General features: G+C 41.5%; 59 protein-coding genes (2 of these 59 running past the window's edge). 36 read left to right on the top strand and 23 right to left on the bottom strand.

Features of this window, described 5'->3' with window-relative positions:
* The 3 genes from lpxB to P8629_RS07415 form a co-directional block, all read left to right on the top strand.
* Window positions 1–518, top strand: partial view of a lipid-A-disaccharide synthase gene (gene lpxB, locus P8629_RS07425; protein ID WP_278165493.1) — the 3' portion only. It extends 664 nt beyond the left edge of the window; the window shows 518 of its 1,182 coding nt (coding positions 665–1,182); its start codon lies off the left edge, out of view; it ends in the stop codon at window positions 516–518.
* The gene (rnhB, locus tag P8629_RS07420; RefSeq protein ID WP_278165492.1) at window positions 511–1,122 is read left to right on the top strand and encodes a ribonuclease HII; all 612 of its coding nucleotides are present in this window, start codon (window positions 511–513) and stop codon (window positions 1,120–1,122) included. Before lpxB ends, rnhB begins: the two co-directional genes overlap by 8 nt.
* A 160-nt stretch (window positions 1,123–1,282) precedes the next feature.
* Entirely contained in the window at window positions 1,283–2,260 is a 978-nt protein-coding gene (locus tag P8629_RS07415) for a chemotaxis protein CheV (RefSeq protein ID WP_278165491.1), read from the top strand.
* A gap of 74 nt (window positions 2,261–2,334) precedes the next feature.
* On the opposite strand, the gene ykgO is transcribed toward P8629_RS07415, so the two are convergent.
* On the bottom strand, window positions 2,335–2,460 hold the full coding sequence (gene ykgO / locus P8629_RS07410; protein ID WP_011370693.1) for a type B 50S ribosomal protein L36: 126 nt from the start codon (window positions 2,458–2,460) through the stop codon (window positions 2,335–2,337).
* Between the two features lie 228 nt (window positions 2,461–2,688).
* On the opposite strand from ykgO, the gene P8629_RS07405 reads away from it, so the two are divergent.
* From P8629_RS07405 to P8629_RS07395, 3 genes are all read left to right on the top strand, one after another.
* A complete protein-coding gene (locus P8629_RS07405; RefSeq protein WP_278165490.1) occupies window positions 2,689–4,599 on the top strand; it encodes an ATP-dependent DNA helicase in 1,911 nt (636 codons plus the stop codon).
* Window positions 4,596–5,267, top strand: coding sequence for a tRNA (adenosine(37)-N6)-threonylcarbamoyltransferase complex dimerization subunit type 1 TsaB (tsaB, locus tag P8629_RS07400; RefSeq protein ID WP_278165489.1), 672 nt, complete (start codon window positions 4,596–4,598; stop codon window positions 5,265–5,267). The genes P8629_RS07405 and tsaB overlap by 4 nt, the downstream gene beginning before the upstream one ends.
* A gap of 188 nt (window positions 5,268–5,455) precedes the next feature.
* On the top strand, window positions 5,456–6,316 hold the full coding sequence (locus P8629_RS07395) for a hypothetical protein (protein WP_278165488.1): 861 nt from the start codon (window positions 5,456–5,458) through the stop codon (window positions 6,314–6,316).
* A gap of 16 nt (window positions 6,317–6,332) precedes the next feature.
* On the opposite strand, the gene P8629_RS07390 is transcribed toward P8629_RS07395, so the two are convergent.
* A complete protein-coding gene (locus P8629_RS07390; RefSeq protein ID WP_278165487.1) occupies window positions 6,333–6,623 on the bottom strand; it encodes a c-type cytochrome in 291 nt (96 codons plus the stop codon).
* Window positions 6,624–6,930: 307 nt separating this feature from the next.
* Here P8629_RS07390 and ycaO point away from each other — a divergent pair, with 307 nt between their 5' ends.
* The 7 genes from ycaO to P8629_RS07355 all read left to right on the top strand — a co-directional run bounded on the left by ycaO (window position 6,931) and on the right by P8629_RS07355 (window position 15,476).
* Window positions 6,931–8,685: a 30S ribosomal protein S12 methylthiotransferase accessory factor YcaO gene (gene ycaO / locus P8629_RS07385; RefSeq protein ID WP_278165486.1), complete on the top strand. Its 1,755-nt coding sequence runs from the start codon at window positions 6,931–6,933 to the stop codon at window positions 8,683–8,685.
* A gap of 154 nt (window positions 8,686–8,839) precedes the next feature.
* Window positions 8,840–9,796 carry an acetyl-CoA carboxylase carboxyltransferase subunit alpha gene (locus P8629_RS07380; protein WP_278165485.1) on the top strand — a complete coding sequence of 319 codons (957 nt, stop codon included), beginning with the start codon at window positions 8,840–8,842 and terminating at the stop codon, window positions 9,794–9,796.
* A 20-nt stretch (window positions 9,797–9,816) separates the two neighbouring features.
* Entirely contained in the window at window positions 9,817–11,079 is a 1,263-nt protein-coding gene (gene tilS, locus P8629_RS07375) for a tRNA lysidine(34) synthetase TilS (RefSeq protein WP_278165484.1), read from the top strand.
* A 138-nt stretch (window positions 11,080–11,217) separates the two neighbouring features.
* Window positions 11,218–12,849 (top strand): CTP synthase, encoded by a 1,632-nt coding sequence (locus P8629_RS07370; protein WP_278165483.1) that lies wholly within the window; start codon window positions 11,218–11,220, stop codon window positions 12,847–12,849.
* Between the two features lie 15 nt (window positions 12,850–12,864).
* Window positions 12,865–13,698, top strand: coding sequence for a 3-deoxy-8-phosphooctulonate synthase (gene kdsA / locus P8629_RS07365; RefSeq protein WP_278165482.1), 834 nt, complete (start codon window positions 12,865–12,867; stop codon window positions 13,696–13,698).
* Window positions 13,699–13,860: 162 nt separating this feature from the next.
* On the top strand, window positions 13,861–15,141 hold the full coding sequence (gene eno, locus P8629_RS07360) for a phosphopyruvate hydratase (protein ID WP_278165481.1): 1,281 nt from the start codon (window positions 13,861–13,863) through the stop codon (window positions 15,139–15,141).
* A gap of 14 nt (window positions 15,142–15,155) precedes the next feature.
* Window positions 15,156–15,476, top strand: a complete 321-nt coding sequence (locus tag P8629_RS07355; RefSeq protein WP_278165480.1) for an FtsB family cell division protein — start codon at window positions 15,156–15,158, stop codon at window positions 15,474–15,476.
* Between the two features lie 30 nt (window positions 15,477–15,506).
* Here P8629_RS07355 and P8629_RS07350 read toward each other — a convergent pair whose 3' ends face one another.
* Window positions 15,507–16,061, bottom strand: a complete 555-nt coding sequence (locus P8629_RS07350; protein ID WP_278165479.1) for a Smr/MutS family protein — start codon at window positions 16,059–16,061, stop codon at window positions 15,507–15,509.
* 57 nt (window positions 16,062–16,118) lie between these two features.
* On the opposite strand from P8629_RS07350, the gene surE reads away from it, so the two are divergent.
* From surE to P8629_RS07330, 4 genes are read left to right on the top strand one after another with little or no spacing between them, the layout of a single operon-like run.
* The gene (gene surE, locus P8629_RS07345; RefSeq protein WP_278165478.1) at window positions 16,119–16,874 is read left to right on the top strand and encodes a 5'/3'-nucleotidase SurE; all 756 of its coding nucleotides are present in this window, start codon (window positions 16,119–16,121) and stop codon (window positions 16,872–16,874) included.
* Complete coding sequence (locus P8629_RS07340; protein WP_278165477.1) at window positions 16,871–17,569, top strand: protein-L-isoaspartate(D-aspartate) O-methyltransferase; 699 nt, start codon at window positions 16,871–16,873, stop codon at window positions 17,567–17,569. The genes surE and P8629_RS07340 overlap by 4 nt, the downstream gene beginning before the upstream one ends.
* A 23-nt stretch (window positions 17,570–17,592) precedes the next feature.
* Window positions 17,593–18,171 carry a YqaA family protein gene (locus P8629_RS07335; protein WP_278165476.1) on the top strand — a complete coding sequence of 193 codons (579 nt, stop codon included), beginning with the start codon at window positions 17,593–17,595 and terminating at the stop codon, window positions 18,169–18,171.
* A 19-nt stretch (window positions 18,172–18,190) separates the two neighbouring features.
* Window positions 18,191–18,910: a M23 family metallopeptidase gene (locus P8629_RS07330; protein ID WP_278165475.1), complete on the top strand. Its 720-nt coding sequence runs from the start codon at window positions 18,191–18,193 to the stop codon at window positions 18,908–18,910.
* Window positions 18,911–18,943: 33 nt separating this feature from the next.
* Here P8629_RS07330 and P8629_RS07325 read toward each other — a convergent pair whose 3' ends face one another.
* On the bottom strand, window positions 18,944–19,324 hold the full coding sequence (locus P8629_RS07325; RefSeq protein WP_278165474.1) for an Mth938-like domain-containing protein: 381 nt from the start codon (window positions 19,322–19,324) through the stop codon (window positions 18,944–18,946).
* 318 nt (window positions 19,325–19,642) lie between these two features.
* Between P8629_RS07325 and alaC the strand changes: the two genes are divergently transcribed.
* From alaC to thrC, 4 genes are all read left to right on the top strand, one after another.
* On the top strand, window positions 19,643–20,833 hold the full coding sequence (gene alaC, locus P8629_RS07320; protein ID WP_278165473.1) for an alanine transaminase: 1,191 nt from the start codon (window positions 19,643–19,645) through the stop codon (window positions 20,831–20,833).
* A 14-nt stretch (window positions 20,834–20,847) separates the two neighbouring features.
* Complete coding sequence (locus P8629_RS07315; protein ID WP_278165472.1) at window positions 20,848–22,164, top strand: homoserine dehydrogenase; 1,317 nt, start codon at window positions 20,848–20,850, stop codon at window positions 22,162–22,164.
* Window positions 22,165–22,236: 72 nt separating this feature from the next.
* Window positions 22,237–23,289: a hypothetical protein gene (locus P8629_RS07310; protein WP_278165471.1), complete on the top strand. Its 1,053-nt coding sequence runs from the start codon at window positions 22,237–22,239 to the stop codon at window positions 23,287–23,289.
* An 89-nt stretch (window positions 23,290–23,378) separates the two neighbouring features.
* Entirely contained in the window at window positions 23,379–24,854 is a 1,476-nt protein-coding gene (thrC, locus tag P8629_RS07305) for a threonine synthase (RefSeq protein WP_278165470.1), read from the top strand.
* 69 nt (window positions 24,855–24,923) lie between these two features.
* Here thrC and P8629_RS07300 read toward each other — a convergent pair whose 3' ends face one another.
* Window positions 24,924–26,717, bottom strand: coding sequence for a single-stranded-DNA-specific exonuclease RecJ (locus P8629_RS07300; protein ID WP_278165469.1), 1,794 nt, complete (start codon window positions 26,715–26,717; stop codon window positions 24,924–24,926).
* A gap of 14 nt (window positions 26,718–26,731) precedes the next feature.
* Here P8629_RS07300 and P8629_RS07295 point away from each other — a divergent pair, with 14 nt between their 5' ends.
* Window positions 26,732–27,331 (top strand): YqiA/YcfP family alpha/beta fold hydrolase, encoded by a 600-nt coding sequence (locus P8629_RS07295; protein ID WP_278165468.1) that lies wholly within the window; start codon window positions 26,732–26,734, stop codon window positions 27,329–27,331.
* A gap of 32 nt (window positions 27,332–27,363) precedes the next feature.
* Here P8629_RS07295 and P8629_RS07290 read toward each other — a convergent pair whose 3' ends face one another.
* The 4 genes from P8629_RS07290 to dksA all read right to left on the bottom strand — a co-directional run bounded on the left by P8629_RS07290 (window position 27,364) and on the right by dksA (window position 30,334).
* Window positions 27,364–27,585 carry a hypothetical protein gene (locus tag P8629_RS07290; protein ID WP_278165467.1) on the bottom strand — a complete coding sequence of 74 codons (222 nt, stop codon included), beginning with the start codon at window positions 27,583–27,585 and terminating at the stop codon, window positions 27,364–27,366.
* A 46-nt stretch (window positions 27,586–27,631) separates the two neighbouring features.
* Complete coding sequence (locus P8629_RS07285; RefSeq protein ID WP_278165466.1) at window positions 27,632–28,210, bottom strand: hypothetical protein; 579 nt, start codon at window positions 28,208–28,210, stop codon at window positions 27,632–27,634.
* 29 nt (window positions 28,211–28,239) lie between these two features.
* Window positions 28,240–29,808, bottom strand: a complete 1,569-nt coding sequence (locus P8629_RS07280; RefSeq protein WP_278165465.1) for a bifunctional aminoglycoside phosphotransferase/ATP-binding protein — start codon at window positions 29,806–29,808, stop codon at window positions 28,240–28,242.
* A 97-nt stretch (window positions 29,809–29,905) separates the two neighbouring features.
* Window positions 29,906–30,334 carry an RNA polymerase-binding protein DksA gene (dksA, locus tag P8629_RS07275; RefSeq protein ID WP_278165464.1) on the bottom strand — a complete coding sequence of 143 codons (429 nt, stop codon included), beginning with the start codon at window positions 30,332–30,334 and terminating at the stop codon, window positions 29,906–29,908.
* A gap of 184 nt (window positions 30,335–30,518) precedes the next feature.
* On the opposite strand from dksA, the gene P8629_RS07270 reads away from it, so the two are divergent.
* Window positions 30,519–31,280, top strand: coding sequence for an HAD family hydrolase (locus P8629_RS07270; RefSeq protein WP_278165463.1), 762 nt, complete (start codon window positions 30,519–30,521; stop codon window positions 31,278–31,280).
* 95 nt (window positions 31,281–31,375) lie between these two features.
* On the opposite strand, the gene P8629_RS07265 is transcribed toward P8629_RS07270, so the two are convergent.
* The gene (locus P8629_RS07265; protein WP_278165462.1) at window positions 31,376–32,683 is read right to left on the bottom strand and encodes an FGGY-family carbohydrate kinase; all 1,308 of its coding nucleotides are present in this window, start codon (window positions 32,681–32,683) and stop codon (window positions 31,376–31,378) included.
* A gap of 148 nt (window positions 32,684–32,831) precedes the next feature.
* Here P8629_RS07265 and P8629_RS07260 point away from each other — a divergent pair, with 148 nt between their 5' ends.
* From P8629_RS07260 to yjgA, 3 genes are all read left to right on the top strand, one after another.
* Complete coding sequence (locus P8629_RS07260) at window positions 32,832–33,740, top strand: cell division protein ZipA C-terminal FtsZ-binding domain-containing protein (protein ID WP_278165461.1); 909 nt, start codon at window positions 32,832–32,834, stop codon at window positions 33,738–33,740.
* A 5-nt stretch (window positions 33,741–33,745) separates the two neighbouring features.
* On the top strand, window positions 33,746–35,764 hold the full coding sequence (gene ligA, locus P8629_RS07255) for an NAD-dependent DNA ligase LigA (RefSeq protein WP_278165460.1): 2,019 nt from the start codon (window positions 33,746–33,748) through the stop codon (window positions 35,762–35,764).
* Between the two features lie 73 nt (window positions 35,765–35,837).
* The gene (yjgA, locus tag P8629_RS07250; protein WP_278165459.1) at window positions 35,838–36,383 is read left to right on the top strand and encodes a ribosome biogenesis factor YjgA; all 546 of its coding nucleotides are present in this window, start codon (window positions 35,838–35,840) and stop codon (window positions 36,381–36,383) included.
* Between the two features lie 33 nt (window positions 36,384–36,416).
* On the opposite strand, the gene P8629_RS07245 is transcribed toward yjgA, so the two are convergent.
* From P8629_RS07245 to P8629_RS07220, 6 genes are all read right to left on the bottom strand, one after another.
* Window positions 36,417–36,710, bottom strand: coding sequence for a DUF3817 domain-containing protein (locus tag P8629_RS07245; protein ID WP_278165458.1), 294 nt, complete (start codon window positions 36,708–36,710; stop codon window positions 36,417–36,419).
* Window positions 36,711–36,737: 27 nt separating this feature from the next.
* The gene (locus P8629_RS07240; RefSeq protein ID WP_278165457.1) at window positions 36,738–37,643 is read right to left on the bottom strand and encodes a DMT family transporter; all 906 of its coding nucleotides are present in this window, start codon (window positions 37,641–37,643) and stop codon (window positions 36,738–36,740) included.
* Window positions 37,644–37,712: 69 nt separating this feature from the next.
* Window positions 37,713–38,222: an asparaginase domain-containing protein gene (locus tag P8629_RS07235; protein WP_278165456.1), complete on the bottom strand. Its 510-nt coding sequence runs from the start codon at window positions 38,220–38,222 to the stop codon at window positions 37,713–37,715.
* A gap of 40 nt (window positions 38,223–38,262) precedes the next feature.
* Entirely contained in the window at window positions 38,263–38,724 is a 462-nt protein-coding gene (lexA, locus tag P8629_RS07230) for a transcriptional repressor LexA (protein WP_278165455.1), read from the bottom strand.
* Window positions 38,725–38,779: 55 nt separating this feature from the next.
* Complete coding sequence (locus P8629_RS07225; RefSeq protein ID WP_278165454.1) at window positions 38,780–39,079, bottom strand: YciI family protein; 300 nt, start codon at window positions 39,077–39,079, stop codon at window positions 38,780–38,782.
* Window positions 39,080–39,109: 30 nt separating this feature from the next.
* Window positions 39,110–39,754 carry a septation protein A gene (locus P8629_RS07220; protein WP_278165453.1) on the bottom strand — a complete coding sequence of 215 codons (645 nt, stop codon included), beginning with the start codon at window positions 39,752–39,754 and terminating at the stop codon, window positions 39,110–39,112.
* A 186-nt stretch (window positions 39,755–39,940) separates the two neighbouring features.
* Between P8629_RS07220 and P8629_RS07215 the strand changes: the two genes are divergently transcribed.
* The 7 genes from P8629_RS07215 to P8629_RS07185 all read left to right on the top strand — a co-directional run bounded on the left by P8629_RS07215 (window position 39,941) and on the right by P8629_RS07185 (window position 45,359).
* A complete protein-coding gene (locus P8629_RS07215; RefSeq protein ID WP_278165452.1) occupies window positions 39,941–40,786 on the top strand; it encodes a PHP domain-containing protein in 846 nt (281 codons plus the stop codon).
* 130 nt (window positions 40,787–40,916) lie between these two features.
* Window positions 40,917–41,540 (top strand): L-threonylcarbamoyladenylate synthase, encoded by a 624-nt coding sequence (locus tag P8629_RS07210; RefSeq protein ID WP_278165451.1) that lies wholly within the window; start codon window positions 40,917–40,919, stop codon window positions 41,538–41,540.
* Window positions 41,541–41,605: 65 nt separating this feature from the next.
* Complete coding sequence (locus P8629_RS07205; RefSeq protein WP_278165450.1) at window positions 41,606–42,271, top strand: site-2 protease family protein; 666 nt, start codon at window positions 41,606–41,608, stop codon at window positions 42,269–42,271.
* Window positions 42,271–43,224: a 23S rRNA pseudouridine(2605) synthase RluB gene (rluB, locus tag P8629_RS07200; protein ID WP_278165449.1), complete on the top strand. Its 954-nt coding sequence runs from the start codon at window positions 42,271–42,273 to the stop codon at window positions 43,222–43,224. The genes P8629_RS07205 and rluB overlap by 1 nt, the downstream gene beginning before the upstream one ends.
* Before the next feature lie 77 nt (window positions 43,225–43,301).
* Window positions 43,302–44,006 (top strand): DUF445 domain-containing protein, encoded by a 705-nt coding sequence (locus P8629_RS07195; RefSeq protein WP_336618921.1) that lies wholly within the window; start codon window positions 43,302–43,304, stop codon window positions 44,004–44,006.
* A gap of 120 nt (window positions 44,007–44,126) precedes the next feature.
* Window positions 44,127–44,597, top strand: a complete 471-nt coding sequence (locus P8629_RS07190) for a Dps family protein (protein WP_278165448.1) — start codon at window positions 44,127–44,129, stop codon at window positions 44,595–44,597.
* A gap of 99 nt (window positions 44,598–44,696) precedes the next feature.
* Window positions 44,697–45,359, top strand: coding sequence for a cupin domain-containing protein (locus tag P8629_RS07185; protein ID WP_278165447.1), 663 nt, complete (start codon window positions 44,697–44,699; stop codon window positions 45,357–45,359).
* Between the two features lie 145 nt (window positions 45,360–45,504).
* On the opposite strand, the gene P8629_RS07180 is transcribed toward P8629_RS07185, so the two are convergent.
* The 5 genes from P8629_RS07180 to P8629_RS07160 all read right to left on the bottom strand — a co-directional run bounded on the left by P8629_RS07180 (window position 45,505) and on the right by P8629_RS07160 (window position 52,494).
* Window positions 45,505–46,380: a formylmethanofuran dehydrogenase subunit E family protein gene (locus P8629_RS07180; protein ID WP_278165446.1), complete on the bottom strand. Its 876-nt coding sequence runs from the start codon at window positions 46,378–46,380 to the stop codon at window positions 45,505–45,507.
* A 43-nt stretch (window positions 46,381–46,423) separates the two neighbouring features.
* The gene (locus tag P8629_RS07175) at window positions 46,424–47,284 is read right to left on the bottom strand and encodes a DMT family transporter (RefSeq protein WP_278165554.1); all 861 of its coding nucleotides are present in this window, start codon (window positions 47,282–47,284) and stop codon (window positions 46,424–46,426) included.
* Between the two features lie 765 nt (window positions 47,285–48,049).
* A complete protein-coding gene (locus tag P8629_RS07170) occupies window positions 48,050–49,069 on the bottom strand; it encodes a sodium:calcium antiporter (RefSeq protein WP_278165445.1) in 1,020 nt (339 codons plus the stop codon).
* A gap of 66 nt (window positions 49,070–49,135) precedes the next feature.
* The gene (locus P8629_RS07165) at window positions 49,136–51,589 is read right to left on the bottom strand and encodes an EAL domain-containing protein (RefSeq protein ID WP_278165444.1); all 2,454 of its coding nucleotides are present in this window, start codon (window positions 51,587–51,589) and stop codon (window positions 49,136–49,138) included.
* Complete coding sequence (locus P8629_RS07160) at window positions 51,586–52,494, bottom strand: phosphate/phosphite/phosphonate ABC transporter substrate-binding protein (protein WP_278165443.1); 909 nt, start codon at window positions 52,492–52,494, stop codon at window positions 51,586–51,588. Before P8629_RS07160 ends, P8629_RS07165 begins: the two co-directional genes overlap by 4 nt.
* 326 nt (window positions 52,495–52,820) lie before the next feature.
* On the opposite strand from P8629_RS07160, the gene P8629_RS07155 reads away from it, so the two are divergent.
* The 3 genes from P8629_RS07155 to P8629_RS07145 all read left to right on the top strand — a co-directional run bounded on the left by P8629_RS07155 (window position 52,821) and on the right by P8629_RS07145 (window position 54,885).
* Complete coding sequence (locus P8629_RS07155; RefSeq protein ID WP_278165442.1) at window positions 52,821–53,117, top strand: DUF1840 domain-containing protein; 297 nt, start codon at window positions 52,821–52,823, stop codon at window positions 53,115–53,117.
* Window positions 53,118–53,484: 367 nt separating this feature from the next.
* Window positions 53,485–53,943 carry a hypothetical protein gene (locus P8629_RS07150; RefSeq protein WP_278165441.1) on the top strand — a complete coding sequence of 153 codons (459 nt, stop codon included), beginning with the start codon at window positions 53,485–53,487 and terminating at the stop codon, window positions 53,941–53,943.
* A gap of 18 nt (window positions 53,944–53,961) precedes the next feature.
* The gene (locus P8629_RS07145) at window positions 53,962–54,885 is read left to right on the top strand and encodes a bile acid:sodium symporter family protein (RefSeq protein WP_278165440.1); all 924 of its coding nucleotides are present in this window, start codon (window positions 53,962–53,964) and stop codon (window positions 54,883–54,885) included.
* A 67-nt stretch (window positions 54,886–54,952) separates the two neighbouring features.
* Here the strand turns inward: P8629_RS07145 and P8629_RS07140 are convergent, their stop codons facing one another.
* Both P8629_RS07140 and P8629_RS07135 read right to left on the bottom strand, forming a co-directional pair.
* Window positions 54,953–55,198, bottom strand: coding sequence for a SlyX family protein (locus P8629_RS07140; protein WP_278165439.1), 246 nt, complete (start codon window positions 55,196–55,198; stop codon window positions 54,953–54,955).
* A protein-coding gene (locus P8629_RS07135; RefSeq protein ID WP_278165438.1) for a M61 family metallopeptidase crosses the window boundary here: on the bottom strand, window positions 55,183–56,947 show its 3' portion. Its footprint extends 41 nt past the window's final position; 1,765 of the gene's 1,806 nt are visible here — the last part of the coding sequence; its start codon lies beyond the right edge, outside the window; its stop codon occupies window positions 55,183–55,185. Before P8629_RS07135 ends, P8629_RS07140 begins: the two co-directional genes overlap by 16 nt.

Here is a 56,947-nt window from a genome sequence, read left to right as displayed (position 1 = left end):
TGGCGGTAAAGCTGCACCAAATTTACCCAAAAATGAAGTTTGTTGTGCCCTGTGTTAATCAGGCAGCGAGAGACAGAGTCGAGTTAGCTATTTCTGACTATGGAAAAGGGATCGATTTTATCCTTCTAGATCAGAATGCACAATTAGCGATGGCAGCATCAGATCAATTACTGGTAACGTCTGGAACAGCAACGCTAGAAGCCGCTTTGATGCAGCGTCCACTGATTTTAGCTATTAAATTACACCCTATTTCATATTGGATTATGAAGCGTTTGGCGACGACAAAATGGGTCGGTCTTCCTAATGTGTTGGCTAAAAAATGTATCGTGCCTGAACTGATCCAAGAAAATGCAACACCAGACAAAATTGTTTTAGCACTGAGTAAACTCATTACCGACAAAAAGATGCGTGAAATGCAATTGTTCGAGTTTAAAAAGCAATATGACGCCCTTAATCAAAATGCTTCAGAGTTAGCTGCTGATGCCGTTGTTAAATGGGCAAAGTTAGAAAATGGATAACATTCAGAAGAACTTAGATTTTACGTGTCACGATATTTTAGATGAATTTATTGTTGGCGTTGATGAGGTCGGTAGAGGGCCACTGGTGGGGGATGTTGTTGCTGCAGCTGTTATTTTGCCGAAACAGTGCCAGTTATTGTTAAAAGATTCCAAGAAATTATCTGAAAGTAAAAGAGAGCGCTTGGCTGTTCAAATAAAACAAGAAGCGGTTGATTTTTGTGTTGCAATGGCTTCCCCTGAAGAGATTGATTCTTTGAATATTCTTCATGCAACCATGCTTGCGATGAAGCGTGCGGTTGAAGGGCTCAATCATCCGATTAAAAAAGTACTGGTTGACGGAAACCGTTGCCCGAATGTTTCTTATGACTGTGAAGCCATTGTTAAAGGTGATGGTAAGGTTCCTGTTATAAGTGCCGCGTCTATCTTGGCAAAAGTGCATCGCGACCAACAAATGCAAGAATTGCATGATGCATATCCTGATTATGGTTTTGATGCCCATAAAGGCTATCCTACTAAAGCTCATCTAGAAAACTTATCACGATATGGATTGATTCCGGGGTATCGCCAGTCGTTCAAACCCGTTAAAAATATTTTGAATTGTTAGACAGTTAATAAATTTTGATCTGAATAGGGAGGCTGTCTTCTGTAATCAAGATATATAGAATTTTAATTTGAGTAAAAACAGGATTTAGATTAAAGTTTTTTCAGTAAGACAGTAAATACCTTCAATTTGGTAAGGTGGCTAATAAACACTAGGAAATGCTATGAGTACGACTTTAGAACAAGTTGAAAAAACGGCCCAGTTAAGTAAAAACAATCAGATGAGTCTTATGATTTTTCAGGTTCAATTTCCTAGAGAAGGTGGGGCAACACCTCCTTATTATGGTATGAATGTTTTTAAGGTGAGGGAGGTTTTGGAAGCACGTGTCTATGAACTTTCTGACATGCCTGATGCGAATCCATTAATAGAAGGAATGATCGAGCTTCGAGGTGTTTATTTACCAGTCATTGACCTTCCTAAGTGGATGGGGTTTGAAATGACGGAAGAAGAGCGAGAGAAGTCGATAATTATCGTATCGGATTTCAGTCGTAATTTTATCGGCATGCGTGTTGCTCATATTCACGGAGTTGAAGAAAAGGACTGGACGGACATTAAGCCTGCGACTAACTACAATGTTGATGTGAATACCAACCAAGTGATTAACCACACGTATTTGGAAAACAGTGATCAGCTTTGTTTTATTCTTGATATTGAAAAGTTGTTGATTGAGGCGATGCCATCTATGGCAGAAAAGATTTTTTCATCAGCAAAAGAAGTCAATTCGAGTAAGCATGAGTTTACGGAAATTGTTAAAAGTAGACAAATTCTTTTTGCTGAAGACAGCAAGTCTATCCAGCAATATATGAGTATGGTGTTTGATCAGTTGGGATTAAGATATCAGGGCTTTGAAAATGGTCGTTTATTGATGGACTATGTTGACTCTCTTGAGAATATGGATGATGTCTCTATGATTTTTACAGACTTGGAAATGCCTGTTGCTTCTGGACATACGGTCATTAAAGAGCTGAAATCTAGTCCTAAAACAAGAAATACACCGATCGTGGTTCATACTTCTATGACAAGTGAAAACAATAGTCGTGAAGTTTTGGATATGGGGGCAGATCACTTTGTCGGGAAAGTGGATACTAATTTGATTGTTGAGACGATTAAGAAAATTGAAGACAAGTATTATAAGAATTAAAAAATAGACAAATAAATTTTAGACATAAAAAAAGGCACTGATCAGGTGCCTTTTTAGTTTAAAGTCATCTTGAATTAACGTTGACGAGCTTTAAATCTTGGGTTTGTTTTGTTGATTACATAAACTTTCCCACGACGTCTAACAACTTGACAGTCCTTATGACGTGTTTTTGCTGATTTTAATGATGATAAAATTTTCATATTAGATATCCAATATTATTTTTTTTGGTTGATATTCATCAACGAGTTCAAATTTGAAAGCGTGAATTTTACTGATTATTTGATGGTTTGTCTAGTTTTTTTGTTAGAATGCCAATTCTTTTATAAAAGACGCCTGTGCCGGTCATTATATTCGATTTTCAGGGTACTGAATTTTTTTCTATTCAGATTAAAATGTGGCTTCGTTTTGGTTAGGAAAACAGTAATTTCATGTCGTTAAAAATACAAATTCAGTCTATCCTTGGAAAAGAAGGCAAGCTTGCTCAGAATACGTCAGATTATGAAGTACGCCATGGCCAAGTTGAGATGGCAGAAACGGTCGCTGAAATAATTGAAGAAAGCCAAACCCTTCTTGCCGAAGCCGGTACCGGGACTGGAAAAACATTCGCCTATCTTATTCCTGCCTTATTATCAGGTAAAAAAGTCATTGTATCGACTGCGACGAAGACACTACAAGATCAACTATTACGTAAAGATATTCCGCTTTTAATGGATATTTGCAACTCCAAAGGTACTGCAAAGATATTAAAAGGCCGAGAAAATTATATTTGTCCACAACGCTTGGAGATTGCAGAAACAGCTGAGCAAAACACCAAGGAAGTGTGGCGAAAATTATCATTGATTCACGATTGGCAAGACAAAACGTTGATTGGAGATAAGTCTGAACTTACGACGTTAGATGAAAACGATCCTATTTGGGGTCGAGTTTGTGCTCGCATGGAATTTTGTCAGGCAAATGAATGTACTGGTGATAATGGCTGTTTTTATCCTGGAGTCAAACAGCAAGCCACAGATGCTGAAATTTTAATCGTGAACCATCATTTGTTTTGCGCCGACTTAGCCTTAAGAGAGCAAGGTTTTGGTGAAATTTTACCTGAAGCAGATATCTATATTTTTGATGAAGCTCACCAGCTCCCTGATATTGCAGCTCAATTTTTAGGGTTTAGTGTGAGTCGGTTCCAGTTAGATGAATTGGTAAGGGATGTGCGACTGGCTTATAAAAAAGAGTCTCCAGAAACCATTGAGTTATCCGACCAAGCAAAAGCGGTTGAAGATAAAATTCGAATTTTTAATGAAGCGTTAGGTAAATGGGAAAAACGCTGGACCTGGGAAAGCTTTGCCGAGGCAAAAACGGGTCATAAAACGCTTGAACATTTACGTAACCAACTGTCTTTATTGGCGGATACGATTAAACCGATTACAGACCGAGGTAAATTGTTATCCGCTTTGTATAAACGGACACAGGAATTTGAAAAGCAGATTGAGACCTGGTTAAAGGCTTCCTCTGAAAATCAAATACGCTGGGTGGAGTCTTCCCAGGCAAGGTTTAAGCTCAACTTAACACCGTTAAGTATTGCTGCACCCTTTAGTCGACAACGTGAGGCGTTAGGTGGTGCTTGGGTGTTTACCTCAGCTACGCTTAGCGTAAATCAAAGCTTTGATTATTTTGCGCATCGATTGGGGCTTGAATCTGCGCGTAATTGTCAATGGGAAAGCCCTTTCGATTACCAGCAGCAAGCCGTGATTTATCATCCGATTGGGTTACCCGAACCAAAGCATCCCGATTACATTAAAGTATGCTTAAGAGCGGCCTGGCCTTTATTGATCGCCAGCAAAGGACGAGCGTTTTTATTGTTTACCAGCCACAAGGCGTTACAAGAAGCAAAGGTGATTCTTTCGCAACACTGGGAAGGCGAACTGATGGTGCAAGGGGATGGCCCTAAAACGACGTTGCTTGCACGTTTTAAAGAGGCTGAGAATGCTATTTTATTAGGGACAAGTAGTTTTTGGGAAGGCGTGGATGTTAAAGGAGATGCATTAAAGTTGGTTTTGATTGACCGAATTCCTTTTATCCCACCAGATGATCCTGTCGTTCAGGCAAGGGAGTCTTTTTTAAAGCAAAAAGGGTTAAGTGGTTTTTTTAACTTTCAAATTCCTGAAGCAACAATCGCGCTTAAACAAGGGGCGGGTCGGTTGATTAGAGACTCATCCGATAAAGGGGTGTTGATGCTGTGTGATCCACGATTGAGTCAAAAATCCTATGGTAAGATTATTACCAATAGCTTTCCAAATTTTAAATGGGTCTATGACGTGAATGAAGCAAAAGAGAAATTATTATGAATGTATTGGCGGTTGAGTCTTCAACAAAAGCGTGTTCGGTTTGTTTGAAAGCGGGAGATACCGTGTATGTTGAATTTGAAATGGCACCACAACGTCATGCTAACTTAATGTTACCTATGGTGGAAAAGGTTTTAAATCAATCGGGCCTCACATCCGATAAAATTGATGTGTTAGCGTTTAGTGAAGGGCCTGGCGCCTTTACTGGGATTCGGATTGCGGCGGGTGTTATTCAAGGGCTTTCCTTAGGTTGGGGAAAGCCTGTTTTGCCTGTTTCAACGTTAGAAGCGCTTGCGTGGCAAGCATATAAAGAAACCGGCCAGACAGAGTGGATAGCTTGTCTTGATGCGCGTATGAAAGAGATTTACGTGCAATCTTGCCATATCGAGGCAGGTCGATTAATTTCAACCAAAGCGCAGTTATCTTCTCAGCAGCAATTACTTGAAATGTTAAAAACTAACACCATAAAGAATGGTGTAGGGGATATCGAGCCTGAGTATCCAGAGATCGTTAGTATGTTTGAAAATTGGCATGGCGCCTACCCTTCAGCAGAAGCGATTGCCGATATTGCGCAACAGCGTTTCGATCAAGCCAAAGCGCTTGATGAAGAAATTCCGCTGCCAGTTTATTTACGAAATAATGTAGCGGATAAGCCCGCTGCTATGAAATAATTTAGATTGCCTGTTTTTTAAGCAATAGAGGTAAGGTGTAAGACTTTGTTCAGGTTTTCGTTTTTGTTGAAATGTTGCGCACATAATTATCCACAACTTCTGTGTATAGATTGCTTGGCATTTTTAGACGATAATAGTGTTGTTGCATTTTAATTAAATAAGCCATTAAAAGGCTTTGGAGCGTTGTTTTGAAAAAATTGATCAAACTGTTTTTTGTGACTGTATGTTTGAGTATTATGTCATCTGCTTGGGCAGTTAATGACATGTTGTCGCATCAATTTAAAAAGGGAGACACTGTGTTGGTTGGTTTCCCTGCAACGAATATCAAAGATGATGCCTATATCATTGGTGTTGTTCAAAAAGTCACGCCGAAAGGTAATTACCAAATCACCGTTAGAGACTTTGTGGAAGGGCATGATTATGGTTTGTCTTGCGTGCCTATTGCGGTCGATTCTGCAGGAAACGAAACTGGACAATCTGGCTGGGAAATGTGGGATGATACAAAGCAATTGACGTCTAATGGCTTAGAGTACATTGTACCCGCTGACAATGTTGTGAAGTTGGCCAAAGGTCAAATGAACTTTATTGATCGCTATAATGTTTATATTGTCTATTCTCGCTGGAAATCCAATGTGCCGGTGATGTCTATCGATCGGTTAGAAAGCGCTGAAGCTGAAGCCGATTCTGCAAATATGTCAGAAATGATTCCGGCTTTGGAAATTGCAAAATTGGATCGAGCCAGTTATTTTGATTCTACCAATGGGCGCCCATATTGGCCTTACGAAAGTGTGCCGCATTTGACCAAGTTGCTGGACCATATCATTGGGATGCTTAAAAAACATCCAGAGCTCAATAAGCTTTGGCGGGCAGAAAACAGGGATTGGGATAAGATTAATGAAAGCATGGAAACATACTTTTTAATTGATGCCATTGATAAAGCGGTTGATGATGCTTATTTCTTGTTAAATGAAGACAGTATTAACAAGGCTGATGCAAAGGCACTTAAGCGTTTAAAAGGACAGCTTAAGTACCTCGGTAAAATACATTAAACATTTCTTTTGTTGATTACTGAGGGAACTGATAATAAGTTTTGTTTAAGTAATCAACCACTTTTTCACGTTCATCATCAAACCAACCGACATTTAAGTTTTGATCACAGTAAGCAACCGCTCCTTGAAGGTCTTGATAGTTATCCGGGGCCATTTTTTTTAGACTGGGTTTGTTGAAGCCCATTGTGCTATGGCATTTCATACAGTTTGCTTCATCAAACAGTACTTTACCCGGGTGAGGTTCTGCTAGAACTGAAAAAGGTGAAAATAAAATCGTGGTTAATATCGTTTTGTGGACGAGTTTCATTTGAGGTTCCTCCGTCATATTACTATGAGTTAAGTCGAACTTTAAAATAATGAATTCTACGAATAATCTATTTCATTCTACTGGTTTAATTTCTCAACCTATATAAATGTTTTTATAGGAATTTAGAAGAATTTTATATCTCATACTTTTTATGTGACTATAAAAGTCCAAATTTTATGCGAAATTGAAAAATGACCAGGCCTGGCGGTTATTTTTAAAAAAGCATGGTAAAGAAGGGATTAAACAACAGGGCTTTACAAAGTCAGATAAAATATGCCTCTCTTATAAAAGATTCAAAGGACTGGAGATGGTTGAACAAACGTTTATCAAAGGTAAAGATGCTTGCTTAGAAGATTCAATTAATAAAATGCAAAGCTTGTTAAGCACTGCGGGATTTGAAATAGAAGAAGCTTCTTGGTTAAACCCGGTCCCCAATGTTTACTCAGTCCACATCCGGGACAAAAACTGTCCGGCTCTGTTTACCAACGGTAAAGGCGCTAGTCGTAAAGCAACTTTGGCCAGTGCGTTAGGCGAGTTTTTCGAACGCTTGGAAACCAACTATTTCTTTTCTGATTTTTATTTGGAAGAGTCGCTCATTAAAAATCAAAATCCTTTTTTGTGGGATGAGCAAGGATTATATTTTCCAGATGAAAAATCATTTGAACTGTCTGATTTTCGCCAATGTTTAACCCCTGAGTTATGGGCAATTTACGATCCTGATGCGGAGATGATGGCTGAAGACTTGTTGAGCTTAAATGATGCTTCACAAAAAATTCGCTGTTTACCGCTAACGAATGCCTCTAGTAATGAAACGGTTTATTTTCCGATGAACCTGTTTAGTAATTTGTATGCCAGTAACGGTTTAAGTGCTGGTAATACATCTCAAGAGGCGCTGGTGCAAGGGTTGTCAGAGGTTTTTGAGCGCTGGGTGAAGCGTAAAATTTTAACGGACAATCTCTGTTTACCAGAAGTGCCAGAGTCTGTCGTACAGCGTTACCCAACCGTTGTTAAAGCTCGAAAAGCACTACAAGAGCAAGGCATTGAAGTTTCTATTCGAGACAGCTCTCTTGGTGGACACTTCCCGGTGATGAATGTGACATTATTTGAACAAAAGACAGGACGTTGTTTCGCTTCATTTGGGGCGCATCCTATTTTTGAAGTAGCATTGGAAAGAACGCTAACCGAGTCTTTGCAAGGTCGCAGTCTGGATATGCTGGATGGGTTTCAGCTGCCTATATTTGATGAAGCGTTAGTGGCGGATGATGAAAATATTGAAAACCATTTTATTGATTCGAGTGGCTTGATCCATGCGAGGTTTATTTCACATCAATATGATTTTGAGTTTAATGAATGGGATTTCAAAGGCGATACTCAGGCTCAATACGATTACTTGGTTAAAAAAGTGCATGAGCAAGGTGCTGAAGTCTATTTTGCACACTATGAGCATTTTGGTATTAATGCATGTCGTATCATTGTGCCTGAAATGTCGGAAGTTTTTCCGATGCATGAACTGGTCGACAACAACCAAAATAGAGGGCGTGTTTTACGCGAGATTTTATTAGAACTTGCGGAATCTGACGAAAACGACCGTTTTGAGAAGGCGCTGGAACAAGTCGAAATGATGGGGTTTTCAGAACATCAGGGTGTTGCTAATTTGATTGGCCTGTTACCGGATCCAAATTCCTATTGGAAGAAGTTTAAAATTGTCGAATTGCAAATGTGGTTGTTGTTGGCGGTCAAAGACTACGAGATGGCCTATGAGCGACTGCAGGAATGCCATTATTTCGTCGATGATGAAACGATGGCGGTTTTTTACAAAGCGCTAGGGTTCGCTTTGGATATTATGTTGGAAGACAATATTGCTCAATATCCGATTTCTGTTCAAAATCAGTTGTTTGGTGAAAAAGTCATTGAAAAAGTTTGGCGTAATATTAACGGAGAAGAATTTTTTGGTGGTTTGGAAGTTGGAATAGCGGCCTTTCAGAATAGCCAAAACCATCTTGCCTTAATGACGGTTTATGAAAAAGTTCAACAAGTAAAAAATCTTGCGACTAAAAAATAAGGTTCCAGGAGAGTTTTAAAATTTGTACGTGCTTTTTAGAAAGAACTAGTATCAGTTTTATGAGCAAAAGTTCCCAAATTTGTTAAAATGACCCGATATTCTACAAACTTAATCAAAGAGCTAAAAATTGGTTTTAGCTGGAACAGGAACACCTATGAAATTAGATTTTTTAGATTTTGAACAACCAATTGCAGAATTGGAAGCCAAAATTGATGAATTGCGTCACCTGGATGGTCAGGATATGGACCTGATTAAAGAGGTTTCTGCGTTAGAGCAAAAAAGTAAAAACTTAACCCAGTCAATTTTTAGTCGCCTGTCTGATGTGCAAGTTGCTCAAGTCGCTCGTCATCCACAGCGTCCTTATATGTTGGATTATCTAAAAGAGATGTTTACCGATTTCAAAGAAATGCATGGTGATCGTGCGTTTGCAGATGATGCCGCGATTATTGGTGGGTTAGCACGACTTAATGGCCAAGCCGTGATGGTAATCGGCCAGGAAAAAGGGCGTGATACCAAAGAAAAGATTCGCCGTAATTTTGGAATGCCTCGCCCTGAAGGGTATCGAAAAGCGTTACGTTTAATGAAAACGGCAGAGACCTTCGGTTTACCGGTTCTTACTTTTATTGACACCCCTGGTGCTTATCCTGGGATTAATGCGGAAGAGCGTGGTCAGTCCGAGGCCATTGCGCGTAATTTGATTGAAATGTCAGAATTAAAAGTGCCTATTATCTGTACGGTCATTGGTGAAGGTGGTTCTGGTGGGGCGTTGGCAATTGGAGTTGGAGACGTCACGATGATGATGCAATACAGCACTTACTCCGTTATTTCGCCTGAAGGGTGTGCTTCAATTCTATGGAAAGATGTCGCAAATGCCGCTGATGCGGCGGCGGCATTAGGGATTACGGCGCCACGATTGAAAGAGCTTGGTTTGGTCGATGAGATTGTCGAAGAGCCATTGGGTGGAGCACATCGTAATCCGTCAGCTGCTGCTTCCTCTTTAAAAGATGCGATTCAAAGACAGTTGGAATTGTTGAAAAACAAGCCAGTTTCAGACTTGCTTGAATCCCGTTACCAGCGTTATATGCAGTACGGCAACTTTGACGTTGCTTAAACCTGTCTTGTAAGGTTTTCATGTCTTATCAAAAGGTTGAATTGACTCTCTCAAAGCTAATTCACCTTTATCCTACTCCTGTTCGATTTCTCGTAGCCTTCAGTGGCGGGTTAGACTCCACTGTCTTGTTGGATGCTCTTTGCAAGCAAGTCTCGCCTAAAATTATTAAAGCGGTTTATATTAATCATGGGTTACAGGCAGAGTCAGCGCAATGGGCTGAGTCGTGTGCACAATTTTGTCATCAGTTAGGTGTGCCATTTGAAAGCATTGATGTGCAGGTATCTGAAACCGCCCGCCAAGGAGTGGAGGCTGTTGCGCGTTTGAAACGGTACGAGGCGCTTTATAACAAAGCAAAAGACGATACCATTCTTTTAACTGCGCATCATCAAAGAGATCAAGCTGAAACCTTGATGCTTAATTTAGCGAGAGGGGCGGGGATTTCAGGTTTGTCTGGCATGCCATATCAAAAAAAAATTAAACTGGATGATCAAGTTATCCAGCATTGTCGACCGTTGTTAAAGGTTGATTATGACTCTATCCAAGATTATGCAAACCATTATCAGCTGGATTGGGTAGAAGATCCTTCTAATCAAACAGTGGACTATCGTCGTAATTATCTGAGGCATGAAGTGCTGCCAAAAATCCGCCAGGCCTGGCCATTTTCAGACGCGAATTTTGCCAAATCGGCACACCATTTAAATGAAAGTGTAGTGCTTTTGAATGACTTGGCAGAGATCGATTTACAGTACTCTGATTACACTGATTTTTATCTATCATTCATCAATGTAAAAGAGCTAAGATGGTCTCGGCTTAAAAATTTGACCCGGTACTGGGTAGAGTTCTGTGCCTCAAGTCTTAGGTTGAATGCCAAAATTTATCAATGGCTGCAGCAGTGTTTGAATAACGAGAACCCTCAGGCCAAACCCAAAATGTTATTGGCACGAGGGGAGTTGCGATTTTATAACCATGTTTTGTATTATCTTGAAGACTTGAAAGTGACCTATTATTTAAATTTTGATGAGTTTGATGCATCCGAATTACACTTTTTTAATGCATTGCATTTTTCTGAACAGCTCTCGTCTGAGCAAAGATCAAAACTGGATGATGCGGTTGTGCGTCCTTTAAAGGCCGATGACCTGAGATCGGAATTACAAAAAAAAGCGCTGAAAAAATGGTTTAAAATAAATAAAGTACCAGATTGGGATCGTCAACGATGGCCGGTACTAGAAAAAGAAGGGCAGGTGGTTGCTATTTTAGGGTTTTATACGAAAGAATCATTTTAATAAACTGTAATGAAAGATTGCTGAACCCTTGAGAATCCGTTATAATTTGCTTCCATTCTTATTACCCAATTCTGGTGGGTGCTTTACTCAAAACAAAGCTCTCAATTTGCTGAATTAAGTCTAAACTAAAGTGATTTCATGACAAAGTTTATATTCGTAACGGGTGGTGTAGTTTCTTCATTAGGTAAAGGAATTGCAGCCGCATCTTTAGGGTCTCTTCTTGAAGCAAGAGGCTTGAAAGTCAGTATGTTAAAAATGGATCCATATATCAATGTGGATCCGGGAACCATGAGTCCGCTTCAGCATGGTGAAGTATTTGTTACCGATGATGGCGCTGAAACCGATTTGGATTTAGGCCATTATGAGCGTTTTGTTCAACGTAACTTCACCAAACGTAACAGTTTTTCAACCGGCCAGGTTTACGAGAAAGTGATTCGTAATGAGCGCCGAGGTGATTACCTGGGTGGAACCGTTCAAGTGATTCCACATATTACCGATGAAATTAAACACCGTATCAAATTGGCCGCTGCGGGTTCTGATGTCGCATTAGTAGAAGTAGGCGGGACAGTAGGGGATATTGAGTCTCTTCCTTTCTTGGAAGCGATTCGTCAATTAGGCGTGGAAGTCGGTCGAGACCGTGCGATGTTTATGCACCTGACATTATTGCCTTACATTGCCGTTGCAGGTGAAGTTAAAACCAAGCCGACTCAACACTCTGTAAAAGAATTACGTTCTATTGGGATTCAGCCGGACATTTTGATTTGTCGTTCAGAAAGACCGTTGGAAGAGTCTGAAAAACGAAAAATCGCATTGTTTACCAATGTTGAAGAAAGAGCAGTCATTAATTCATTGGATGCACGTACGATTTATGAAGTGCCACGTATGTTGCATGAGCAAGGTTTAGATCAACTTGTGACAGACCGTTTTAGAATCGATGCGCCGGTTGCCGACTTGTCCGATTGGGATGATGTAGTGCAGGCGCAACTTAACCCAGAGAAATCGGTTGAAATCGCGATGGTCGGTAAATATGTTGACTTGACAGAAGCTTATAAATCTTTGATTGAAGCCTTGATTCATGGCGGGATTCAAACCAAAACTCAGGTTAATATTCATTATATTGATTCCGAAGATCTTGAAAAAGATGGGATCGGCGCCATACAAAACATGGATGCAATTTTGGTTCCAGGTGGTTTCGGAGAACGTGGTGTTGAAGGTAAAATTTCAGCAATTCAGTTTGCAAGAGAAAATAAAATTCCTTATTTAGGTATCTGTTTAGGGATGCAAATGGCTGTTGTCGAGTTTGCTCGTCATGTTGCTGGGTTGACTGATGCACACAGTACAGAATTAGATTTAAAAACGAAGACACCAGTTGTTGCGCTTATTACGGAATGGACCGATGAAAATGGTCAAGTGATAGAGCGAGACGAAAAAACCGATTTGGGTGGGACAATGCGTCTTGGTGGTCAAAGTTGTGCCTTGGTTGATGGCAGTAAAATGCGAGAAATATATGGTGCCAGTGTCATTCGTGAACGCCATCGTCACCGGTATGAGGTCAATGATGGTTATATCGCTAAATTAGAAGCGGCTGGCTTGAAAATTTCTGGCCGTTCAGAAGATGGAAATTTAGTGGAAACTATTGAGATTGAAGATCACCCGTGGTTTATTGCTTGCCAATTTCACCCTGAGTTTACTTCAACACCTAGAAATGGACATCCATTGTTTAAAGCGTTTGTTGAAGCAGCAAACCAGCACAAACAGACAACTCATTAAGAAGGTTTTTGTATTATGAATTTATGCGGATTTGACGTTGGGATTGACCAGCCTCTATTTTTAATTGCAGGACCTTGTGTCATTGAGTCTGAACAGCTTGCTATTGATACAGCCGGCCAGTTAAAAGAATTAACCGATGAACTAGGGATTCCATTTATCTATAAGTCTTCTTATGATAAAGCGAATCGATCTTCAACTAAAAGCTTTAGAGGGCTGGGTGTTGAAGAAGGTTTGAGAATTTTGCAAAAAGTGAAAGATGAAGTTGGGGTTTCAGTTCTAACAGATGTACACGAAGATACACCTTTAGATGAAGTCGCTTCTGTGGTTGATGTGATGCAGACACCTGCATTTTTAGTGCGCCAAACCAACTTTATTCAGAATGTATGTAAGCAAGGGTTACCAGTCAATATCAAAAAAGGACAGTTTCAAGCGCCTTGGGATATGGATCAAGTGGTTGCAAAAGCACGCGAAGTTGGTAACGATCAAATTATGGTGTGTGACCGAGGCACTTCTTTCGGTTATAACACCTTGATTTCAGACATGAGAGGGTTAGCCTCAATGAGACAGACTGGTTGTCCTGTTGTGTTTGATGCAACGCATTCTGTTCAGCAACCAGGTGGGCAGGGAACTACTTCTGGTGGACAAAGAGAAATGGTCCCTGTTTTAGCACGAGCTGCAATCGCTGCCGGGATTTCAGGTGTGTTCATGGAAACCCACCCTGATCCTGAAAATGCATTGTCTGATGGCCCAAATATGTGGCCTATCGCTCGTTTAAAGCCTTTGCTGGAAACAATGAAAGAATTAGATGACGTGGTAAAAAAACACGGTTTCATTGAAGATCAATCTTAAAAAAGAAATGGGTAAACGAATGGCCTTTTATTTGTCATTATTTTGCCATACTCATTTATTAAAATAAGATTGATTAGTCACGCGAAAAAAACATAGTCGGCGAGAACTCGCTGAACAAACTTAAAAGAATTTAGAATAAAAAGTAAATAGGAAAATAATCATATGTCATTGATTAAGGATATCAAAGCTCGTCAAGTAATTGATTCTCGTGGTAACCCCACTGTTGAAGCAGATGTGATTTTAGACGATGGGTCTAAAGGTCGTGGTATTTCACCTTCTGGTGCATCAACAGGATCTCGTGAAGCAATTGAACTGAGAGATGGTGATAAGTCTAAATTTGGTGGTAAGGGTGTTCTGAAAGCAGTAAATAACATTAACACTGAAATCAGAGACCTGTTGATTGGGAAAGAAGCAACAGATCAAGCTGCTATTGATAATGCGATGATCGCATTAGATGGAACGGAAAACAAAGCCCGTTTAGGCGCTAACGCTATCTTGGCAGTTTCGATTGCGGTTGCACAAGCAGCGGCGCAATCAAAAGGATTGCCATTGTATGCTTACCTTAAAACAGATGATTATAAAATGCCGGTTCCAATGATGAATATCATCAATGGTGGTGAGCATGCGGATAACTCTGTTGATTTCCAAGAATTCATGATTATGCCTGTCGGCGCGCCAACGATGTCTGAAGCCATTCGTTATGGTGCTGAAATCTTCCATGCTTTGAAAAAAGTGTTACACGACAAAGGCTATAACACAGCGGTAGGTGATGAAGGTGGGTTTGCACCGGATCTAAAATCTAACGAAGAAGCAATTACCGTGATTTTAGAAGCCATTAAAGCTGCGGGTTATAAAGCAGGTGAAGACATCATGATTGCAATGGATGCTGCATCTTCAGAACTATACAAAGATGGTAAGTATTTCCTAGGCTCAGAGAATAAGACATTAACGTCTACAGAAATGGTTGATTTACTTTCTGACTGGGTCACAAAATACCCAATTATTTCTATCGAAGATGGACTGGATGAGTCTGACTGGGATGGATTTAAGTACCAAACTGAAAAAGATGGCAAGCGTTTACAAATTGTTGGTGATGACTTGTTTGTAACCAACCCTAAGATCTTGAAAGAAGGGATTGAAAAAGGGGTTGCGAATTCAATTCTGATTAAGATCAACCAGATTGGTACTTTAACAGAAACTTTTGAAGCAATCCAAATGGCGAAAGATGCGGGTTATACCGCAGTTGTGTCGCATCGTTCTGGCGAGACAGAAGATACTGTTATCGCGGATATTGCTGTTGCAACAGGCGCTGGTCAGATTAAAACAGGGTCTTTATCTAGAACAGATCGTATTGCTAAATACAACCAGCTGATTCGTATTGAAGAAGAGTTAGGTTCAAAAGCAGTTTATCCTGGTAAAGATGCATTTTACAACCTTAAATAATCAAGGGTAGTGGTGTGAAAGCAATTTATATTGTTCTCGCCGTTGTTATTCTTGTTTTACAAATTCGCTTATTGTCTTCTGATGGAGGTGTAGGCGAATTGCTTTCCTTGCAAGATAAGCTAGATAAGCTTCATCTCAAGATTGATACCTTAGAAAACAATAATGTCCTGCTAAGAAAAGAAGTACAAGATTTACAATCGAGTACCAAAGCGATTGAAACGATTGCAAGACAAAAGTTAGGTATGATTGCTAAAGACGAAGCGTTTGTTAAAGTGATCGAATTACCGAAAGACACTCATTCGAGTGATTTAAAAACATCTTCCGAGTCACCCTAACGTTTTGTCGTTTTTTAGAAAACCGTTTGATTATTTTGACGTCAGATTTTCTTTTTTTAAAAAGACATAAACTGCTCCTGTTCCACCATCTTTAGGTTGTGCGCTACAGTAGGCGAGTACTTGAGGAATTTGTGGGAGTCTTTGATTGACTAGATTTTTTAAGACAGGAAAGTCTGTTTTCGAATTGTAACCTTTTCCATGAACAATAATAAGGTAACGTGCCTGTTGTTGTATTGCATCAATTAAAAATTCTTTCAGAATTTTATCCGCTTGAAGTTCAGTGTAGCCATGTAAATCTAGCTGCCAATGAGTATGAAACTTTCCGTTCTTTAGTCGCTTCATGTCCTGTGCGTGCACACTGGGTTGCTGGTATGTTAAGCTTTCATAAGCTGTAACCTGTGAAAACTGTTCTATTTTTTTTGGATAAACGAACGAAACATTATCGTTCTTTGGCGGATGATAACGCTTTTTAGCTTTGATTGATGGAGGTTGATGCGTAACAACTTGCTTGTCTTGACTAAGTTTTTGCACACCTTGAACGGCTTCAGCAAATAAGGATTTATCTTCATCTGAAATATTAGACATACTATAATTGTTAAATCATAAAACAAATAAAATATTCTACCCTAACTAAGAAACTATATGAAAATCTTATTATCCAATGACGATGGCTATAAAGCGCCAGGGATTCAAGCTTTATGGACCTGTTTAAAAGAGCTTAATCTTCACTCAGAGTTGAGATTAATTGCTCCAGATCGAAACCGAAGTGCTGCCAGCAATTCTTTGACTTTAATGGAACCATTACGTATTACGAACCATGGCGACGACATCTACAGTGTGAATGGAACGCCGACTGATTGTGTTCACTTAGGCATTAACGGTGCTATGGATTTTCAACCTGATATGGTCTTTTCTGGTATTAATGCCGGCGCCAATATGGGGGATGATGTTCTTTATTCCGGTACAGTAGCTGCCGCAACAGAAGGGCGGTTTTTGGGTAAACCTTCAGTTGCGATCTCGCTTTGTGGTGATCAACACTTTGAAACGGCTAGCCAAGTCATGTTGGAGTTGTTCAAAGATTTTCATGAACTGCCTTTGGATAGCTCAACGATTTTAAACATCAATGTTCCCGATATTCCTTATTCGTTATTAAAAGGGATTCAAATCACTCGGTTAGGAAAACGACACTGTTCAGAAAAGGTTGTTACTACTCAGGATCCTAGAGGTAATCAAATATATTGGGTTGGTCCTGCAGGTCAAGCTGAAGATGCTTCAGAGGGAACTGATTTTTATGCCGTCGAAAACGGTTATGCTTCAGTGACCCCTTTAAAAATTGATTTGACGCATTATGAAATGCAAGCCACATTAAAAGGCTGGTTTGAGAATAAAGCACTATGAGTATTTTGCAGACCGCGGTGCATTACCCAAATCAAGCTTTTAAAGAAAATCAGGGTGTCGGGATGACTTCTCAACGGACACGAAATCGTTTGGTTGAGAGACTCATCTTTTTGGGCATTTCTGATCCGGACGTACTTAATGCTGTACGAGTGACCCCACGGCATTTATTTTTAGATGAAGCTATGGCCAGCCGAGCTTATGAAGATACCGCCTTACCGATTGGGTATTCCCAGACCATTTCTCAACCTTGGGTCGTTGCTAAAATGTCATCTTGGCTGAATGCCAAAGGACCTTTAGATAAGGTGTTGGATATTGGGACAGGCTCAGGCTATCAGGCTGCTATTTTGGCTTTATTGGCTAAACAGGTATATACCATTGAGCGAATTGAACCGCTATTGCTCAGAGCAGAACAAGTTTTACAAAAGCTAGAACTGCTAAATGTTATGTTTTCTCTAGCAGATGGTTATTGGGGGCTGCCTTCTTACGCCCCTTTCGATGGCATATTATCTGCCGCTTCTCCTGAGACGGTTCCTGAAGAATTATTTGACCAATTGGTTGATAATGGTCGCCTTGTTATGCCGATTGGCTCAGAAGAACAACTTCTTTATGGATATATCAAAACCTCAACCGGTTATAAAGAGGAATGTTTAGGCGAGGTGATGTTTGTTCCAATGCTGAAAGGCATTGAGTCTTAATTAAACAATGGAAAGATGATTGAATGAAAATTTTTACCGCTCTTTATGATCGAGCATTGCTTTGGTCAAAACATCCTAAGGCGACTTGGTATTTGGGGGGTATGAGCTTTACTGAGGCCTCTTTTTTTCCAATTCCTCCTGATGTGATGCTGATTCCAATGAGCTTGGCTCAGCCTAAACGCGCCTATTATTTTGCATGGATTGCGACCATCATGTCATTAATGGGTGGCATTTTCGGGTATGCCATTGGGTATTGGCTTTTAGATGCAATTTGGCCTATCATTGAATCATTAAATTATGTTGATAAATACAATACCATTGAAGGTTTTTTTGCGGAATATGGTGTTTGGATCGTCTTTTTAGCCGGTTTCAGTCCGATTCCTTATAAACTTTTTACAATTTCTGCGGGCGCGACCAGTATGGCATTTTTGCCATTTTTGGTGGCGTCTTTTATTGGGCGGGGTGCTCGATTCTTCTTGGTTGCCGCATTGATGAAAATAGGCGGTGAGCGTTATGAATCAAGGATTCGTCAATCAGTAGACTGGATTGGCTATGGTATTATTGCTCTAATAGTCGCTTATTTGGCGTTAAAACAATTGTAACGGTTAAAAAACGTAACTCATGATAAGAAAACTCATCGCAATTAGTTTATTGATTGAATTTCTTTTGATTTTGTCAGGCTGTGCGCCGGCAAAATACCGTGGTTGGGATGATGGCGATAGGTATTTTGATGAAAGTAGTCGCCCTTATACTTCTTCATCAAATTCAAGCAGAGGATGTACAAATCCTTACGTTGTCAAAAGTGGTGATACCTTAAGCATTGTCGCCCAACGATGTCATGTCAATATGTATCAATTGGCAGATCGTAATGACCTTGTACCGCCATACCGTCTTTTTATCAAGCAAGAGTTAATCATTCCATCTGGTAAGTCACGTTCACAGCAAGCGAGTGCGCCTTCAAAAAAACACGCGACCGTATTTTCCTGGCCTGTTAAAACCAAATTGAAATATGAGTATGTACCGGATCGTGCGGGCATTAATGGGCTGGTTATTTATGGCAAGCCTGGTGAAAATGTCTATGCTATTGAAGCCGGTCATGTGGTCTATGCCGGCAACGGCATTGCTCATTATGGCAATATGGTCATTATTAAACACGATAATGAATATTTAACGGTTTATGCTCACAACCAAACCTTAAAGGTTCGCGAAGGTATGCGAGTCGAAAAGCGGCAACTGGTGGCTACCTTAGGGCAAACCGGTACGGTGAAGAAACCTCAGTTATATCTGGAGGCGCGTTATCGTGGTCGAAAGATAGATGTTAAAAAGTTATTTTCGCAATAACTTTTTAGTAGACTCAAATCGATATAAGTTTAATTAGGTTGCTTCCGGTAAAATCAATGCCAATACAACTTCACGGTCTTCGGTGGTCAAAACATTGTAAGTCCGGCAGGCTGCCGCATTATCCATTACTTCAAGCCCAATTCCTTTTTGAGCGCAGTAGGCAAATAATTTTGGTGCTGGAAAAGTTTGTTGTTCACCTGTTCCTAAAATAATCACTTCAGGTGACAGTTCTAAAAGTTGGTCTAGGTGACGTATGTTTAACTCTGAAATGTCATGACAAGGCCAGTCAGTTTTTAATTCGGTTTGATTTAAAAAACAACTTGAATGAACATCGATATCATTAATTTTAACCAGGCCTGGTTGATATTTTTTCACTGAGAGAACATTTGAATCTCTATGTTCGGTAAATTTCATTTATTCGCTCTCTTTTAACCACGTTTTAGCGTGATTATATCGTACATTTCAATTGACGAAAAAAAATGTTTCTGTATCATTAACAGATTAAAATCTCAACACACTTTCTGCTCTTGGAGCCTTGAACTTCGGTTAAAAATATTTAGTGAGAAGTTTAATGTCGAGGTTTCGAATTGATCAATTCAATCTGAATAAAATACGCTCGTTTTAACAATAAAAAAGCGGTTTTGGGGTTTTTTCGTTCCAAAAAACAGATTAAATAAATCAAACGCTCTGAGCTAAAGCTCCGTAACAGAACAATTTAAAGGTTATAAATAAGTGACTGGCGACTTTCAAAGAATTAAGCGGCTCCCTCCCTATGTATTCAACATTGTAGGCGAATTAAAAGCAGAAGCCCGACGTCGGGGTGAAGACATCATCGATTTTGGAATGGGGAATCCAGACCAAGATACACCAAAGCATATTGTCGACAAATTAATCGAAGTTGTTCAGCGTGAAGGAACGCATCGTTATTCTGTTTCACAAGGGATTCCTCGTTTACGTAAAGCTATTTGTAACTGGTATAAAAACCGATATGACGTTGATTTGGATAAGGATACTGAAGCGGTCGTTACTATTGGTTCAAAAGAAGGGTTAGCACACCTAGCTTTGGCAACAGTGGAGAAAGGGGATACTGTTTTGGTCCCAAACCCAGCTTATCCCATCCACCCTTATGGATTTGTGATTGCAGGGGCAGATATTCGTCATGTTCGTATGACACCCGATGTGGATTTCTTTGATGAACTGGAAAAGGCGATTAAAGAATCTTGGCCAACGCCTAAAATGTTGGTTTTAAACTTCCCGGGTAACCCAACCACGCAAACGGTTGAGTTAGAATTCTTCGAAAAAGTGGTCGCAATTGCGAAAGAACATGATATTTGGGTCATCCATGATTTGGCTTATGCCGACATCGTTTTTGATGGCTACAAAGCACCGTCCATCTTAGAAGTGGAAGGGGCAAAAGATATTGCAGTGGAGTTTTTCACCTTGTCAAAAAGTTATAACATGCCGGGTTGGCGGGTTGGCTTTATGGTGGGGAACCCTACGTTGGTTCACGCGTTGAAGCGAATGAAATCTTATTTAGATTATGGAACCTTTACGCCGATTCAGGTGGCAGCCATTGCAGCCTTAGAAGGGCCACAAGACTGTGTGCAAGAAATTTGCGACATGTATAAAGTACGTCGTGATGTTTTATGCCAAGGGCTGAACAGCATTGGGTGGGAAGTTGAACCGCCTAAGGCAACCATGTTTGTCTGGGCTCCGATTCCAGAAGCTTATCGTGAAATGGGGTCGTTGGAGTTCTCTAAAAAATTGTTAACAGATGCTAAAGTGGCCGTCTCACCGGGGATTGGATTCGGGGATTATGGAGATGACTATGTCCGCTTTGGCTTGATTGAAAATGAACACAGAACCCGTCAGGCTATACGTGGCATTCGTGATATGTTTCGTAAAGATGGTTTGATTGGTTAAACGTTGGAGTTGTAGTGAAGCAGGTTAAGTTAGGATTATTAGGATTTGGAACCGTTGGCGGAGGCACTGCCAATATTTTGAAAACCACGCTCCCAGAGATCCAAAGACGATTGGGTGGAGAAGTAACCATTGACGTTGTACAGGTTGCTGTACGCGATTTAGATCGTCAGAGAGCAGTCAATACTGACGGGATACAAATGACTGTCCGTCCGATGGATGTGGTTAATAACCCTGATATTGATATTGTGGTTGAGCTGATGGGGGGGACAACCCTGGCGAAAGACTGTATCGAAACCGCAATTCGTAACGGTAAGCATGTTGTGACAGCCAATAAGGCACTTATCGCTGAATATGGTAACGATCTTTTTAAGTTGGCCAAACAGCATGAAGTGATGATTGCCTATGAAGCGGCCGTTGCGGGTGGTATTCCGATTATTAAAGCACTGCGTGAAGGTTTGTCGGCCAATAAGATTGAATGGGTTGCAGGGATTATTAATGGAACCGGTAATTATATCCTGACAGAAATGAAACAGCCTGAAGCAGATTTTGCCGAAGTGTTAAAAACTGCGCAAAAGTTGGGTTATGCTGAAGCCGATCCGACTTTTGATGTAGAAGGCATTGATGCGGCACATAAATTAGCCATTCTGGCTTCAATTGCATTTGGAATTGAACTTCAATTTGATCGTGTTTATACCGAAGGTATTAGTCAAATCACGGCAGAAGATATTCAGTTTGCCAATCAATTAGGCTTTGAAATTAAACACTTGGGGATTGCCAGCCGCTCGGAGAATGGTTATTCACTGAGAGTACATCCGACGCTTATACCACAGTCAGTGTTATTGGCTCAGGTAAATGGCGTTATGAATGCAGTCATGGTGAATGGTGATCATGTTGGTCCAACCATGTATTATGGGCCTGGTGCCGGTGCGGGTCCAACGGCAAGTGCCGTGGTTGCAGATATTATTGATATTATTCGTGCAGAAAACCAGCCAGATGCTTTCCGTGTGCCAGCGTTAGGATTTGCGCAAGACTATTTAGCAGAAGCGCCAGTTGTTGAAATTGACGAAATTACAACGGCTTATTATTTAAGATGTTTTGCGAAGGACAATGCTGGGGTTTTGGCTAAAGTTTCCTCGATTTTGGCGGAATATAAAATCAATATCGAATTGTTACACCAAGAACCTTCCAGCCAAAATCCTGACGATGCGACATTGGTAATGATTACCAATGCCGTGAAGGAAGTGGACTTAAATAAAGCGATTAAGGCTTTGGAAAGCTTAGAAGCCATCGATGGTAAAATCATGCGTATTCGTATGGATACGCTGGATTAATGACTGTTCGTTCGTTATAGCGATAAAGCCGGGTTTACCCGGTTTTTTTAGCGCTTAAAAAAGGAAAGAGGGATGAGAGAATCAGACAATGCAGGACAAGCGGTTACCTTCTGGCTACCAGAGCTCTTAATCCCTCTACAGAGTGAAGAAGGCTCAGCGTTAATAAAACCCTTGTCGTTGCCGAATTTGCAAACACTTTTAAGTAAAGCGGATGTGTTTTCTGCCAAAAAATCTTCCTTTCATCAACAAGCGAGTTATTTATTTCATCAACCTCATAGTTTGCCGGTGGCTTCAACCATGGCTGCTAACCAGATAGCAGATTATGATCCAAGTGCGTTTTGGTTACGGGTGGAGCCCTTACAAATGGTGCCGGATCGCGATACCTTAGTGTTGATTCCGCCACAAGATCTTGCGATAACCGAAGAAGAATCTAAAGCTTTGATAGACTCTTTTAATGCGCACTTTGAGCAGGATCGAGTGCAATTGGAGTATGGCTCGTCTCAGGATTGGTATCTACGGGTTGCACAACCCATTGATATTCAAACGGTTCCATTGGCGCAAGCGGCTTATCAGAGTGTGAATGAACTTTATCCTCAGGGGAATGCCGCGACCTATTGGCATCAGATGATGAATGAAGTACAGATGCTATTTTATACTCACCCAGTGAATGAAGCGCGTCGTGAAAAGGGGTGGCCTGAAATAAACAGTATTTGGATATGGGGAGAAGGACAGATTACCTCCGATATGCTGCAACCTCGTGAAAACGCGGTTATCTGGTCGGCGCATCCTTATTTACAAGGCATGGGGCAGCTTACAAATGCATCGTCGTTTGAAGTGCCGAAAAACTACCAGGCCTGGACGAAATTGATCGATAAAAAGCAAAACAAACATCATTTGATTCACTTAGAACCGCCATATCAAACACTACAAAATAGTACAGAACAGGCTTGGCAGGATTTTTTGCTTGAGCTGGAGGAGGCGTGGTTTTCGGGACTGCTCAATGCTGTACGACAGCAAGAAATTACCTCTTTGTTTATTGATTTAGGCAACCAAAAGCGCTATCACTTGACCTCAAAACATATGAAACGGTTTTGGCGTTTTAAAAAATCATTAACAAAAGTCTGATTTTAGATAGGCATTTACAAGGATTTTCTAACCTAATTTTTGTATAATTTGTCGTTATTTAAAAAGTATACTAATTTACTGGAAACAGCATGAACTTTATTGAAACGCGTGGTAATGACGGTCAAAGAGCGCCATCGATTACTTTTTCACAAGCTATTTTAAGTCCAATGTCCTCTTTTGGTGGTATTTACTCGCCGGAATCTTTACCGGTTTTTGATGCCGAATTTTTAAATAGTCATGTTGACTCCGGCTATAAAAAATTAGCGAAAGATGTTCTAAGTTTGTTCGAAGTGGATATTGATGAAAAAGTTATTGATGAGGCTTTGAGTCTTTATGACCAATTCGATGATCCTAGTAACCCTGTCCCGGTGGTTAAAGTTTACAATGATTTGTATGTCAGTGAGCTTTATCATGGACCTACGCGTGCGTTTAAAGATATGGCGTTACAACCGTTTGGCAAAGTTCTATCTTCAGTTGCACAATCAAATAAAGAGAAATATCTAATTCTTGCCGCGACCAGTGGAGACACCGGACCTGCTGCGTTGGAAACGTTTAAAAATCGTGAAAATGTTCAAGTGGCTTGTTTATACCCTGATGGTGGGACATCAGATGTTCAGCGCCTGCAAATGGTAACGGAAGATGCGGATAATTTGAAAGTCATTGGGATTCACGGAGACTTTGATGATGCGCAGACCGCATTAAAAACCTTATTGGTGTCAGATACTTTCAGAGACAAGTTGAAAGAAAATCATATTTCTTTGTCTGCGGCGAACTCGGTGAATTTCGGTCGTATCATTTTCCAAACCATTTATCATATTTACAGTTATCTTGAACTGGTTCGCGTCAAAGCGATTGAGATGGGGGACCAGGTTTATTTGAATGTACCGAGTGGTAACTTCGGTAATGCATTAGGAGGGTATTATGCCTATAAGATGGGCTTGCCAGTCAGACAGATTCATATTGCTTCCAATCAAAATAATGTGTTAACGCACTTTATTAAAACAGGACAATATGACTTACGCGAAGCTTCCGTAATTCCAACAACCTCCCCGGCAATGGATATCCTGAAATCATCAAATATCGAACGTATTTTATTTGATCTTTTCGGAGCGGAAAGAACAAAAGAATTGATGTTGCAGTTGGATACAGATAAGTATTACGCTTTGAATGACGCGGAGCTGAAAGAGATTCAATCTATCTTTGCGGCGGATTTTTGTACGGATGCAGAAGGCAAGCAATATATACGTGATGCGTTTGAAGAGGGGTATCTAATGTGTCCGCACACTGCGACTTGCTTCAAGCCTTATGATACTTGTCGTGAAGATAAGACTATTAAGACGATCGCTTATTCGACGGCTGAGTGGACAAAATTCTCTCCTGTGATTGCGGATGCTTTGACAGGGCAGAAATTTGAACATGATCGTGATGCGTTACAAATGATTTCTGAAAAGGCGAACGTGAAGATTCCGGCTCAAATTTCAGCTTTGTTCGATAAGAAAATCGCTCAGAAGACGGTGATTGATAAAACGGATATTGAGCAAGAAATTCTCAATTTTTTGAGTTAGTTTAAGCCTTGTTTAGCAACAATGATAAATCGTTAAAAATGACCAGGCCTGGTCATTTTTTTTATCTCTTTAAAGGGCATTCATTGCAACGACTTTTAGTTGTAAAGACGTTTTTCCGTAAAAGGTATTTAAACTGGGTTGGTAAGCACACTCTACTTTTTCACCGATCGAAAAGCCGTCGGGGGTATCTGCAGTCGCTTTGGCATTAAAGAAGATTGCAGAGATAACTCTTCGTTCATCTGTCAGTAGCTTGAACGTCAGGTGCGTTTTGGTTTGACCGACAGCGCGTAAGTCTTGAATTTCAAACACGCCTGAAAACAACGGCTTAGCCCATTCTCTTCCATAAGGTTCTAATAAGTTTAGTTCTTGAATGAGAGAAGGGGTCAGTTGTCTTCCCGTCAGTTGACCATCTGTTTCGATGGTTGGAACGGGCACGGTGTGATTTAGCTGTTCTTGAATGGTTTCTTCGAATAAGGTTGAAAAAATATCGAATTTTTCAATCGGGATCATGCAGCCAGCAGCCCCTTTGTGTCCGCCCATAGATTTGAACAGGCCTGGGTGTTTTTCGCCCATTGTTTGAAACGCTTCTCGCAAATCAATATTGCCTACGATGCCTCGACCGCTTCCGGCGAGATATCCATCTTCCAAATCCGTCATCGCAATGGTTGGTACGCCGTATTGCTCACCAATTCGTGACGCAATAATCCCTTGGATACCGGCATTTCCGGTCATTTTAATGCTTAATGTAAATTTGTTCTCGTGATATAAAGATTCTGCTGTCTCACGGGCTTGTTTCAGCATGCCTTCTTGTTGGCCGCGGCGATCCAGATTATCTTGATCCAACTGTGCAAGAAGAGGGGTAGCCTGTTCTAAACTGGACGCATTTAAGAATTTAAACGCGGTGGTCACATCGCTGACCCGACTTGCTGCATTAATTCTTGTGGCAACTTGAAAGCCAAGGTATTCTGCATTAAAAGGTTGCCCTTGGTTGTCATTCATTTTTTGAAGGGCTTGCCAAGCAGGGTGTTTGAATTGATTAATGGCGGCTAATCCAGCTTGCACAATCGCACGGTTGTTAATACTTTTTAAGCTAACACTATCGGCTACGGTACCCAAAGCAATATTTTGGGTTAAGTCTTTTAGCGTCGGAGTCGTTTCAGGAATGACCTGTCTTTGGATTAATTCTGTACGCGTTTGCCCCATCACCAAGAAGATAACAAAACAGCCTGCAACGGTTTTATCATAGTTACAACCTGTTTGCTGAGGGTTGACTGTACAAGCGGCACTGGGTGGCGCACCTTCAGAGGTCATTTGATGGTGATCGGTCACACACACTTTAATGCCTGCCTCGGCCAATTTTTTGATTCTAGGCTCATCGCTGGAGCCTTGGTCTGCCGAAATGACCAAATCAATCGTTCCTTCAATCTCTAAAATACGGTTCACGACTTCTTCAGTGATGCCGTATCCTTCTTTGCGCTCACCAATCATGTGTTCAATACGGTCAGGTGACACACCAAAATAATCAATAAGCGCTCGGCTGGCCACCCAGGCAGAGGTAACGCCGTCGGTGTCATAATCAGTTGCTAACACGATTTTGCCATTTGACTCAATCGCATCGGCGATTAATCCGGCAGCTTGTTCGGCATTCTTAAGGTGCTCTGGGTGTTGAAGGTATTGCAGTTTTGGAAAAACGATTTTTTGCAATTCTTCGAGCATGTTATCATGATTGAAATCCGCTTCGGTTACTCGGCTGGCAACCAGCTTGGCTTGTAACTCGGATAACCCAAGCGAGAGGGCGGCTTGACGTACTTTATCGGAGGGTATTCTTTCGGTAATGAGCGGTTTTTTGGGATATTTTAGCATGGTGAAATTTTAACATGATTCTTTACTTGCATGGTTTTTTAAGCTCGGAAAATAGTTATAAAGGACAGTGGGTGAAAGCTCATTTTAAAGAGGTGGGAACGGAGGTTTTAACCCCGACTTATCCTATTGATTCACCTAATCATTCTATTGAGGTGATTGAGTCGGCTATCAAGGAATCTATTTTGCCCATTATCGAACAGGATTCCAGCCAGGCCTGGTGTATTTTTGGTTCTTCAATGGGCGGCTTTTATGCTCAATATTTAGCGCAGAAGTATCAAGTTCCCTTGGTGATGATTAACCCTGCATTAGATCCTATTCCGCTATTGGAAGCGTATTTTGGCAACCATGTAAATGCTGCTACCGGTGAACCTTTCACGATTGATCAACCGTATTTAAAAGCATTGAAACCATTTTATCGAACGCCAGATGCCTCAATTAAAAGTTTGGTTTTACTGGATGAAAAAGATGACGTCATTCCCTACAAAATTGCACAACAGCACTATCAAGGCGTTGGTAAAGTATTGGTTTTCGATGATGGCGATCATGCATTTCAGCATCTAGAAGAGGCCTGGCCAGATATAAAGTCTTTTGTTGAAAGCAATAAATGCCAATAAGCTGGAAAGAGGGAGGTCAAAAGGCTTGAGATTTAAGCCATGATATCGATCAAGGTTCCAATCATTTCATCATAAGATTTAAAAGATTTTGCTGAGGCTTGAACCTGCGTTTCGTTCTGTTTTAAGTCGACGAGTGGTTCCGTTTTGTTAAAGTTGTTAGGGTTAGCCAATTGTTGACTGTTGTCAGCCAGTCGGTTAAAGCTGTCTTGCATTCCTTGGTAAGCATACGCTGCAGCAGAGTTTGAAACTTGCATAAAGTGCCTTCCTGTTTGTTATTAGGCTTTAACTTAAGTTGTTATGTTACTGCGGTTTATCTTTGTCTGCAACAAAATACGGGTCTGTATTCACCGTATATTTAACAAACACATTGCCTAAAATTTCACTGCCTTCACGATCCACCTCAACCGTCATGAGGTCATTTTTCCAAATATAAGCGTTATACCCCGGCATACCGCCCCAGCCTTTACGAATGACCTGAGTGGGCTGTCCAATTTGCTGCATGATTTCAAGCGCGACTGCACGGGTCTGCACCGGCGTTCTTCGGTTTTGAAATTCAATCGTACGATACTCGAATAATTGGTATGCCGAGGTGACGTTTCCTGCATTGTCGTAATGAAATTCAACATAGTAACTGTCTTTAAAACGAGACACCGAAAAGAACTTATCGATATTACGCTGCCTAACGGTAGAGCGTGCTTGTTGAAACCCGCCAATATCCCATAATTGCTGGCGCACGGAATCTAAACTGCTTTTAGTCAGATCAAGCCCAAGCAGGGTGATCTTATCAATGGGTTTCGGACGATCAGCAGCCGAAACATTCCCTGGTAGGGTTAACATAACACTGATGATTAGAAGCGATTTTAAAACAGTCGTTAGCATAATAATTTGAGCTTTTAATTGGATACTCTTTATAACGGCAGGTTCAACCAGTTCTTGAGGATCTCATCAGATAATTCTTGTTTGGGAACGATGGTTAACATGTGCTCAGGTTCATACTGTGGTGGTTCATGATTTTTAAGTTGACGTCGCATTACGCTGATATCGGCATCTGAAGGATTGTCATTGGTCTGTGATCGTTCGGCTAAACCATCCTCAATGGGGGTTAAATAGTTATGGTGATTGATTGCAAATACATAAAAGTCGTAAGTGTGTTTGTTGGCCAGCTGTTGAAAGGGACGACGATGTTCTTCTTTTAAGAAAGTAGCGTCGATAATAACGCTGTAACCTGAGGCTAAAGTCGTCTCAGCAAGCGTTAAAAGCTTTTGATAAGTACGATGATTCATGTCGGCAGAATAAAGCCTTTTTTGTTCTGATTTAGAAACGCGTTCCAACGGGGAAATACCAAACAGCCGTTTTCGTTCAATGTCAGAACTAATAATGATGGCATCAATCTGTCCCAGAATTTGTTGAGCATAATGGCTTTTACCGGAACCAGAAACCCCTTGCATTAGAATCAGTTTAGGCTCCGGCAATTCATAGGCAGTGTCTTCGGCTTGTTTTAAATAAGTTAAAGCCAGCGCATAATAATGATCTGCTTCACGGCTGTTTTTTTCCAACTGGTGATATCTCAAAGCCGTTATTTTAGCGCGAACCATAGAACGGTAAACCTGATAAAACTTTAATAAATTCAATCCAGTATAGTCACCTGTTAAATTGATGTAATAACTCAGTAACTGTCGTTTTAGCTTTAGCTGCTGACGGTTTTCCAAATCAATCATCAAAAATGCTAAATCATTCATGACATCGATCCAACGAAATTGTTCATTGAATTCAATGCCATCAAACAAAGTCGGCTTCTCATTTAGCAAGGTGATGTTATCAAGATGCATATCTCCATGACAGGCGCGAATATCCCCATTTTCTTTCCGATCCAGTAGGGCATCGAAAAGTGTTTTTTGAGTAAAAAGCGTCCAGTCAGCCAGCTGTCGTAATCGATACTGTTGTTCTGGGTGGGTAAACGTTTTTAACAACGAAGGAAAGTTATCGAGCATTGGATGAATGACATTATCAGGGTGTCCAAATGCCAAATCTGTTGATACCTTTTCAGCGGATACGTGAAAAGTCGCGATATTTTCAGTTAAAAGCTTTATTTGTGAAGGACTTAGAGTATGGTCTTTTAAGTAACGTCCAAGCACTAAGTTTGGATCAAACTGTGCCATTTTGATGACATATTCTACCGGGTCGCCATAAGGCGTAAATTGTAAATGACCTTCTTTACAGTAGAGCGGGCAAACATCTAAATAGAGGTCTGGTGCGGTACGACGGTTTAAGTTGATTTCAAGCTCACAAAACCGTTTTCGTTCTGCCAAACTGGTAAAGTCAAGAAATCCAAAGTCAACGGGTTTTTTTAGCTTGTAAGCGAACTCTCCGGTTAAAAAAACTATGGAAATATGGGTTTCAATCGTGGTGATCACTTCCACAGGATGAGGGTAAAGTTCTGAACGAGAAAGCTCGTCAAATAAAAAAGATAAATTCACAAAAGTTTAGGGCTTGCCTAATAATCTAGACGTTTTGATTAGAGAATAAAATGCCTGCCATGAAAGCAGGCATCAACAAAGTCATGGAAAAATTCGGTTAGGCAATACCTTGTTTTTCGCGCATTTCCTGTTTGGTTTTCATTTCAACGGTCAAAGTAGCTGTTGGTCTTGCTTCCATGCGTGCCAGACCGATTTCATCACCACTCATTTTACAATAACCGTACTCACCGTCTTCGATATCTTTTAAAGATTTATCGATTTTGGAAATCAATTTTCTTTCACGGTCTCTGGTACGAAGCTCTAAAGCAAACTCTTCTTCTTGTGAAGCACGATCACTTGGATCAGCTGGCGTAGAAGAATCTGTTCTTAGGTGCTGAACCGTGTTCGTCGCTTCCCAAATCAATTGCTGCTTCCAAGCCTGTAGCTTGTTTTTGAAATGCTCTAGCATTTCTGGACTCATGTATTCCTCACCTGGTTTCATTTCGTACTGAGGATAGTCTTCTATAAAATCACTTGAACTTTCCATAACTTCCCTTTTTTTGTTGTTCTTATTTAAAAATCTAACTGCGTTTTATACCAATTTTTAAAAAAGGAGACAACATAATTTTTTTTATATCTAGATGAATTCAATGTTGCAAATTTGTGTAAATGCGCTTTAATAGGCGCAGTTTTTCAATTTTAAATACTTAAAAAATATAAGGAATATTACGATGGCAGAACTACAAGCTTTGTTATTCGATGTCGATGGAACACTTTCTGATACGGAAAGGGATGGGCATAGAGTTGCATTCAATATGGCTTTTGAAGAAGCGGGATTGGATTGGAATTGGTCTGAAAACTTATATGGTGAGTTGTTGGCCGTTACGGGTGGTAAAGAACGAATTCGTTTTTATTTAGAAAAATTTAATACTACGTTTGAGAAACCGGATAATTTTGATCAGTTTGTTAAGGACCTACATGCGGCTAAAACCAAGTTTTATACGCAGTTAATGGGCGAAGGTAAAATCCCATTAAGAGCTGGTGTTGAACGTCTTATCAATGAAGCAAGAGAGGTTGGTATGCGTATGGCAGTGGTGACAACCACCACACCAGAGAATGTAACAGCGTTATTGACCAATACACTAGGGCCTGACTCAGAGTCTTGGTTTGAAGTGATTGCAGCGGGGGACATTGTTCCAGCTAAAAAGCCAGCCCCTGATATTTATGATTGGGCATTAGAGCAGATGAACCTAAAGCCAGAGCAAGCGATTGCTTTTGAAGATTCATATAATGGAATTTTATCTTCTGTGGCTGCCAATCTTCGTACGATTGTGACGATTAATGAGTACACAAAAAACGATGATTTCGCTCAAGCAGAATTGGTTTTAAATCACATGGGTGAACCTGATCAGCCATTTGAGGTATTATCCGGTGATGCAAAAGGAAAAACCTATTTGGATTTAGAGTTGGTTAAAATGATTGCTGAAGCCTAATCATCTGTCAGCGAATTCCAGTTGATTTATTGATAAATTAACTGGATTATTTATTTGAAAAGGCCCATCTTAAATTAGATGGGCTTTTTTTATGGTTAGGAAAGTAACTGTGTGACACCAAACGCTGCTTCTGTGTTCTTAGCAGGTTCAATCTCAGCAGTCAGATATTGACGTCGAATCGCCATCCAAACGGTATTTTTGAGTCCCCCTCCAGCGGTAAAAATTCGTTTCACTTCTGGTGCGCCAAGTTCTGAGAGGCGTTGGAATCCTAAAGCTTCTACCTCCACCAATCCTTCAATCATCGCTTGTAAGAATTTTGTATCTGAATTCGGTCTAGGAGTCAGCTTGGGCTTCAGTTCAGCATCTGCAATCGGAAACCGCTCTCCAGAGCTTAGCAAAGGGTAGTAGTGCAAATCAGTTGGTGTATCGATATTAATTTGAGGAAGCAGTTTAATCAAAGTGTCTAATGAAAAATGGCTTAGTAATACTGCGCCTCCTGCATTAGAAGCCCCGCCAATTAACCATTGTCCTTTCAAGTGATGACTGTAAATTCCATATCTAGGCGCAAAAACAGGGCGGTCCGATAAGAGTTTAATCGCCAAAGTTGAGCCTAAAGAGGTCACTGCATCACCTATTTGATTTGCGCCGGACGCTAGAAAGGCGGCGATGCTATCGGTTGTTCCGGTGTATACGGTTAGGTTTGGGTTGAAATTATATTTTTCAGCCAGGCCTGGCCGAATTTTAGCCAGTTCGGTGCCGGGTGCAACCACTCTGGGAAGCGGTGACGAAACCAGTTTTTTAACCCAGTTAGGCCAATTTTGATGCACCGAATCATAACCTAGCTTGAGCGCATTATTTTCATCCGTCACATTGATTGTGCCGGTTAAAAAATGGTTTAAAAAATCAATCTGATGACAGATGCAGTAAGAGCGACGGTTAAATTGGGTTAAAGTGTCAGGCAAATACGTTTCAAGCCACAAAACCTTAGAAAGGGTGCTTGAAGCGCCATGAGCACCACTGTTCTCTGGCCCCACTTGTTTAATAATATCGGCTTGCTGGAGGGCGCGTTTATCGTCATACATCAACGCGGGTGAGTAAGCTTCGCCATTTAAATTGCATAACAAAACCGTTGAAGACGTGGCATCTAAAACTAATTTGGTGACCCTTGAAAGGTTGTCAAATGCTTGCAGTTGAGAAAATAATTTTTCTAACGTCATTAACCAAATTGTTGGGTCTTGTTCACTTTGACTGCCTTTACGGTTTGGAAAAGGCATGTCAACAGTCGTACTGAATTGGATTGTTGAACTAGAAAGTCCTTTTTTTTCAACCACTACGGCTCGAATGCCAGACGTGCCAACATCGATTCCTAAAATAAATTCAGAAGTGTTTGAGGATATATGCATTCAGCGTCTTCCGGGGTTATTTGAAAAATATCGGTGAAGACGCCAGATTAAAAGGTGTCTTCACTTTTCTTTATGGTGAAATTAAAGTAAAATTTTCCACATTCAGATTGTATTCTATCAACTCAAAAAAAATTAAGGGAAGTGCTGGATGAACGAATTGCAACAAGTGTTATTGATATTTGCAATTATTGTCATTGTTGGGCTTTATTTTTTACAAAAAATAAAAGCTCGCAACAGCGATAAGTCAGTGCCAGGTGAAAAAGAGACTCAAGAAAACTCACCTCGCCAAGATGCTTATAATGCCCTAAACCAGTTGGGAGACGCGCATATCCCAATTTCCAACCGAACACAAAATCGCTTACAGATTGAAGAAGAGGAAGAACAGGTTCCTGAATCTCAACTGGGGTTGTCCTTTGGTCAAGAATTTGATGTTGAAGCCCCAAAAGCGAGTGAGCCGGAACAAAAAGTCGAAGAAATGGCGGACGAGGACCAGCGGAAACCTAAACATGTAGTTTTAGAAGTTGAAGATATGCAGCCACTTGGTTCCGAAGAAGACCCTGTTTCTGCCTCTGACTATGAGCCCAGTTTTGGTATCCCTGATGAGGGAATACAAAAACCCAACGAGGAAGCAGAAGTCGAACAAAGAGAACCTCAACTGTTTGCAATTATTGTGATGGGAACAGATGATTTCTTATGGCCAAAAGTTAACCAGACCTTACAAGGGGTTGGGTTGGTACCTTCTGAAACTGGTATTTTTGTTAAAAACGACTCTATGGGAAATGAGATTATTCGCGTAGCCAATTTAATGGAGCCGGGAACCTTCCCACTTGACCAACCGACGAATAGTGAGCTTAAAACGGTTGGCGTGGTGTTGATTTTAGAATTACCGACCACCGTGAAAGCACCGGCTGTCATGCACGACATGATTATGATGTCTCGCAAAATTTCTCAACGCTTGAATGGACGTCTTTACGATGCTAACCGACATCTGCTAAAAGAATCTGATTTACAAGCTATGCGAGATGCTGCAGTCGCTTATGAATCGTCAGCCATATAAAATCCATGCAAGATCAAAAAGCCTACCAAAAACTGGTTGAATCGTTAAACCAGTATAGTTATCAGTACTATGTGCTGGATAATCCTACCATCAGCGACCCGCAATATGATGCGCTTTACCAACAGTTACTGAGGATTGAAGACGAACATCCAGAGTGGATTCTATCGGAATCTCCCAGTCAACGCGTCGGTGATCAGCCTTTAAAAGAGTTTCAAACCGTACGACATGCGGTGGCTATGTATTCATTAGACAATGCGTTTGAAGATGATGAATTAAAAACTTTTTTAAAACGTATTGAAGAAAAATTACCAGAAGTGAATAAGTTAACCTTTTCTGCTGAGCCGAAAATGGATGGGTTGGCTATCAATATCCGATATGAAAATGGACAACTGGTTCAAGCTACTACACGAGGAGATGGACAAGTTGGAGAGGATGTAACCCATAATATCCGCCCCATTCATTCTGTACCATTAAAGTTGTTTGGTAACAACTGGCCAGAAGTGGTTGAGGTGCGTGGTGAAGTTTTCATGTCAAAATCGGCCTTCACCCAACTGAATCAGCAACAACAAGAGGCTGGCGGAAAAATCTTTGCCAATCCTCGAAATGCCGCGGCTGGTTCATTACGTCAATTAGATTCCAAAATAGCCGCGAAACGCCATCTCAGCTTTTATTTATATGGCTGGGGAGAGCTAAGTGAAGACTGGCAACTTCCGCAGTATTATTCTGAAATGATCGATCAAATGGTTGAGTGGGGCTTACCAGCCAACCCACAATCAGAAATCATCAGTGGCTTAGAAGGCATGTTTGCCTATTATGAAAAAATTCAAGCTAAGCGCCCCGATTTATCTTATGAAATTGACGGGATTGTTTATAAGCTGAATGAAATTAAGTTACAACAACAACTTGGCTTTACGGCGAGGGCACCAAGGTGGGCCATCGCCAGAAAGTTTCCAGCAGAAGAAGTGTGGACCAAATTACTGGATATCGAAGTGCAAGTAGGGCGCACAGGCGCGATTACCCCAGTTGCACGATTAGAACCTGTCTCAGTGGGTGGCGTCATCGTTTCCAATGCAACATTGCATAACATGGATGAAATTAAGCGTAAGGATGTTCGTATTGGTGATGCTGTCATCGTGCGTCGAGCTGGAGATGTCATTCCAGAAGTGGTGGGTCCAGTATTGGCACAGCGTCCTGAAAAGACACAACTCTTTGAAATGCCACAGCAATGCCCTGAATGTGGTTCGGATGTCGTTAAAGAGCTAGATAAAGCCGCTTTCCGTTGCACCGGTGGGTTAGTGTGTCCTGCTCAACGCAAGCGTGCTTTACATCATTTTGTTTCCCGAAAAGCGATGGACATTCAAGGGTTGGGCGATAAGTTAATTGATCAGTTAGTGGATCAGGGATGGGTTAAGCATCCTGATGATTTTTATCACTTAACCGTTGAACAATTGGCAACACTGGAACGCATGGCGGAAAAATCTGCACAGAATGTGGTGTCAGGTATTCAGGCGTCGTTAGAAACCACCTTAGCAAAATTTATTTATAGCCTGGGAATTCCTGAAGTCGGCGAAGTGACAGCAAAGAACTTAGCGAATCATTTCAAAAGCTTGGAAGCTATTCAGCAAGCAGAGTTTGAAGAGTTAATTACGCTGAATGATGTAGGAGGAGTGGTCGCAGAGCACATTGTGAACTTCTTTAAAGAACCTCACAATGAGTCGGTTATTCAAGGTTTGTTGGATGCAGGAATGCATTGGCCAACGCCTGCAGCCGCAACCCTTGTTGAAGACTCACCCTTTGCCAATAAAGTGATGGTTTTAACTGGCACGTTATCAGAGATGAGTCGACCAGAAGCCAAAGCATTGCTTGAAGCGCAAGGTGCCAAAATCACTGGGAGTGTGTCTGCTAAAACGGATTATGTAGTCGCCGGAGAAAAAGCCGGCTCAAAGCTTACTAAAGCTAAGGCACTGGGTGTCGCTGTTTTGACTGAATCAGAATGGCTTGCAATGATGCCTCAACAAGATTAAAGTTAAAAAAGTTATCTAAGTCGTCTTATCTTTGATCGCTTTTAAATATAAATAACCCAATAATGGAACCGATATGGTCAGACCTCGTAACGTAAATAGAGTTAAACAAAAAAAAGAAACGCCTGATTGGGAACAAGAAGAGTTCGAAAGCCGAACGGATATCAAAAAGGCTGCGCAAGCAGTAACAGACCTAGGCGAGCAGTTAGCAGAATATTCACCCTCGACCTTAAAAACCTTTCATTTGCCGGAAGACTTACTCAAAGCCATTTTATTACTGAAGGAAATGGGGAATGGGCCTGCAATTAAGCGTCAGAAACTTTATATTGGTAAATATTTAAGAAAAAATGAGGATTTGATCTCTCAAATTAAACAGCGTTTATTTGAAATTGAGCAAAAATCCAAACAGCAAGCCGTTCATTTTCATCGCCTTGAAAAATGGCGTGACCGCCTTGTCTCGGAAGGTGATGAAGCATTGAACGAGTTTATGGAACTGTATTCACATGCAGACCGCACGCAATTACGCCAGTGGATTCGTAATGCACAAAAAGAAGCGGAGCAAAATAAACCGCCGAAATCTTACCGTGCAATTTTCCAATACCTGAAAGGGCTTGAATGGTAGTGCTTGAGTAGTGAAAGCGGCCAGTCTTGAATTTTAATTCGATATTTTCGGGTTAATTTTTTTCAAGGTGGTGGCTTTGTAAACAAACGTGCCGAAAGGGACGAATGATGCTAGAAACCCTTTAAATGCCTGAGTCTCCGTTAATCTACCTTTTGTGGCATAACCGAACAAAACAACATTGAATGTTATAAATAATATGCCGTGTATTTGCCCAACCCAACGAACTGCTTCTGGTTGTCCGAACTGATATTTAAGGGGCATCGCAATAAAAAGCAGTACCAATAAAGACGTTCCTTCCAATATTGCCATCCATCTTACAAATGTCATGATATTTCCTTGTTTGTAGAGTGCCTATTAAAGCGTTCTAGAGGTGAGTAGTTTTAAATTTTCTTTAGAAATTCGATGCCCGAATTCAAATAAAACCAACCCAAAAATAACCAGGCCTGCCCCTGTCAAGATACGGCTATTAAGGGGTTCATTGTTTAAAAAATAACCCAAAAAAAGCGCCATGATAGGGGTAATCAGTGTGATCAGACCCAATCGAATCGCGTCGATTCGTTTGAGCACATAATAATAAAGAATAAACCCGACTAACGACCCTAAAACGCCAAGATACGTAATGGCCCATAATGCTTTTTGAGAAAGCTGGGGTAGCTGATAGAGATATTGTGGGTGGGCGATTAAATAAATTAAGCTTGTCAGCCAAACAGCCGCTGCGACAATGTGGGTATTCGGCAGACCGTGGTTTAGTTTTTTCACTAGAACGGTACTCAATGAATGACAGCTTGCGCCTAATACCGCTAAGCTCATTCCCAGTAAGAGCTGCTGATCAGGTGAAAAGTTCAGTTTTGGGACAAAAATAACTGATAAGCCTACAAAGCTGACCAATATGCCAACATATTTACTAATGGTCATCTGTAAGTTTTTTAGCAATATAAATGCAAACACCCCCGTTAGGATCGGTGTTAAGCCAAAAATAAGCGAAATCCAACCCGAAGGCATGGTTTGAGCAGCATAATACATTGGCGTCATGCCGCCAATCATACCTAAAGTTGCTGCGAGATAGATTTTGATATCACGCCAATGCAATGAAAAACGCACACGCGTCATCCATATCAGAATTAGAATCACCAGGATAGCACTGATTAAAATACGCCCAGCCACCCCAACGAACCAGTTATCTTGTCCGCTCCATTGAATCGCCAAAGGTGTCGTTGCCCAGATCAAAACCACTGCAAAATAAGCCAATGCTACTTTCATTGAAACGTAAAAAATCCTTGTAATAAAGGTTAAAGAAAAGTTGGTTACTAGTTGATTTAAAAGAAAATATTAGGTATGAAGTTCGAAGATACCTTGCTGTCGATTTTTGCTAACTTGATTGGCTTCGAAAAGCTCACCGTTCATCGCAATATAAATGCCAGGTGAAGCTAATTGTGACGCCATTAAAGCCGCTCCGAGGTTGAAAGAAGCGTCTGACTGGTTGAGTTGAAAAGGGCGCATGGCTCCCGTTAATACCACTGTTTTATCCGTCAGTTGGCGAGAGTCTTTCAGAAATACGGCCGTATCGGTCATAGTGTCGGTGCCATGGGTTATGACGACTCTGTCCGTTTCGCTTTCAATACAAGCTTTTAGAATTTTCTCACGATCCGCATCCTGCATTTCCAAACTGTCTTTCATCATTAAGACATTTGTTTTAATCGGCAAGGTGCTGTTGGCTTCTTTGAGTAGTTTCGGCAAATGAGTGTCAGAAAAGACCAACTCACCTGTGGTGGTTTGATAGTCTTTATCCAGTGTTCCACCGGTAACTAGAAGTGTGATAAGTGAAGGGGATGGTTTCATTCGTTTGATCGTTCAGTTTGCAGGAGTGAAAAAGCTACCGTTACGGCTGGCGCAGAATGCCTGTAACGATTCCCAGTATTTCAATGTTTTCATTGGTAATGTAGATTGGTTCCATATCCGCATTGGCAGGTTGAAGACGAATGCCATCTTTTTCAATATAGAACTTTTTCATCGTAACTTCTTCATTGTTGATTCGAACTACGACGGACTCACCGTTTTCAGCCGTTGAACGTCGCTCGATGATAACAATGTCGCCATCTTCGATGTTTTCTTCAATCATGGAACTTCCTTTGACGCGAAGGGCAAAGGTTTCTTTTCGTACCATGCTTTGAGGAACGGAAACCGTGTCGTAATCCATTTCCATTTGAATAGGTTCACCGGCAGATGTCCAACCCAGCAGGGGAACTTGCACAAAATCATATTCCACCAGTTCAACGGGATCAGCCGTCTCTAATTGTAATTTCTGATTACGTCTGGGAATAAGATAAGCAACATTCGACATGGTTAAATCCTATTGAAAATTGAATGAGAATATCATCATAGCTGGAAAATTAAGATTATGGAAGTACCTTTTTAAAGGGTTTGACTTCCACTTTTTCATAGACACCCGCTGCCAGGTAAGGGTCCGCATTTGCCCAGGCCTGGGCTTCTTCCAAAGAATCAAATTCCGCCACAATCAAACTACCGCTAAAGCCGGCTTCGCCAGGATCATTAGAATCAATTGCCGGGTTTGGCCCCGCTAAAATTAAACGACCGGCTTCCGCCATTTCATTTAAGCGGGCAATATGACCAGGACGCGCTTTGGCACGTAAAGGCAAACTGTCTTCGACATCATAAGCAAAAATTGAATATAACATGGTGTCCGTTCCTTTTAATGAGGCTTTAATTTATGATTTTTTTGAATCATGTTTGGTTTCCACAACCGAATCTAGTTCCACATCGGCTAGGGTTTCAATTGTGCTGTCCATCACCTTTTCTTCAGTGTCATCAACTTGATCTGCATCGCTCGATTTAATAAAGCGGCTGATATAGATGCCCTGAATCAAGATAAATGCCAGTGTTAACCCCATCAAACCGAACAATTTGAAGTTGACCCAGGTATCGGTGTCATATTGATAAGCAACATAAATGTTCGCAATCCCTGAAAAGATAAAGAAAGCCACCCACATATAACTGAGTTTAATCCAAGCGTTGTCAGGGAGTGAAATCGCTTGATCCATCATGCGACGGATAATAGGTTTTTGACCAATGAAATGACTGCCAAAGAAAACCAAAGCAAACCCCCAGTTAACAACTGTTGGTTTCCATTTGATGAACGTCTCGTCTTGAAGAATTAAAGTCGCACCCCCAAGAATAACAATCATTGCCAGCGTGATAAGGTGCATCTTTTCAACACGTTTATTTTTGATATAAACGTAAGTAACTTGAACAATTGATGCAGCAATCGCGACGGCGGTTGCCACATAAATACCGTAAAGTTTAAATGCGATAAAGAAAAGAATGACGGGAAAAAGGTCAAATAATAGTTTCATTGGAATACTTTTATGCTGTGTTTGATAGAATAATAAAGAGAGGTGTTTTTCGTTAAAGTCTGACAACTCTCTCAATGAGTATAAAGCAGCATTTTATATGGGATTGTCCATGAAAGAAAGGTCAACCATGGGTTTTACGATTTTAGTCATGCTTTTACTCCCTATTATTTATCGCTTAGGAGCAGTATGAAAGTCGATTTCCATTGTCACACCAGCATTTCTGATGGCGCATTAAGTCCACAGGAATTGGTTGATCTTGCTAAAGAAAAAGAAATTACCACACTGGCAATCACCGACCATGATACGACTTATGGCTATGAACTGATTCGAGACTATGCGCAAGAGCAAGGCCTTGAGTTGATCGCTGCATCAGAAATCTCATGCCAATGGAAAGGGCATACCATTCATATTGTTGGGTTGGATATTGATATTGAAAATCCCGTCTTAAAAGCCGGTTTGAAATTAAATCGGGTAAAGCGCTGGAAAAGAGCTTTTGAAATTGACGCCAAATTCCAACGCCGCAATTTGAATGGCATTCTGGAAGATATTTTGCCACAAATCCAAGAGGGGATGATTGGCAGAAATCATTTTGCCCAAGCTCTAATTCACAAAGGCATTGTTAAGAATCAGCAACAAGCGTTTGATAAATATTTAAAAAAAGGTCGTCCCATGTATGCTGAAGTGGACTGGCCTGAATTGGAAGAAGTGGTTGCATGGATTAAAGCCGCAAATGGTGTTGCGGTGATTGCGCACCCACATATCTATAAAATGACCTCGAATAAACTGAATAAAATGATTGAAGACTTTAAGACTGCAGGTGGTCAAGCACTAGAAGTGGTCAATCAGCCTAGAGTGTGCGCCGAACAAACAGGCATGGCTGATCGTGCCGAGCGATTCGAATTACACGCTTCAATGGGGTCGGATTTTCATCGTCCCGAACATACTTGGCGAGGATTGGGTTGGTTAGCGCCCATGCCACAAAAATGCACCCCCGTTTGGGAGCTATTTGAGACGTCGATAACCACGTCTTAAGGACTTTCATTAGCGAATTCAATGCCGGATTCACTGTTATGATAAACAAGGGTTTCGTGTATAATCCGGTTGAAACTTTGAAAGCGTTGATATTTTTATAAAATATAGCCTTTAACCCCGGAATAAGATTGTGCGAAAAGAATGTTTATACATTTCAGTTCACCCTGAAAACCCTCAAGAAAGATTGTTGCTGCAAGTTGTTGATGTGCTCAATAAAGGCGGAGTAATTGCTTACCCTACAGAATCGGGGTATGCACTTGGCTGTTTGCTTGATAACAAAGGGGGGGCAGATCGTATTCGTGCCATTCGCCGTTTAGATGACAAACATCACTTCACCCTCGTTTGTCCGGATCTCAGCAATTTATCCGCTTATGCCAAAGTTGGCAATGTTCAGTTTCGATATTTAAAATCGCATTTACCTGGGCCTTATACCTTTATTTTGCCCGCTAGTCGAGAAGTGCCAAGACGGTTACAAACCCCTAAACGCAAAAATATTGGTTTGAGAGTAACGCCGAATATTGTCGCCAATGCGTTGTTGTCTTATTTTGATAAACCTTTGATTTCAGTTTCCTTGATTTTACCGGGTGAAGACCTCCCTATGACCGATGGCTGGTCCATTCAGGAAACACTTGGACATTCGTTAGATGCTGTGCTGGATGGCGGATTCTGTGGGTTTGAGCCGACTACTGTGATTGATTTTACCGAAGATGTTCCAGAATTACTTCGTCAAGGTCAAGGCGAATTTAAAGAGTAAATTCATTATCTTGTGTTGAAAAGTTCATAAGATAATCGGTAAGGTTTTAACGGTGAGAGGCAAATATGATTGAATTAAGTGTGATGCAAAAAATTGCCATTTGGACGATTCCCGTGCTAATGGCAATTACCCTACACGAAGCGGCTCATGGTTGGGTTGCCTCAAAGTTAGGCGATAAAACCGCTTTAATGCTTGGTCGTGTCACCTTAAATCCTCTAAAGCATATTGACCCACTTGGAACAGTTGTGGTGCCGATTACCTTATTGGTGTTAGGTGGTTTTGTATTCGGTTGGGCAAAAGCCGTTCCAATTAACGCACGTAATTTTAAAAACCCAGCTGTGGATATGGCTTGGGTTGCCATCGCCGGGCCGCTTTCGAATTTACTCATGGCTATCGGCTGGGCATTTATCGCGAAGTTAGGCTATGACCTTTCAGCCGGCGGCACGTCACCAGACAATGTAGGCCAGTTCTTAGCCTATTCCGGTATGGCGGGTATCGCCATTAACTTGGTGTTGATGGTTTTAAATATGATTCCGATTCCACCGCTTGATGGAAGCCGGGTTTTATCTGCGATATTGCCGGCGCGTTTAGCATATTCATACAATCGTTTAGAGCCGTATGGCTTCTTTATTTTATTAGGTCTCTTGTTCCTCGGTGTGCTCGGCCCTATTATTTCTGGCCCTTATCAAGCGTTACAGGGTTATTTACTCCAAATGGTAGGACTTTCGTAATGACGACATCTTCTTCAAAAACATCCACTTCTTCTAAAAAACCGGCGGGCGAAAAACTGCAAAAAATATTGGCCCGCGGAGGGTTTGGTTCTCGAAGAGAAGTTGAAAAAATCATCGCGCAAGGTGTGGTTAAAGTAAATGGTAAGGTCGCCACGCTTGGAGATCGTGCTTTTCCAACGGACACCATCAAAGTTAACGACCAATTAGTAAAAGAAACGCGTCTTGAGAAACAGCCGACTCAGGTGATTCTTTATAACAAGCCGGAAGGGCTGGTGTGTTCACGTAAAGATGAAAAAGACCGTGAAACCATTTTCTCTAGCCTACCAAGAATCATTAACAGTCGCTGGATCAGTGTTGGACGCTTGGACATCAACACTTCTGGTTTATTGATTCTAACTAATAATGGGGAGCTGGCGAACCGATTGATGCACCCATCTTATGAAATGGAAAGAGAATATTCTGTTCGCGTGTTTGGTGAAGTGTCCGATGAGATTCTGAATCGCCTTAAAAAGGGCGTCAAACTGGAAGATGGCTTCGCCAAATTTGAAAGCATTGGTAAGATTCCACAACAAGAAGAAGAGTCGATTAACCAGTGGTATCGCGTTGTAATCAAAGAAGGGCGTAACCGTGAAGTGCGCCGAATTTGGGAATCACAAGGCGTGCAAGTCAGTCGTTTGGTAAGAACGCGTTATGGCCAGTTCTCTTTGCCGCGTACTTTGCGTCGAGGCAAAAGTGAACCATTGACTTGGAAACAAATTAACCAGTTATTGAAATCGGTTGATCTAGCTGAAGAGCCGCGCCCTGATTTAAGAAACAACCCGACGAAAGCGAAAAAAATGGCGGCTAAACATGCCGAACCGTTTAAAAAAGAAACTGGGCGTGGTAAATATAAAGAAAAAGGTGAAAATCACCGTGAAGAAAAACCTAAAACAAAATCGAGCAGACGTCGTTAAAAACAGCCAGGCCTGGCTGTTTTTCAGACTTAATTTAACCTGAAAACCTCTTTGCAATAAATGATTGAAAACAGACTATGATGAATAAAAGCTTTATTACCAATTTAATCAGTTTTTTAATATTAGTTTCGGGTGTCTTATTAGACAACCAATGGTTATTAATGATTGGCTTGTTCGCCTTATCCGGCGCCATCACCAACTGGCTTGCCATTTATATGCTATTTGAAAAGGTTCCTGGGTTGGTCGGCTCTGGCGTTATTCCGGCACGGTTTGAAGAATTCAAATCCGCCATTCGTCAATTGATGATGGAACAATTCTTTAGTCAGGAAAATATCGATCGCTTTGTCAGCCAGCAAGGTAAACCTAATTTACATTTGGCTCCTGTGATTGAAAAGGTCGATTTAACGCCGGCGTTTGATCGGTTGGTTGAAGTGATTATGAATTCGAGTTTTGGCAGTATGCTCGGTATGTTTGGTGGTGCCGGTGCCTTAAAGCCGCTCAAAGATCCCTTTATCATCAATATGAAAACGTCTTTGATTGAGATGACGGAAAATGAACAGTTTGTCGAACTGTTACAAAACGAGATTGATCAGCCAGATGTAATGGCAGAAATTCGCGCCAAAGTTGAAACCATTATTGAAGCACGTCTTGCTGAACTAACACCTCAAATTGTGAAAACTATGGTGCAGCAAATGATTAAAGAGCACTTAGGCTGGCTCGTCGTTTGGGGTGGTGTCTTCGGTGGTCTGATCGGGTTTGTGTCCACTTTTTTCATCGTGTAATCTACCAAAAAACTACCCTCATTTTCTTCATCACCTAAAAAGAGTTGTAACAAAGTTCGACAGAACCTATACTCATAAAGACAGATTATTGTTTTCTAAACAACCTATAAGGAGTCAGAAATGAGTGATATCGATATTGGAATTATTGAAAAAGATCGTTTAAATACCGCAGAAGGGTTAAAGCGTTTATTAGCCGATTCCTATACTTTGTATTTACAAACGCATTACTTCCATTGGAATGTTATCGGGCCGCAATTCAGAGAGCTGCACTTGATGTTTGAAGAGCATTACACAGAACTTGCCATCGCAGTCGATGATATTGCCGAACGTATCCGAACATTGGACGTGGTCGCTCCTGGCACTTATAAGGCCTTTTCAAAACTTACCTCCATTCAAGAGGTGGAAGAGATTCCTGACGCCATGATGATGGTAGATCTTCTGACAAAAGGTCATGAACAGGTTGTTAAAACAGCTCGTGAGGTTTTAAAAGTGGCGGAAGATGCTAACGACGAGTCCAGCGCTGCATTGGTTTCAGACCGCATGCGCGTTCATGAAAAAACCGCTTGGATGCTTCGTGCAACTCGCCAATAAGATCAAATACGTTCAAAAATTCCTATAAGAAACCACTTTTTAGTGGTTTTTTATTCTGAAATACACTTCTTTAAGTCAGTTTATTTGAAAGGAAATGTTATGTCCGATGTCGCTCAAGCACTCAATATGGATTTCACACAAAAAGTGGTTGTGGAAACTGAAAAGATGGACTGGGTCGGTAGTCGTGCAGACAATGTGTTGCGTAAACCACTGGAAAGAGAATTCGCTGAATCGGGCAGGGCAACCAGTATCGTTCAGTTTTTATCCGGCGCCAGCTTTCCCGCACATCGGCATGGTTTGGGTGAAGAAATCTTTGTGTTAGAAGGTGTCTTTTCGGATGAAAATGGCGATTACCCCGCCGGCACGTATTTACGTAATCCACCAGGCACTATTCATTCCCCACATTCCAAGGAAGGCTGTGTCATATTCGTTAAACTGGAACAATTTTCTCCAGAAGATACCGAGCAAGTGGTCTTCGATACCAATCAAGCTATCATGCAGCCGGGCATTGGTAATTTAGAAGTTTTAAGTTTACACAGCTTTCAAACCGAACATTCAGCGCTGGTGTATTGGCCACCGGGCGAAAAGTTTCAGCCGCATCATCACTGGGGTGGGGAAGAAATTCTGGTTTTAAAAGGCGAGTTTATTGATGAGCATGGCCGTTATCCTAAAGGTACCTGGATTCGAAGTCCGCATCTGAGTTTACATAACCCATACGTAGAAGAAGAAACCTTAATCTACGTTAAAACAGGGCACTTGTAGGAATAAAAAGTCAGCTAGCTAGTTTTTTGTCTTGCCTACAAGTTTTTTAAAAAGGGCTTTTAGCCCTTTATTAATTTATTATGGCAATTTAACTCACGGACTTTGTTAGGTCATGTAAGCCATATAAATTCCTTACGATCACAAATTACTTCAACTCTGCAATGGGGGCTTTACGATATGGATAGTTTTTCAATCTAATGTCTCCGCGCTTAACAGGGTTTGTGAATGTTTTTCCCTTATCTACCCAATCATCCCATTTGAAGTTTTTAATAACCTTTGCTTGATAGCTTTCATCCAAAGGGTGACTCAGCACATCGTTAATATGTTTCCATTGATAAAAGCGCAAAAGATCAACCTGATAGGGTGTTGGATGTCCCTCTGAACTCTTAACCTCTTTTTTAAGGTTGATAACGTCTTGCATATTAACTTTAGGCGTCCATTTTATTTCTTCAGGAAGAACGACAGGCTCCCCAGGGATGTTATTAATGCCTTTTTTCCAGGTTGCCAAAACAGCAACTTTAGTATCTTCACGATACAAAAGAACAGCATGGTTGTAATCCTTGTTTTTAAAGAAACCAAGATTACCATATTGAAAGCGTGCTCCAGTTAAGAAAGCAACTGCATCTGACCAACATGGCCCAGTTCCTGAAATTGCTTTTAAAACACTTCTATCAATGATTCCATCAGGAAACAGAATTTCAAATGCCATTTTCATGCTGTTGGCAGCATGCGTTGTTCCCTCACAGTCATGACCATGCCATTTAATCATGTCTTTAATCGTTACAGCATAAGTACGTTGATAATATCGCCCTTGAGTGCCTCTGGTTGCAAGAATCTCGAAAACAGGGGCGTATGGCATAGCGACCATAGGGGCATACCAGGTAGGGGTGCGATCAGGTTCGGTTACGCCGGTTTCTATAAAGATATTAACCCCTTGTTTATAGGTGGGTTCTTGTGCCAACGCAGACGAATTAAGGCATATTAAAAAAACAGCCCCTAAAAGAAATGGGTTTATATTCATTCTTGCTTCTCCTTTTGACCTTAAATAATTAAGTCCTTGTCGATTAACCATAAGGGGTATGTCGGGTTCGAGAATATATGCTCAGCGCTGTTACCGTGATCATAATCAGTGCAATCCCGACAATTTGCGAACTGATCAACGTTTCATTTAAAACCAATATGCCGAATAGAGCAGCAGTGACGGGTTCGACCATTGCCACCACTGAAGCGGTGGTCACCGAAGTCCGTTTCAGGCCAATAAAATAAATAATGAACGACACTCCCGAGCCAAGTACACCAAGGACTAGAAACAGTGGCCAATCTGGTGTGCTCATCACTAAAATCATCTGTGCCTTATTACTCAGCCCTATAAGAACGACAACAAGTGTTGCGAATGCGATCACCAAAATCGACTGAGGGCTACCGTATACAACAGCATACTTGAATCCGAAAATAAAGATAGCATAAGACACCCCTGCAAGCAGCCCAGCGACCAACCCAATTAGAGTAACATCATCCGATTCAATGTCGTAAATACGTGTAAGCAGCACGATCCCAAGCATAACCAATGCAATCGCAGCTGCTTTCGGAGCGGTGAATCTTTCGAGTTTGAGTGCAAATGACACAAAGTAAACGAACACCGGTGCGCAATACATTAAGGTTGCTGCAACTGCGACACTGCCTTCAGAAATACTCACGAAGTAGAATGTGAAATTACTTGCGATGCCGAGACCGGAAAGGACTGACCAGAACCATAATGAGGGATTTGATAATCCACTGCTGCGCGGTCGGAAGGCTAACCAGACAAGAACAAAGAGGAATCCAATGGCGCCTCGGTAGAACGATACCACGAACGCATCCCAGCCTTCGGCCATGAGGATTGCACCGATGCCCCCTGAGATTCCCCAGCATAAAGCCGCCAGCATCACGAAAGTCATAGATAGACCCGTCATTTGCGCTCCTTAGTACATGGTGAAACATGGACGATCAGTGGTAATGCGTTAAGTATCGCTCCGCAAACCTTTGGCTGTCAACACCCATCAGTAAACTGATTCATAAACTTTTTTAACGGACAAAGCGTGTCTTAGTTATCAAGCTGTTTTTTTGACTAGCCTTATTTAATGTCAAAGCCTTTCTTCTTTAAAAACTCTAAAAAATAGCCAGGCCTGGCTTATTTTTTTGTGTTGATTGGATGATGCTGTTTATTAAAATCTGAAGGGGGGTTCAAAAAGAGATAATTTGAAAATTGATGCTCTAGTCACCTTGTTTTAAGGCTGTCATCAGGTTTTATTCGGTTTTTTTTAGAATACGTTGCAATAAGTCACTTTCGGTGTGTTTACTTTTCTATGCGTCTCTATATGTATGGATACTTGAAAGTCATAAATATAAAAAAACAAAAAAGGATTGGGCAATGTTGTATCTTTCAGCGCGTGGTTAAAACGGACTTTATCGCGTTTCATTGGAACGGTGTGTGGCTTTGTCTTTGGAAGGGTTGATTATGGTCATTAAGTACAGTCAGTTAGACCTGGCAGGTAATTTAATATTATCCCGTCGCTATTATTATCAGCACAGCCTTTCTGTTGGCGGCTTTAGGCCTTTTCTTAAAATTAACACCACCGGATGAGCAGTCTGTAAAGCCTTAATTGTGTAACGGAGTCTTCATGGTGACTTCTTCTATTTAGCGTTTTCTTTTAGCCGCTCATTACAACAAGGCTAATCGTTGCAGCGTAGACGGTTAAAAGAAGAGTGCTTTCGAAGCCAATCCGGCCGACGCCATAAGTCTCTCGCCGTACCAGCCCCAGTAGCAGAATGGCGGTCATTAGAATACTGACTAGTCCCCACATCATCTGAACTGGCGCCATGTCAGCATAGATGGAGCCGTGAGGATACCCTATATCGGCAGCAGCTACAACGAGCATATTAAAACAGTTGGTGCCGAAGATGTTGCTGACTGCGAGGGTGAGTGCGCCATAGCGTATCGCAGCGATAGTCGTCACCAACTCGGGTGTAGATGTTGCTAGGGCTGTCAATAACCCACCGACCAAAGTGTCGGATAGACCTGTCTGGCTGGCGATGACTTTGGCAGCTTCCATCAATAGCCAGCCTGCAATGCCAGTCACAACAGCCAGAATAATAAAACCAAACCATGCGGTTGATAAACGGCCATGTTGTCTTTGTGAAGGTTTGTCCGGTACGGTCTGGCGTGTCAATCGTGGAAACCACATGGGTTTTTCCTGTGTACGCATTACTAAGTGGAGCCCGAACAGATAAGCGACGACGATGACTGGGGTAATTGGGTGGACTGTCCATTGCGGGATTGTTGGTGTGATAATGGCGAGTAGCGGTAGAGTCAGAAATACTATCAGTAAGCTCGCCAGCATCAAGTTAACAGAAGAAGCAGCGGCATGCTCCAAATTAGCTTTGCGATAGACGATGTCCGCGATGCCAAGAAATGCCAAATTTATCGCCATGCTCCCCATCACATTGCTCATCGCCAAGTCAGGGCGGGCATCTATTGCTGCGCTGAGAGTGGCGGCAAAGTCTGGTAGCGAAGTGACGCCTGCCAATAGTAAGACGCCAAACAGTGCCTCCCCCATACCGGTGCGATCAGCCAGTTCATCCGCAAACCGTGCTAACCAAGTGCCTGCCGTAATGATTACTAAGGCAGCGATGCCAAAAATCATGATGCTGATATTCAAGGATGCAAACATTCGGCGCCTCTAAAGGTTATGACTGTTATGGCTGACGCATGAGTTGATGAGTAAAAGATCGAAAATTCAATCTGGAACTGTATTTTGAGTAAAAAACTCTTTAATTGGCACGGGTCGACCAAATAAATACCCTTGAAAAACTCGACAGCCCATATCAATTAACATTTGATGCTGTTCAGCGGTTTCCACGCCTTCGGCGATCACGTTAAATTCCATACTTTCAGCTAAGGCAATAACGGCTCGGGCAATCGCGGCATCATTACTATCCTCAATGATATCACGTACAAACGTTTGGTCAATTTTGAGTTGATCTAGCGGTAAGCGTTTTAGATAAGATAAAGAGGAATACCCCGTGCCAAAATCATCCAGTGAAAAATTAATCCCTAGCTTTTTAAGCGCCTGCATTTTATCAACCACATCTTCTACGTCTTTGATTAACAAACTTTCGGTTAACTCTAGTTTCAACAGTTGTGGATTTGCGCCAGTTTGACGGATAATGCTTTCTACCTCTTCAACCAAGTCGATTTGATGAAATTGACGGGCGCTGACGTTGACGGCAATCACCATCTGCGCTGTGTCAGCTTGGCGCGACCATTTAACTAATTGTTCACAAGCCGTTTGTAACACCCAGCGACCAATAGGCAAAATAAAGCCATTTTCTTCCGCCAGAGGAATAAACTCATTCGGAGCAATCAGTCCCTGCTCTGGATGAAGCCAGCGTACCAAAGCTTCAGCGCCGATAATTTGCCCATTACTGTTAATTTGGGGTTGATAGAACAATACAAACTGTTGCTCTGTAATTGCTTGGCGCATATTGGCTTCCATGACCGATTTTGCATTCACCACTTCTTGCATGGTCGTGTCATAAAAACGGATGGTGTTTCGACCTTTGGCTTTAGCCTGATACATCGCCAAATCGGCATGTTTAAGCAATTCTTCCAATGTTTCTTGGTGACCGGAAAACAGCTTTACTCCAATACTGGGGGTGTTGTGGTAGGGAATTGAGTCCAGTAAATAAGGTTTGTTCAGTATGCGTAAAACTTTTTGTGCAACTAATTCTGCATGAGTAGCCGCATCTTTCCAATCATGATCCAAGTCAGGCAATATCAAAACAAATTCATCCCCTCCAATGCGTGCTACCGTGTCGAACTCTCGAACACACTCTCTTAATCTAGCTGCGACTTGGCGAAGTAACTTATCTCCTGTATCGTGTCCAAGCGTATCGTTTAATGTTTTAAAGTCATCCAAATCAATAAACATTAATGCACATACGCGTTTACTCCGTTTGGTAACAGCCATCTCTTGCTGTAAACGATCTTGCAATAAGCGCCGGTTGGGTAGTTGTGTCAAAGGGTCATAAAATGCTAAGTTTTCAATCGCTTCTTCGGCTTGTTTCCGTTCTGTAACTTCATAAAACCCCCCAACCATTTTCAAAGGATTTCCCTCGGCATCCCGCTCAACCACGTCACCGCGGTCTTGTACCCAAACCTCGTTGCCGGTGTTTTTTTGTACAAAGCGGTATTCCATTCGGTAATGCCCTTTGGATTTGAAACATTCTTTAACCGCACGACTGACTCTGTCACGATCATCAGGGTGTACGGCATCAAAGAAAACTTGAGCTGGATGTTCCAGCAAGCCATCGTCTAATCCAATCACATCTGCCCAACTTTGGTTATGAATAACCTTATCAGCTGCAATATCCCAATCCCAAATGCCTTCATGGTTAACGGCCATAATCTGGTTTAAACGTTTTTCACTTTGTTCTAAAGCATGATGGGATTCGACAAGTTCATTTTCACGCTTTACCAACGTATCAAGCATGATATTAAAGCGCTTAGCCAGTTGTGCTGCTTCATCAAACCCACCAAGCTTGACTCGCAATGAACGTTTCCCTCGCTTTACTTTATCCGCAACGGTTTGAATGGCATATAGTCGGCGGGTTAAGTAACGCGCCGCCACGGTTGCCAGTAAGGCTGCCAATGTTACGGCGATCAAAAGGAATGCAAATGCTGAGAGCTTAATTTGCTCAAACCGTTGAAGGTCAGCCGCTTGGCTTAATCCGATGCGTACCCAACCAATATGTTGACCAGACAACACAATCGGGTTGGCCAGATCAATATGATCCTGGTCCAGCTGAAGTATCGTCAGTTTAGGCTGTGTCGGCATATCCAATAAGTATTGTCCCCGGTACGACAATTCGCTATGTGCCAGAATCTGGTTGTTAAGATCCAATACAATCGCATGCGTTAAATCTGGATACTTACTTAGTCCATTAATAATATTCTGCAATCCTGCAAAATCACGGGATGCGACCCATACAGCAGACGAACTGGCGACGTTCTGTGCTAAGCCCTCAGCATGCTCAACTTTTAACTCCCGCATTAAGTTTTGTTGTTCACGAGTGACTTCCCAAATAAAGACTGCAAGTAATGTCGACACCACTACAACCATTCCCACCACCAGTTGACGGCGTACGCTGCCAAGCAGCCAATATTTTGCTATTAAAAAGGTTTGCTTCACGGCTGCCTCACCAGCCTTACATCTTGCTCAAAACGTTTAACATAGTCTCGCACCAAGTCATAACGGGCATTATCAGCCGCATAAAATTGTTCTGTTTCCATCCCCGCTAAAATTTGCTGACCTTGGTTCCTTTGGTGCAGATTTAACAAATACTTTCTTACTTGCTCAGCCAACGTCGGTGGCACATCATCACGAACCATCACTGAATTATTCAATAAAGGTTCAGTTTGCCAAATCACTTCAAGCTGTGCGGCTGCTTGCGGGTTATCTTTTTTAAATGCGCGCCAAGGAGGTGGCCAGGTTGCGCCCGCAGTAGCTGAACCAAGATACACATTCATAATCGAAGATTCTTGTGAGCCAACATAATTATTCTGGATGTCTTTATTGATATTCAACCCGGCCTGATATAAAAAATACTGTGGCATGATTGCAGCGGCTAACGCTGTAGGAGAAGGGTATGCAACGATTTTTCCGACTAAGTCCTGCGGTGTATGAATATTGCCATCTTTGCGGACAATAAATATCCCTTTAAAGTCGTTGGGATTTCCGGCCATCACAATCACACGATACCCTTTTTCCATAGCGACTAAGGTTTGCCATGGGTTGGGCAATAAAAATGCCGGTTCACGCCGATCAATTTTATCTTCATAAACTTGGTAATCACGTGAGGCTTCTAATTCAATGCGTGCACCGTCTAGATGTTGATTAAGTTCATTAATCATCGGTTGGTAAGTTTCAATGAGTTTTTGGGGGTTATGTAATGGATGCACGGCAAAGCGGTATACGGTAATAGCAGTTTTTGACGGTGTTTGGCTGTAAGAAAGGGTCGTATCAGTGCTGTTATTTTGATCACAGCCTGTTAATGTTATGACTACTAATAGGGCCAGCGTTAAAAACGGCTTCATTCGGTATCCTTAAAATAAAAGGGTGGTACAGTTCTTTTTATGTTCATTGAGGCAAGCCCAACTTTACGGACACTTTGGTTGCACAAAATCTTACTATTAATAAGGGTATATTAACGCAAAATATATTGCGGTGTGGAGAAAATACGTAATACGCGACCGGTGGTTGTGCCCTTGTTTTAAGTGGTGAGGCTTGTGTACACTCTAGCGTTAACATTATGGTGATAAAGCGTTTTAATATTTTGGGCTTAGTTACCATTAAGACAATCAAAAAAGAGTTTTATGTCGGATATGGCATATTGACTATGTGGTTAAACAGGAGTGAAAAAATGATTATTTTTCAAACGAAACATCATGCAGACGTCAGCATGTTTGACAATTTGGCAGTTAAGTTGATTGGGTTAATGGGGCACAGCGCCAGCGTGCCAGGCGCGTTAACTGAAGAAGAAGTTGAGCGGGCTCTCAACAAATTAAGTGAAGCGGTCACCAGCCCCAGCGCACAATCAGGTGATGACTGGGATAATGATTCTGTGAGTTTGGCGCACCGTGCACAACCGCTATTAGAGTTATTGGATGCTGCAAATCGTAATTATGATCATGTGATCTGGGAAAAGTCGTTACGTTAATTTTAAAAAGTGTCATTCTGAACAAAACGAATCCTTTTTCAAAGCTTTTTGTGTATTTTCCATAAGATATTTGCTGTGGTTTCAGAATGATAGGATAAAGCCTTGTTTAATGGTGGATATGGTTAGTTGCATTTCAAATATAAGGTTATGATTTTACTTTTAAAAAATTAAAATAAGCATAGGGGTTTTTTAATTAAAACAGCTTAAAACAGGCTGTTAATTCTATTGTAAGCTTGTTTTAAGAATTTTGGAGACTCTCTCTTTTAGACTATTTTGCAGTGATGTGCTTTGAAGCAATCCCTTTTTGATAAGGATTATTATTTATAAAGTAGAAACCAAAATACTAAAAATAAAAAAGGGTGGATCAATGTTGAATCTTTCAGCGCGTGAAATGTTTGCCAAATTATTTTCGTTATTATTCTACAGTCTGTCGGCGGCCATAGTGGTGTCGATGCTGGTGATTGTGTTTGATGATATTCGCAATGGCACAGACTTGATGCAGATTTTAATAAAGCTCATCAATGGGGGCATTATTTCGTTGGCGGTGTTTGAACTGGCAACAGTGATTTGTGCGGAATATGGCAGCAGTGCGGCAGAACATGGCGTGATTACGATGTTAAGACGGACTTTGCCGCGCTTTATTGGAACGGTTTGTGTTGCTTTATCATTGGAAGGGTTGATTATGGTCATTAAGTACAGCCAATTAGACCTAGCGGGTAATTTATATTATCCTGTCGCTATTATCATTAGCACAGCCTTCCTGTTGGCAGCTTTAGGCCTTTTCTTGAAATTAACGCCGCCGGATGAGCAGTCTGTAAAACATTAACGGAGCAACGGAGTCTTCATGGCGATTTTTTCGATTTACCTTTTTCCTGTTTGGGTGTTGATTTTTTCAGCGTATGCGTTGATTTTTCCAGAACCATTGGTAGAGCTGAAATCGTCTATTGTACCGTTGTTAATGGCCGTGATGTTGGGCATGGGCATGACTTTACGTTGGCAAGATTTTGCAGAGGTGTTGCAACGCAAAAGTGCAGTGGCATTGGGTGTTGGGATTCAGTTTGTGGTGATGCCATTGGCCGCGTTGGGATTGGCACAGGTGTTGAACCTGTCTCAAGATTTAACCATCGGCTTGATGTTGGTGGGTGCCACAGCAGGTGGAACGGCCTCTAATGTAATGACATATTTGGTGAAGGGCAATGTGGCGTTGTCAGTGAGTATGACGCTGGTTTCTACCTTATGCGCGATTGTGTTGTTACCCTTTTTGACTTGGTTTTATTTGAATGAAACGGTTTCTGTGCCAGCTTGGGGAATGTTGATGAGTCTGGTTCAGCTGATTTTGTTGCCTATTTCAGTGGGATTGCTACTCAATCATTTTTTCGCCAAACCATTGCAGTTGATTCAGCCAATTTTGCCGGTGTTTTCTATGTTTGCGATTATCTTTATTATCGCAATTGTGGTGGCGTTGAATCATCTTCAGCTTCAAAGCATTGTTTGGATGTTGGCCTTGGCAGTGATTACCCATAATGCGATTGGGTTAATCTCGGGTTATGGCATTAGTAAATTGGTTGGCTTTGATGAAAAAACTGCGCGCACGGTGGCGATTGAAGTGGGGATGCAGAACTCGGGGCTGAGCGTGGCCTTGGCGTTGAAGTACTTTAGCGCGATGAGTGCGTTACCCGGTGCCTTGTTTAGTGTGTGGCACAATATCTCAGGATCGCTCTTGGCGGCTTATTGGCAAAGAAAAGATTTGCAGAAACGAGAGCCATAAACGTATCAAGCAATAAAAACAAAAAACCGCCAGGCCTGGCGGTTTTTTATATTAAGCAATCATTTTCTTAATAGTGGGGCGGTGGCATTTCTTCACTGGGGAGTTTAATGCCTGAATCGGTTTCATTCTTTATTGTCTTTAGAATATCTGACAATAATCGAATCTGTGCTTGCAGTTGCTGAATATCTTGGTGTTGTTTGCCAATCGTCTTATTAAGATGTTCAATTACATCTTCTTGATAGGCAGAACTGACTTCTAAATCGTGTACTTTTTCTGTTAAATCAACGAGTTGTTCTTTTAATGCGTCAACCATTCTAAGACCTCTTTCTGTGCGTTTTGTGCGTGTTCTAATAACACTCGATCCTGTATGGGGGAGGTGAGCTCCAGATGGGTTTCATACAGTTCATCACGGCGGAAGTAATGACACTGAATGCGATCACCCACTTGATGACGTCTTAAGTAATCTTCCAGCCCTTGAATGTTGCTGATTTTAAACCCGTTTAATGCAATGATTTCATCACCGGAAGCTAAGCCTGCTAATTTAGCGGGTTGGTCATTCCAGGCATGGCTGAGTCGAACGGTTTGATGCTCTGTATTGATTAAATTCGCGCCCAGCTGAGGTGGGAACGTTTTATGATCCGTTTTCCCACCCGGATCTTTAACATTGGCGGCGGGGCGCAGTGTGAAATCGATTCCGAATTTAGCGAATAATGCTTCAAAGTGAATGTCTTCTGTGCCGAATAGGTGGCGATCAAAAAAATCGGTTAAATCAATGCCGGAAATTTCTGAGCATAGCGTTTCGATTTCACCTTCTTTGATGCCTTTGCGGGGAACGCCGTAGGTTTGCCACAAAGTCAGCAGAACGTCATCCAACGATTTTTGATTGTGGGTGCCGGCGCGAATGGTTAGGTCTAAGCCTAAAGCCAATAAACTGCCTTTGGTGTAGTAGCTGACAATCGCATTCGGTGCATTTTCATCCTGTTGATAGAACTTGGTCCAAGTCATAAGGCTGGATTCAGCCACTGATTGTTTGAAACGACCAGGCATACGATAGACACGGGTCATTTCTTTGGCCAAACGATCCAGGTAGGTGGCATTGTCTAAAATGCCGGCGCGGTTCAAAATTTGCAGATCATAAAAAGAGGTAATACCTTCAAACCACCAAAGTTGATTGGTGAAAACGGGTTTGTCTAACAGCGGAGCTTGGTAAACCTCTGGTCGAATGCGTTTGACATTCCATGTATGGAAATACTCGTGAGAGCAAAGTTCTAGGAATTGGATATAACCATCAGTAGGTTTTTCATCGCTTAAATAAGGCAAGTCAGATCGGGCGCAAATCAAAGCGGTCGAATCCATATGTTCTAAGCCACCATAATCTTTTTCGGTGACGGTGACTTGAAATAAATATTGCTCAATTGGGTAGGGGTTTCCAAACAAGTTAAGCTCGGTTTCACAGATGCGCGTGAGGTCGTTGATCAGTCGTGTTTTATCTAGACGGTCGATTTCAATACGCCCCGTTAACGCCATGCGATGAGGAATGCCACAGGCGGTAAATTCCAAGCAGTGGAAGTTCCCCATTTCTACCGGGTATTCGATTAAATCCAAATAATCTTTGGCGACATAATCACCATAACCGGATTTATCGGTTTGTTTTTTAGGGAGTGTGGTGGCGACTTGCCAGTTTTCAGTCTGTGCGTGTTCCGACTGTGTTAATTCGACATGACATGGTTTTTCACGCTGACCATCGACTGCTAAAAATACCGAGGTGCCATTAAAGAAAGCATGGGTGGTGTCAAAGTGCGCGCCTCGTACGGAAAGATCCCATGCATAAACCTCATAAGATAGAACAACGGGTTCATTGATGGGTTCCAGTTGCCAGGTTGACTTATCAATCGGGGTTAAGGACAGCGGGGTACCAGAGTCAGTTTTAGCGTGTAAGCCAATAATATGCTTGGAGAAGTCTCGAATTAAATAGCTGCCGGGAATCCAGTTAGGCAAACTGACGGTTTGGCCATTTGGATTGGGTGAAGCGATTTCAAGCGTGACTGTAAATAAATGAGCA

Source organism: Hydrogenovibrio sp. 3SP14C1, assembly GCF_029625905.1.
Classification (GTDB): Bacteria; Pseudomonadota; Gammaproteobacteria; order Thiomicrospirales; family Thiomicrospiraceae; genus Hydrogenovibrio.
This window is presented reverse-complemented; position numbering and strand designations above follow the sequence as displayed.

Coding starts and splice junctions, on each gene's coding strand:
- rnhB (WP_278165492.1), top strand. CDS start 511: ATGGATAACATTCAGAAGAACTTAGATTTTACGTGTCACGATATTTTA.
- P8629_RS07415 (WP_278165491.1), top strand. CDS start 1,283: ATGAGTACGACTTTAGAACAAGTTGAAAAAACGGCCCAGTTAAGTAAA.
- ykgO (WP_011370693.1), bottom strand. CDS start 2,460: ATGAAAATTTTATCATCATTAAAATCAGCAAAAACACGTCATAAGGAC.
- P8629_RS07405 (WP_278165490.1), top strand. CDS start 2,689: ATGTCGTTAAAAATACAAATTCAGTCTATCCTTGGAAAAGAAGGCAAG.
- tsaB (WP_278165489.1), top strand. CDS start 4,596: ATGAATGTATTGGCGGTTGAGTCTTCAACAAAAGCGTGTTCGGTTTGT.
- P8629_RS07390 (WP_278165487.1), bottom strand. CDS start 6,623: ATGAAACTCGTCCACAAAACGATATTAACCACGATTTTATTTTCACCT.
- ycaO (WP_278165486.1), top strand. CDS start 6,931: ATGGTTGAACAAACGTTTATCAAAGGTAAAGATGCTTGCTTAGAAGAT.
- P8629_RS07380 (WP_278165485.1), top strand. CDS start 8,840: ATGAAATTAGATTTTTTAGATTTTGAACAACCAATTGCAGAATTGGAA.
- tilS (WP_278165484.1), top strand. CDS start 9,817: ATGTCTTATCAAAAGGTTGAATTGACTCTCTCAAAGCTAATTCACCTT.
- P8629_RS07370 (WP_278165483.1), top strand. CDS start 11,218: ATGACAAAGTTTATATTCGTAACGGGTGGTGTAGTTTCTTCATTAGGT.
- kdsA (WP_278165482.1), top strand. CDS start 12,865: ATGAATTTATGCGGATTTGACGTTGGGATTGACCAGCCTCTATTTTTA.
- eno (WP_278165481.1), top strand. CDS start 13,861: ATGTCATTGATTAAGGATATCAAAGCTCGTCAAGTAATTGATTCTCGT.
- P8629_RS07350 (WP_278165479.1), bottom strand. CDS start 16,061: ATGTCTAATATTTCAGATGAAGATAAATCCTTATTTGCTGAAGCCGTT.
- surE (WP_278165478.1), top strand. CDS start 16,119: ATGAAAATCTTATTATCCAATGACGATGGCTATAAAGCGCCAGGGATT.
- P8629_RS07340 (WP_278165477.1), top strand. CDS start 16,871: ATGAGTATTTTGCAGACCGCGGTGCATTACCCAAATCAAGCTTTTAAA.
- P8629_RS07335 (WP_278165476.1), top strand. CDS start 17,593: ATGAAAATTTTTACCGCTCTTTATGATCGAGCATTGCTTTGGTCAAAA.
- P8629_RS07330 (WP_278165475.1), top strand. CDS start 18,191: ATGATAAGAAAACTCATCGCAATTAGTTTATTGATTGAATTTCTTTTG.
- P8629_RS07325 (WP_278165474.1), bottom strand. CDS start 19,324: ATGAAATTTACCGAACATAGAGATTCAAATGTTCTCTCAGTGAAAAAA.
- P8629_RS07310 (WP_278165471.1), top strand. CDS start 22,237: ATGAGAGAATCAGACAATGCAGGACAAGCGGTTACCTTCTGGCTACCA.
- thrC (WP_278165470.1), top strand. CDS start 23,379: ATGAACTTTATTGAAACGCGTGGTAATGACGGTCAAAGAGCGCCATCG.
- P8629_RS07300 (WP_278165469.1), bottom strand. CDS start 26,717: ATGCTAAAATATCCCAAAAAACCGCTCATTACCGAAAGAATACCCTCC.
- P8629_RS07295 (WP_278165468.1), top strand. CDS start 26,732: ATGATTCTTTACTTGCATGGTTTTTTAAGCTCGGAAAATAGTTATAAA.
- P8629_RS07290 (WP_278165467.1), bottom strand. CDS start 27,585: ATGCAAGTTTCAAACTCTGCTGCAGCGTATGCTTACCAAGGAATGCAA.
- P8629_RS07285 (WP_278165466.1), bottom strand. CDS start 28,210: ATGCTAACGACTGTTTTAAAATCGCTTCTAATCATCAGTGTTATGTTA.
- dksA (WP_278165464.1), bottom strand. CDS start 30,334: ATGGAAAGTTCAAGTGATTTTATAGAAGACTATCCTCAGTACGAAATG.
- P8629_RS07270 (WP_278165463.1), top strand. CDS start 30,519: ATGGCAGAACTACAAGCTTTGTTATTCGATGTCGATGGAACACTTTCT.
- P8629_RS07265 (WP_278165462.1), bottom strand. CDS start 32,683: ATGCATATATCCTCAAACACTTCTGAATTTATTTTAGGAATCGATGTT.
- P8629_RS07260 (WP_278165461.1), top strand. CDS start 32,832: ATGAACGAATTGCAACAAGTGTTATTGATATTTGCAATTATTGTCATT.
- ligA (WP_278165460.1), top strand. CDS start 33,746: ATGCAAGATCAAAAAGCCTACCAAAAACTGGTTGAATCGTTAAACCAG.
- yjgA (WP_278165459.1), top strand. CDS start 35,838: ATGGTCAGACCTCGTAACGTAAATAGAGTTAAACAAAAAAAAGAAACG.
- P8629_RS07245 (WP_278165458.1), bottom strand. CDS start 36,710: ATGACATTTGTAAGATGGATGGCAATATTGGAAGGAACGTCTTTATTG.
- P8629_RS07240 (WP_278165457.1), bottom strand. CDS start 37,643: ATGAAAGTAGCATTGGCTTATTTTGCAGTGGTTTTGATCTGGGCAACG.
- P8629_RS07235 (WP_278165456.1), bottom strand. CDS start 38,222: ATGAAACCATCCCCTTCACTTATCACACTTCTAGTTACCGGTGGAACA.
- lexA (WP_278165455.1), bottom strand. CDS start 38,724: ATGTCGAATGTTGCTTATCTTATTCCCAGACGTAATCAGAAATTACAA.
- P8629_RS07225 (WP_278165454.1), bottom strand. CDS start 39,079: ATGTTATATTCAATTTTTGCTTATGATGTCGAAGACAGTTTGCCTTTA.
- P8629_RS07220 (WP_278165453.1), bottom strand. CDS start 39,754: ATGAAACTATTATTTGACCTTTTTCCCGTCATTCTTTTCTTTATCGCA.
- P8629_RS07215 (WP_278165452.1), top strand. CDS start 39,941: ATGAAAGTCGATTTCCATTGTCACACCAGCATTTCTGATGGCGCATTA.
- P8629_RS07205 (WP_278165450.1), top strand. CDS start 41,606: ATGATTGAATTAAGTGTGATGCAAAAAATTGCCATTTGGACGATTCCC.
- rluB (WP_278165449.1), top strand. CDS start 42,271: ATGACGACATCTTCTTCAAAAACATCCACTTCTTCTAAAAAACCGGCG.
- P8629_RS07195 (WP_336618921.1), top strand. CDS start 43,302: ATGATGAATAAAAGCTTTATTACCAATTTAATCAGTTTTTTAATATTA.
- P8629_RS07190 (WP_278165448.1), top strand. CDS start 44,127: ATGAGTGATATCGATATTGGAATTATTGAAAAAGATCGTTTAAATACC.
- P8629_RS07185 (WP_278165447.1), top strand. CDS start 44,697: ATGTCCGATGTCGCTCAAGCACTCAATATGGATTTCACACAAAAAGTG.
- P8629_RS07180 (WP_278165446.1), bottom strand. CDS start 46,380: ATGAATATAAACCCATTTCTTTTAGGGGCTGTTTTTTTAATATGCCTT.
- P8629_RS07175 (WP_278165554.1), bottom strand. CDS start 47,284: ATGCTGGCGGCTTTATGCTGGGGAATCTCAGGGGGCATCGGTGCAATC.
- P8629_RS07170 (WP_278165445.1), bottom strand. CDS start 49,069: ATGTTTGCATCCTTGAATATCAGCATCATGATTTTTGGCATCGCTGCC.
- P8629_RS07160 (WP_278165443.1), bottom strand. CDS start 52,494: ATGAAGCCGTTTTTAACGCTGGCCCTATTAGTAGTCATAACATTAACA.
- P8629_RS07155 (WP_278165442.1), top strand. CDS start 52,821: ATGATTATTTTTCAAACGAAACATCATGCAGACGTCAGCATGTTTGAC.
- P8629_RS07150 (WP_278165441.1), top strand. CDS start 53,485: ATGTTGAATCTTTCAGCGCGTGAAATGTTTGCCAAATTATTTTCGTTA.
- P8629_RS07145 (WP_278165440.1), top strand. CDS start 53,962: ATGGCGATTTTTTCGATTTACCTTTTTCCTGTTTGGGTGTTGATTTTT.
- P8629_RS07140 (WP_278165439.1), bottom strand. CDS start 55,198: ATGGTTGACGCATTAAAAGAACAACTCGTTGATTTAACAGAAAAAGTA.